This window comes from Micromonospora sp. DT62 (assembly GCF_049847285.1).
GTDB classification, from domain to species: Bacteria; Actinomycetota; Actinomycetes; order Mycobacteriales; family Micromonosporaceae; genus Micromonospora; species Micromonospora reichwaldensis.
Genome location: NZ_JBNCOB010000004.1, coordinates 280,028 through 337,698 on the forward strand (window position 1 = coordinate 280,028; position 57,671 = coordinate 337,698).

At 73.7% G+C, this 57,671-nt stretch carries 44 protein-coding genes and 2 pseudogenes (2 of these 46 running past the window's edge); 11 read left to right on the plus strand and 35 right to left on the minus strand.

Annotation, left to right across the window (positions count from 1 at the left end; translation table 11 throughout):
• The 12 genes from ahcY to ACPXCB_RS08885 all read right to left on the minus strand — a co-directional run.
• A protein-coding gene (gene ahcY, locus ACPXCB_RS08830) for an adenosylhomocysteinase (RefSeq protein WP_425873856.1) crosses the window boundary here: on the minus strand, nt 1–1,128 show its 5' portion. The gene continues 372 nt to the left of window position 1, outside the view; only the first 1,128 of its 1,500 coding nucleotides appear in the window; the start codon lies at nt 1,126–1,128; its stop codon lies off the left edge, out of view.
• A 321-nt stretch (nt 1,129–1,449) separates the two neighbouring features.
• Nucleotides 1,450–2,613, minus strand: coding sequence for a mannose-6-phosphate isomerase, class I (manA, locus tag ACPXCB_RS08835; protein ID WP_425873858.1), 1,164 nt, complete (start codon nt 2,611–2,613; stop codon nt 1,450–1,452).
• Between the two features lie 3 nt (nt 2,614–2,616).
• Nucleotides 2,617–3,603 (minus strand): cation diffusion facilitator family transporter, encoded by a 987-nt coding sequence (locus ACPXCB_RS08840; protein WP_425873860.1) that lies wholly within the window; start codon nt 3,601–3,603, stop codon nt 2,617–2,619.
• A 76-nt stretch (nt 3,604–3,679) separates the two neighbouring features.
• Nucleotides 3,680–4,876 carry an SIS domain-containing protein gene (locus ACPXCB_RS08845; protein ID WP_311414196.1) on the minus strand — a complete coding sequence of 399 codons (1,197 nt, stop codon included), beginning with the start codon at nt 4,874–4,876 and terminating at the stop codon, nt 3,680–3,682.
• Nucleotides 4,873–5,055, minus strand: a complete 183-nt coding sequence (locus tag ACPXCB_RS08850) for a Trm112 family protein (RefSeq protein WP_121396478.1) — start codon at nt 5,053–5,055, stop codon at nt 4,873–4,875. Before ACPXCB_RS08850 ends, ACPXCB_RS08845 begins: the two co-directional genes overlap by 4 nt.
• A 62-nt stretch (nt 5,056–5,117) precedes the next feature.
• Nucleotides 5,118–6,500 carry a phosphomannomutase/phosphoglucomutase gene (locus ACPXCB_RS08855; RefSeq protein WP_425873862.1) on the minus strand — a complete coding sequence of 461 codons (1,383 nt, stop codon included), beginning with the start codon at nt 6,498–6,500 and terminating at the stop codon, nt 5,118–5,120.
• Between the two features lie 69 nt (nt 6,501–6,569).
• A complete protein-coding gene (locus ACPXCB_RS08860; protein WP_425873987.1) occupies nt 6,570–7,727 on the minus strand; it encodes a hypothetical protein in 1,158 nt (385 codons plus the stop codon).
• Between the two features lie 253 nt (nt 7,728–7,980).
• Nucleotides 7,981–8,691, minus strand: a complete 711-nt coding sequence (gene nfi, locus ACPXCB_RS08865) for a deoxyribonuclease V (RefSeq protein WP_425873989.1) — start codon at nt 8,689–8,691, stop codon at nt 7,981–7,983.
• Between the two features lie 26 nt (nt 8,692–8,717).
• Entirely contained in the window at nt 8,718–9,080 is a 363-nt protein-coding gene (locus ACPXCB_RS08870) for a hypothetical protein (RefSeq protein ID WP_425873864.1), read from the minus strand.
• A 502-nt stretch (nt 9,081–9,582) separates the two neighbouring features.
• On the minus strand, nt 9,583–13,488 hold the full coding sequence (locus ACPXCB_RS08875; RefSeq protein ID WP_425873866.1) for a toxin glutamine deamidase domain-containing protein: 3,906 nt from the start codon (nt 13,486–13,488) through the stop codon (nt 9,583–9,585).
• An 18-nt stretch (nt 13,489–13,506) separates the two neighbouring features.
• Nucleotides 13,507–13,845: a hypothetical protein gene (locus tag ACPXCB_RS08880; protein WP_425873868.1), complete on the minus strand. Its 339-nt coding sequence runs from the start codon at nt 13,843–13,845 to the stop codon at nt 13,507–13,509.
• Nucleotides 13,845–14,264: a YbaB/EbfC family nucleoid-associated protein gene (locus ACPXCB_RS08885; protein ID WP_311414202.1), complete on the minus strand. Its 420-nt coding sequence runs from the start codon at nt 14,262–14,264 to the stop codon at nt 13,845–13,847. Before ACPXCB_RS08885 ends, ACPXCB_RS08880 begins: the two co-directional genes overlap by 1 nt.
• A 74-nt stretch (nt 14,265–14,338) precedes the next feature.
• Here ACPXCB_RS08885 and ACPXCB_RS08890 point away from each other — a divergent pair, with 74 nt between their 5' ends.
• Nucleotides 14,339–15,571, plus strand: a complete 1,233-nt coding sequence (locus ACPXCB_RS08890; protein ID WP_425873870.1) for an SUKH-3 domain-containing protein — start codon at nt 14,339–14,341, stop codon at nt 15,569–15,571.
• 21 nt (nt 15,572–15,592) lie between these two features.
• Here the strand turns inward: ACPXCB_RS08890 and ACPXCB_RS08895 are convergent, their stop codons facing one another.
• Nucleotides 15,593–17,032, minus strand: a complete 1,440-nt coding sequence (locus tag ACPXCB_RS08895; protein ID WP_425873872.1) for an aldehyde dehydrogenase family protein — start codon at nt 17,030–17,032, stop codon at nt 15,593–15,595.
• A 187-nt stretch (nt 17,033–17,219) separates the two neighbouring features.
• Between ACPXCB_RS08895 and ACPXCB_RS08900 the strand changes: the two genes are divergently transcribed.
• Nucleotides 17,220–19,154 (plus strand): proprotein convertase P-domain-containing protein, encoded by a 1,935-nt coding sequence (locus ACPXCB_RS08900; RefSeq protein ID WP_425873874.1) that lies wholly within the window; start codon nt 17,220–17,222, stop codon nt 19,152–19,154.
• 50 nt (nt 19,155–19,204) lie between these two features.
• Here ACPXCB_RS08900 and ACPXCB_RS08905 read toward each other — a convergent pair whose 3' ends face one another.
• The 7 genes from ACPXCB_RS08905 to ACPXCB_RS08935 form a co-directional block, all read right to left on the minus strand.
• The gene (locus ACPXCB_RS08905; protein WP_425873876.1) at nt 19,205–20,008 is read right to left on the minus strand and encodes an ABC transporter permease; all 804 of its coding nucleotides are present in this window, start codon (nt 20,006–20,008) and stop codon (nt 19,205–19,207) included.
• Between the two features lie 55 nt (nt 20,009–20,063).
• Nucleotides 20,064–20,978, minus strand: coding sequence for an ABC transporter permease (locus tag ACPXCB_RS08910; RefSeq protein WP_425873878.1), 915 nt, complete (start codon nt 20,976–20,978; stop codon nt 20,064–20,066).
• A complete protein-coding gene (locus ACPXCB_RS08915; RefSeq protein ID WP_425873991.1) occupies nt 20,975–22,141 on the minus strand; it encodes an ABC transporter ATP-binding protein in 1,167 nt (388 codons plus the stop codon). Before ACPXCB_RS08915 ends, ACPXCB_RS08910 begins: the two co-directional genes overlap by 4 nt.
• Nucleotides 22,142–22,146: 5 nt before the next feature.
• The gene (locus tag ACPXCB_RS08920) at nt 22,147–23,331 is read right to left on the minus strand and encodes an ABC transporter substrate-binding protein (RefSeq protein WP_425873880.1); all 1,185 of its coding nucleotides are present in this window, start codon (nt 23,329–23,331) and stop codon (nt 22,147–22,149) included.
• A 288-nt stretch (nt 23,332–23,619) separates the two neighbouring features.
• Nucleotides 23,620–23,820, minus strand: a complete 201-nt coding sequence (locus ACPXCB_RS08925; RefSeq protein WP_425873882.1) for a DUF397 domain-containing protein — start codon at nt 23,818–23,820, stop codon at nt 23,620–23,622.
• Entirely contained in the window at nt 23,811–24,578 is a 768-nt protein-coding gene (locus ACPXCB_RS08930) for a helix-turn-helix domain-containing protein (RefSeq protein ID WP_425873993.1), read from the minus strand. The genes ACPXCB_RS08925 and ACPXCB_RS08930 overlap by 10 nt, the downstream gene beginning before the upstream one ends.
• Nucleotides 24,579–25,026: 448 nt before the next feature.
• The gene (locus tag ACPXCB_RS08935) at nt 25,027–25,395 is read right to left on the minus strand and encodes a DUF3499 domain-containing protein (RefSeq protein WP_132233538.1); all 369 of its coding nucleotides are present in this window, start codon (nt 25,393–25,395) and stop codon (nt 25,027–25,029) included.
• 198 nt (nt 25,396–25,593) lie between these two features.
• Here ACPXCB_RS08935 and ACPXCB_RS08940 point away from each other — a divergent pair, with 198 nt between their 5' ends.
• Nucleotides 25,594–26,043, plus strand: a complete 450-nt coding sequence (locus ACPXCB_RS08940; protein WP_089001916.1) for a metallopeptidase family protein — start codon at nt 25,594–25,596, stop codon at nt 26,041–26,043.
• A 35-nt stretch (nt 26,044–26,078) separates the two neighbouring features.
• Here the strand turns inward: ACPXCB_RS08940 and ACPXCB_RS08945 are convergent, their stop codons facing one another.
• The 3 genes from ACPXCB_RS08945 to ACPXCB_RS08955 form a co-directional block, all read right to left on the minus strand.
• Nucleotides 26,079–26,336 (minus strand): WhiB family transcriptional regulator, encoded by a 258-nt coding sequence (locus ACPXCB_RS08945; RefSeq protein WP_088980572.1) that lies wholly within the window; start codon nt 26,334–26,336, stop codon nt 26,079–26,081.
• A 624-nt stretch (nt 26,337–26,960) separates the two neighbouring features.
• Nucleotides 26,961–29,468: a bifunctional FO biosynthesis protein CofGH gene (locus ACPXCB_RS08950; RefSeq protein ID WP_425873884.1), complete on the minus strand. Its 2,508-nt coding sequence runs from the start codon at nt 29,466–29,468 to the stop codon at nt 26,961–26,963.
• 339 nt (nt 29,469–29,807) lie between these two features.
• A complete protein-coding gene (locus ACPXCB_RS08955) occupies nt 29,808–30,818 on the minus strand; it encodes a hypothetical protein (RefSeq protein WP_425873886.1) in 1,011 nt (336 codons plus the stop codon).
• Between the two features lie 98 nt (nt 30,819–30,916).
• Between ACPXCB_RS08955 and cofD the strand changes: the two genes are divergently transcribed.
• Nucleotides 30,917–31,864: a 2-phospho-L-lactate transferase gene (cofD, locus tag ACPXCB_RS08960; RefSeq protein ID WP_425873888.1), complete on the plus strand. Its 948-nt coding sequence runs from the start codon at nt 30,917–30,919 to the stop codon at nt 31,862–31,864.
• The gene (locus ACPXCB_RS08965; protein WP_425873890.1) at nt 31,861–32,949 is read left to right on the plus strand and encodes a coenzyme F420-0:L-glutamate ligase; all 1,089 of its coding nucleotides are present in this window, start codon (nt 31,861–31,863) and stop codon (nt 32,947–32,949) included. The genes cofD and ACPXCB_RS08965 overlap by 4 nt, the downstream gene beginning before the upstream one ends.
• 80 nt (nt 32,950–33,029) lie before the next feature.
• On the opposite strand, the gene ACPXCB_RS08970 is transcribed toward ACPXCB_RS08965, so the two are convergent.
• Together ACPXCB_RS08970 and ACPXCB_RS08975 are read right to left on the minus strand one after the other, a co-directional pair.
• A complete protein-coding gene (locus ACPXCB_RS08970) occupies nt 33,030–34,034 on the minus strand; it encodes an ArsR/SmtB family transcription factor (RefSeq protein ID WP_425873892.1) in 1,005 nt (334 codons plus the stop codon).
• Nucleotides 34,035–34,315: 281 nt separating this feature from the next.
• Nucleotides 34,316–35,350, minus strand: coding sequence for a hypothetical protein (locus ACPXCB_RS08975; protein WP_425873894.1), 1,035 nt, complete (start codon nt 35,348–35,350; stop codon nt 34,316–34,318).
• 39 nt (nt 35,351–35,389) lie between these two features.
• Between ACPXCB_RS08975 and ACPXCB_RS08980 the strand changes: the two genes are divergently transcribed.
• On the plus strand, nt 35,390–36,052 hold the full coding sequence (locus tag ACPXCB_RS08980) for an NUDIX hydrolase (protein WP_425873896.1): 663 nt from the start codon (nt 35,390–35,392) through the stop codon (nt 36,050–36,052).
• On the opposite strand, the gene ACPXCB_RS08985 is transcribed toward ACPXCB_RS08980, so the two are convergent.
• Together ACPXCB_RS08985 and ACPXCB_RS08990 are read right to left on the minus strand one after the other, a co-directional pair.
• Entirely contained in the window at nt 36,021–37,112 is a 1,092-nt protein-coding gene (locus tag ACPXCB_RS08985; RefSeq protein WP_425873898.1) for a mannose-1-phosphate guanylyltransferase, read from the minus strand. The genes ACPXCB_RS08980 and ACPXCB_RS08985 overlap by 32 nt on opposite strands.
• Nucleotides 37,113–37,173: 61 nt before the next feature.
• Nucleotides 37,174–38,319 carry a glycosyltransferase family 4 protein gene (locus ACPXCB_RS08990; RefSeq protein ID WP_311414325.1) on the minus strand — a complete coding sequence of 382 codons (1,146 nt, stop codon included), beginning with the start codon at nt 38,317–38,319 and terminating at the stop codon, nt 37,174–37,176.
• 150 nt (nt 38,320–38,469) lie between these two features.
• Here ACPXCB_RS08990 and ACPXCB_RS08995 point away from each other — a divergent pair, with 150 nt between their 5' ends.
• Nucleotides 38,470–39,159, plus strand: coding sequence for a TIGR03089 family protein (locus tag ACPXCB_RS08995; RefSeq protein ID WP_425873901.1), 690 nt, complete (start codon nt 38,470–38,472; stop codon nt 39,157–39,159).
• 83 nt (nt 39,160–39,242) lie between these two features.
• Here ACPXCB_RS08995 and ACPXCB_RS09000 read toward each other — a convergent pair whose 3' ends face one another.
• Both ACPXCB_RS09000 and ACPXCB_RS09005 read right to left on the minus strand, forming a co-directional pair.
• On the minus strand, nt 39,243–41,261 hold the full coding sequence (locus tag ACPXCB_RS09000; RefSeq protein ID WP_425873903.1) for an acetoacetate--CoA ligase: 2,019 nt from the start codon (nt 41,259–41,261) through the stop codon (nt 39,243–39,245).
• Between the two features lie 206 nt (nt 41,262–41,467).
• Nucleotides 41,468–41,986, minus strand: a complete 519-nt coding sequence (locus tag ACPXCB_RS09005) for an acyl-CoA thioesterase (RefSeq protein WP_132233514.1) — start codon at nt 41,984–41,986, stop codon at nt 41,468–41,470.
• 23 nt (nt 41,987–42,009) lie between these two features.
• On the opposite strand from ACPXCB_RS09005, the gene ACPXCB_RS09010 reads away from it, so the two are divergent.
• Nucleotides 42,010–42,672 carry a hypothetical protein gene (locus ACPXCB_RS09010; RefSeq protein WP_425873905.1) on the plus strand — a complete coding sequence of 221 codons (663 nt, stop codon included), beginning with the start codon at nt 42,010–42,012 and terminating at the stop codon, nt 42,670–42,672.
• 83 nt (nt 42,673–42,755) lie between these two features.
• Here ACPXCB_RS09010 and ACPXCB_RS09015 read toward each other — a convergent pair whose 3' ends face one another.
• On the minus strand, nt 42,756–43,919 hold the full coding sequence (locus tag ACPXCB_RS09015) for an acyl-CoA dehydrogenase family protein (RefSeq protein ID WP_366640738.1): 1,164 nt from the start codon (nt 43,917–43,919) through the stop codon (nt 42,756–42,758).
• A gap of 250 nt (nt 43,920–44,169) precedes the next feature.
• Between ACPXCB_RS09015 and ACPXCB_RS09020 the strand changes: the two genes are divergently transcribed.
• Both ACPXCB_RS09020 and ACPXCB_RS09025 read left to right on the plus strand, forming a co-directional pair.
• A complete protein-coding gene (locus tag ACPXCB_RS09020; RefSeq protein ID WP_425873908.1) occupies nt 44,170–45,597 on the plus strand; it encodes a UDP-glucose dehydrogenase family protein in 1,428 nt (475 codons plus the stop codon).
• 162 nt (nt 45,598–45,759) lie between these two features.
• Entirely contained in the window at nt 45,760–50,676 is a 4,917-nt protein-coding gene (locus ACPXCB_RS09025; RefSeq protein ID WP_425873910.1) for an SCO7613 C-terminal domain-containing membrane protein, read from the plus strand.
• Between the two features lie 377 nt (nt 50,677–51,053).
• Here the strand turns inward: ACPXCB_RS09025 and purE are convergent, their stop codons facing one another.
• A complete protein-coding gene (purE, locus tag ACPXCB_RS09030; protein ID WP_132233504.1) occupies nt 51,054–51,545 on the minus strand; it encodes a 5-(carboxyamino)imidazole ribonucleotide mutase in 492 nt (163 codons plus the stop codon).
• Between the two features lie 40 nt (nt 51,546–51,585).
• Complete coding sequence (locus tag ACPXCB_RS09035; RefSeq protein ID WP_425873912.1) at nt 51,586–52,767, minus strand: 5-(carboxyamino)imidazole ribonucleotide synthase; 1,182 nt, start codon at nt 52,765–52,767, stop codon at nt 51,586–51,588.
• Between the two features lie 88 nt (nt 52,768–52,855).
• Between ACPXCB_RS09035 and ACPXCB_RS09040 the strand changes: the two genes are divergently transcribed.
• The gene (locus ACPXCB_RS09040; RefSeq protein ID WP_425873914.1) at nt 52,856–53,506 is read left to right on the plus strand and encodes a pyridoxine/pyridoxamine 5'-phosphate oxidase; all 651 of its coding nucleotides are present in this window, start codon (nt 52,856–52,858) and stop codon (nt 53,504–53,506) included.
• Between the two features lie 62 nt (nt 53,507–53,568).
• Here ACPXCB_RS09040 and ACPXCB_RS09045 read toward each other — a convergent pair.
• From ACPXCB_RS09045 to ACPXCB_RS09055, 3 genes and pseudogenes are all read right to left on the minus strand, one after another.
• A pseudogene (locus tag ACPXCB_RS09045) lies at nt 53,569–54,273 on the minus strand (hypothetical protein); the annotation flags it as partial.
• 59 nt (nt 54,274–54,332) lie between these two features.
• Nucleotides 54,333–55,563, minus strand: a pseudogene (locus tag ACPXCB_RS09050) (thioredoxin domain-containing protein); the annotation flags it as partial.
• An 82-nt stretch (nt 55,564–55,645) separates the two neighbouring features.
• Nucleotides 55,646–57,671: the 3' portion of a putative bifunctional diguanylate cyclase/phosphodiesterase gene (locus ACPXCB_RS09055; RefSeq protein ID WP_425873995.1), read on the minus strand. Its footprint extends 470 nt past the window's final position; only the last 2,026 of its 2,496 coding nucleotides appear in the window; its start codon lies off the right edge, out of view; it ends in the stop codon at nt 55,646–55,648.

Below are 57,671 nucleotides of genomic sequence, written 5' to 3' on the forward strand. Positions count from 1 at the left end.
GCCGGCCATGTCGATCTCGTTGTCGAAGTGGCCGATGTTGCCGACGATGGCCTGGTGCTTCATCCGGGCCATGTGCTCGTTGGTGATGACGTCGAAGCAGCCGGTGGCGGTGATGAAGATGTCGGCCTGCTCGACCACGTCGTCCAGGGTGGCGACCTGGTAGCCGTCCATCGCGGCCTGGAGCGCGCAGATCGGGTCGACCTCGGTCACCACGACCCGGGCGCCCTGGCCGCGCAGCGACTCGGCGCAGCCCTTGCCGACGTCGCCGTAGCCGAGCACGACCGCCATCTTGCCGCCGATCAGCACGTCGGTGGCCCGGTTGATGCCGTCGATCAGCGAGTGGCGGCAGCCGTACTTGTTGTCGAACTTGCTCTTCGTCACCGAGTCGTTGACGTTGATGGCGGGGAAGAGCAGGGTGCCGGCGCGGTGCATCTCGTAGAGCCGGTGCACGCCGGTGGTGGTCTCCTCGGTCACGCCCTTGATGCCGGCGGCGATCCGGGTCCACCGCTGGTTGTCCTCGGCGAGCGAGCGGTGCAGCACGCCGAGGATGACCGCGTACTCCTCGGAGTCGGCGGACTCGACCGGCGGCACGGCGCCGGCCTTCTCGAACTCGGCGCCCTTGTGCACCAGCAGGGTGGCGTCGCCGCCGTCGTCGAGGATCATGTTCGGGCCCTGCCCGTCGGGCCAGGCGAGCACCTGCTCGGTGCACCACCAGTACTCCTCCAGGCTCTCGCCCTTCCAGGCGTAGACCGGGACGCCGGCCGGGGCCTCGGGGGTGCCCTCGGCGCCGACGACGATCGCGGCGGCGGCGTGGTCCTGGGTGGAGAAGATGTTGCAGGACGCCCAGCGGACCTGCGCGCCGAGCGCGACCAGGGTCTCGATGAGCACGGCGGTCTGGATGGTCATGTGCAGCGACCCGGTGATCCGGGCACCGGCGAGCGGCTGGGCGTCGGCGAACTCACGACGGATCGCCATCAGGCCGGGCATCTCGTGCTCGGCGAGCTGGATCTCCTTACGCCCGAACTCGGCGAGCGACAGATCCGCCACCTTGTAGTCGCCCTCGGCGAGAGTGCTCGGCCGGGCCTCGGACGGCGTGCCGCTGGCGGACGCCGGGAGGGTGCTGGTCATGAAATCTCCTGTCGGACGATGTGCTGCGCGACCATTCACCTTACGCGCGCGAGCCGCCGACGGGAGGACCGGTCGGGTGAAGTGAGCACGAAGACATCAGCGGACAGCGCACGGGGCGGTCGGTCGTGAACGTGTCCCGTCCATCGGCCGCCCGCCCCGTGCATCCCCCCGGTTTGGTTCCCCGCGCGTTCTCGGACCTTCGTCGCGATAACGCTGCGTACTCATAGAGTCACACCCAGCCAAGGCAGAGTCAAGCTATTCCGGGAAAGTCGGACTTGCGTCGTAGCCCCACGCCCACCTGCCCGCCCGCCAACCCGCCTGTCAGCGCAGGCCGCAGCTCGCGACGTACGCCTCCCCCGCGCCGCCCAGGCGCAGCGGCCCGGCAGCGGCGCTTCCGACGGCCGCCCGTCCGGGCGCCAGCGTCACCGCGCCGGCCCCGTCGTCGACCGAGACCTCGCCGGAGCGGCAGAGCACCACCCGGGGCCCGGGCACCTCGACCGACACCGCCGGCAGTCCCGCCTCCACCGTCACCCGGTGCAGCGCGAAGTCCTCCACCGGCACCGGCCACGTGACCACGCCCGGGGCGACCTCCAGCGGCGGCACCACCGGGTCGCGCAGCACCTCGAAGCGCAGTACCCGCAGCAGCTCCTCGACGTCCACCCGCTTCGGCGTCAGCCCGCCGCGCAGCACGTTGTCGCTGGCCGCCATGATCTCCACGCCGGTGCCGCGCAGGTAGGCGTGCAGGTTGCCCGCCGGCATCCAGATCGCCTCGCCGGGGGCCAGCCGCACCCGGTTGAGCAGCATCGCCACCAGCACCCCGGGGTCGCCCGGGTAGGCGGCGGCCAGGTCCCGGGCCAGCTCCGCGTCCGGCCCCGCGTCCGGCGCCGACGCCACGGCCGACACCAGCGCGTCGCGCCCGTCGGCGGGCCAGGTCAGCAGCAGTCGTACGGCGTCACGCAGGCCCGCCGGCCCGGTCAGCAGCGCCGCCAGCACCGGCTCCAGCGCGGGTACGCCGAAGCCGGCCAGCGCCGCCGCCGAGACCGCCGGGTCCCGGAAACCGCAGAGCGCCTCCATCGGCGAGAGCGCGACCAACAGCTCCGGCTTGTGGTACGGATCGACGTAGTTGCGTTGCCCGTCGGGGCGGGCGGCGTCGGCGGCGTGCCCGGCGCGTGCCTGCTCGGCGTCCGGGTGCGCCTGGAGGCTCAGCGGGGCGTCGGCGGCGAGCACCTTGAGCAGGAACGGCAGCCGGGTGCCGAACCGGCCGACCAGCCGCTCGCCGAGCCAGTGGTGCGGCTCGGCGAGCAGCAGGTCGGTCAGGCTCACCCGGTCGCCGTCGCGGTCGACCAGGGCCGGGCCGCCCGGGTGGGCGCCCAGCCACAGTTCGGCCTCCGGGCCGTCGCTCGGCGCCGGCCGCCCCTGCAACTCGGCGATCGCCGAGCGGGACCCCCAGGCGTAGTCGCGGATCGGTCCGTGCAGCATTTCCACCGGTCAGCTCCCGGGCCGCCCCGCGACCTCACCCGGCTCGGAGGGCGACGCGCTCCCGGCCCCCGCCCGCGCGGCGGGGGCGCGGTAGATGTCCGGCTCCAGGTAGATCACCCGGGCGGTCGGCACGGCGGCGCGGATCCGCCCCTCGACGGTGTTGATGCTCTGCGCCAACACCTCCGCGGTGACGCCGGCCGGCACGGCGACCTTGGCCGCCACCATCAGCTCCTCGGGGCCGAGGTAGAGCGTCTTCATGTGGATGATCCGCTCGAACTCGGGGCCGTCGGTGACCGACTTCTCCAGCGCGGCGACGTCGTGCGCCTCGGCGCCCTCACCGAGCAGCAGGCTCTTGGTCTCGATGGCCAGGATGATCGCGATGACCACCAGCAGCACACCGATCATCGCGGTGCCCACCGCGTCCCACCGGCCGTTGCCGGTGATCAGCGTCATGCCCACGCCGAAGAGCGCGAAGACCAGACCGACCAGCGCGCCCAGGTCCTCCAGCAGCACCACCGGCAGTTCGGGGGCCTTGGCGCGCCGGACGAACTTCACCCACGACTGGTTGCCCCGGACGAGGTTGGACTCGACGATCGCGGTACGGAAGGAGAACGTCTCCATGATGATCGCCGCCACCAGCACCACGACCGGCACCCAGTGCCACGAGGTGATGCCCTCCTTGTGCGACCACTTGTGGTACGCCTCGTAGAGGGCGAACAGGCCACCGACGCTGAACAGCACGATGGAGACGATGAACGCGTAGATGTAGCGCTCCCGGCCGTAGCCGAACGGGTGCTGAGGGGTGGCCGCGCGCTTGGCCCGGCGCCCGCCGAGCAGCAGCAGGGCCTGGTTGCCGGAGTCGGCGACCGAGTGGATCGACTCGGCCAGCATCGACGACGACCCGGTCAGCAGGAACGCGACGAACTTGGTGACGGCGATGCCGGCGTTGGCCAGCAGGGCGGCGACGATCGCCTTCGTACCTCCGTTGGCGCTCACGCCGTCGCCCCGTCGTGTCGCGCGGCACCGCCGGGCATCGGCGCGACGCGCCGCTCGACCCGTTCCCTGCTATCGCTCACTGGTTTGCCAGCTCCTTCATTTCGGTGATGGCCGGCACGGCCATCGGGTCCAGTCCGTGTGCCAGGGCGAGGTAGATCGAGGCGAAGTCCGGCACGGCGACCAGCGAGGCGAGCCGCTCCAGCGCGGAGCCGCCCTCGGCGGTCACCACGTCGCAGCGCACGCCGCGCCGTTCGGCGAGGGTCTGCACGGCGTCCGCGCGGCGCTCCTCGACGTCGAGGGGCTCGTCGGCGTCGTCCTCCGGGTTCAGCCCGCCGTCGCGCAGCAGCACCAACCGCAGCCGGGTGCCCGACGGCGCCTCCGCGTCGGGATCGGCGAAGATGTCGCGCTCCCCCTCGGCCAGACCGCCGAACACGCCGTCGAGCAGGCCGACCCGACCGCGCCCCGCCTCGCCGAGCGCCCCGCTGACCACGGGGTAGCGGGCGTTGGCGGACAGGGTGTCGCCGAACCGGCGGGCCGCGACCGTGGCCAGCGGCGACGAGCCCCAGACGATCGGCACCGAGCCGGCGAGGCCCAGGGCCAGCGACTTCGCGGGGTTGACGAAGGACTCGGCCGTCGGGCGGCAGCGGTCGGCGTCCGCGTCCAACCGGGCCGCGGTCTCCGCCAGATCCGCCTCGTTGACCTTCACGAGCCCGAGCGTACGGGCGGCGAGCAGGACCGGCACGGTGAGCGCCCAGAGGCTGGCCCGGGCCGGGGCGCGCCGGGGCACCGGGATGAACGGCGCCCGGGCCCGCTCGGCCACGGACTGCAACTGCGAGTCGGGCGCGCCGACGGCGACCAGCCGGGCGCCCCGCCGGTGCGCGGCCTCGGCGGCGCCCAGCGCCTCGGGGCTGCGACCGGACGCGCTGACGGCGATGACCACGTCGGCGGCGCCCACCCAGCCGGGCACGCCGGCGCTGCGGTGCGGGATGACCGGCACCGGGCAGCGCGGCCCGGCGACGGTGGCCAGCACGTCGCCGGTACGCCCGGCGGTGCCGATGCCGGCGATGACGACCGCCCGGGGGCGGCCCTCGTCGGCGAGCACCTGGAGGTTGGCCTCGGCGGCCAGCGCGGCCGTCTCGCGGACCTGCGCCCCGGCGGAGGCGGTGTGCCGCAGCATGCCGCCCGGGTCGTGCTCGGCCAGCGCGGCCGGGTCGTCGAGCAGTGCCTCGTCGGGCTCGCGCCGGCCGCTGACCCCGGCCGTGCCGTCGATCACGACTGCTCCGAGGGGCCGCGCGCCTCGTCCAGCAGCAGCACCGGCACGTCGTCGCGGACCTCGAAGATCCGGCCGCACTCGGTGCAGGTCAGCGTCTGCGCCTGCGCGTCGTAGTCGAGCGGGGCGTGATGCGTGTCCGGACAGGCGAGGATTTCCAGCAACTGCGGGTCCAGGGCCACGGCGCGGCTCCTTCCACGTATGCGGTCTCACCGATCGACGGTGCCGACCGGCGCAGGCGATCTTATCGGCGAACGCGGTCGAGCACCTCGTCACGGAGGGCGGTCATCCGCTCCCGCGTCGGGGCCTCGACGTTGAGCCGCAGCAGCGGCTCGGTGTTGGAGGCGCGCAGATTGAACCACGCGCCGTCCGGGAAGCGCAGGGTCAGCCCGTCCATCTCGTCGACGTCGGCCTGCGGGTACGCGGCCCGCACCTCGGCCACCTTGGCGGCCTGGTCGGCCACCGTCGAGTTGATCTCGCCCGAGGCCACGTACCGCTCGTACTCGCTGGCCAACACGGACAGCGGCAGCGACTGCTCGCCCAGGGCGGCCAGGGTGTGCAGCGCGGCGAGCATGCCGGTGTCGGCGAACCAGAAGTCGCGGAAGTAGTAGTGGGCGGAGTGCTCGCCGCCGAAGATCGCGTTCGTCCGGGCCATCTCCGCCTTGATGAAGGAGTGCCCGACCCGGGCGACGACCGGCTCGCCGCCGTGCTCGCGGATGATCTCCGGCACCGCCCGGGAGGTGATCAGGCCGTGGATCACCGTCGAGCCGGGGTGCTTGGCCAGCTCGCGGGCCGCCACCAGGGCCGTGACCGCCGACGGCGAGACCGGCTCGCCGCGCTCGTCGACCACGAAGCAGCGGTCGGCGTCGCCGTCGAACGCCAGGCCGATCTCGGCGCCGTGCTCGATCACCGCGCGCTGGAGGTCGACCAGGTTGGCCGGGTCCAGCGGGTTGGCCTCGTGGTTGGGAAAGGTGCCGTCGAGTTCGAAGTAGAGCGGCACGATCTCCAGCGGCAAGGCCGGCAGGACGGCGTCGCCGAGCACGGCCGGGACGGTGTAGCCGGCCATGCCGTTGCCGGCGTCGACGACCACCTTCAGCGGACGGATTCCCGAGAGGTCGACCAGCTGCCGCAGGTACGCCGCGTAGTCGGCCAGCAGGTCGCGGCGCTCGGCCGGCGCGGCCGGCGTGCCGGTCGGGCGCTCGCCCTTGTCCAGCAGGGCCTGCGCCCGCTCGCGGATCTCGGCCAGCCCGCTGTCCTGCCCGATCGGGCGTGCCCCGGAGCGGCACATCTTGATGCCGTTGTACTGCGCCGGGTTGTGGCTGGCGGTGAACATCGCGCCGGGCAGCCCCAGCGCGCCGGAGGCGTAGTAGAGCATGTCGGTGGAGGCGAGGCCCAGCTCGACGACCGCGCGCCCCTCGGCGCGCACGCCGGCGGCGAAGGCGGCGGTCAGAGCGGGACCGGTGGCGCGCATGTCGTGCGCGACGAGCACCGCCCCGTCCCGCTCGCCGAAGCCGTCCAGCACCTGCGCGAAGGCCGTGCCGAGGGCCTCGGCGGCCTGCTCGTCCCACTGGTCCGGCACCGTCCCACGGACGTCGTAGGCCTTCACGATCTGGGACAGATCAGACACCGGTCTCGCTCCTCGCGCCGCAGGTCCTCAACGGCCTGAGCGTATCGGAGCGGCGGGGCGCGGCCCGGCTCAGCCAGGGAGCCGGGGCATGAACACCGTGTGGTCGCCACCGCCGGTCTCCGGCGGCGGGTCACCGGGCTTGCCCTGGGCGGGCGGCACGGGCGGCGGCGCCCCGTACTGCCCCGGCACCGGGGGCGCCGGCGGGGCCGACACGGGCGGGGAGGCGGGCGCGCCGGGCACCACCTGCGTGGCCTCCGGGGCCGGTGCCGGGCGGCCGCCGTACACGCCGCCGGCCGGCCGCGGGGCGGGCGCACCGCCGGCGGGGCGCGGGGCGGGTGCGCCGCCGTACAGGCCGGGGGCGGGCGGCTGCTGCCCGTACACCTGGCCGGGTTGGCCGGGGGCGGCGGCCGGGCCCTGCCCGGAGCGGTAGGTGGTGCCGCCGGGGTTGCGGGGCAGCGGGACGTGGCCCGGGTCGGCCGGCTCCTTGTCCGCCCGCGAGCGGCGGAACAGCAGGACGATGAGCAGGATCCCGACGGCGACCATGGCGATGCCGAAGAACATGACCACCGAGCCGCCGGAGGACTCCTCCTCGGCCGCGTTGCTGACGGCGCCAGCGCCCTGGCCGGCGGCCAGGCTCGGGTCCGCCGCCCCGGCTCGCACCTCGGTGGCGACCGCGCTCGGGGTGGGCGACGGCTTCTTCGAGGGCTTCGGCGTCGGCGAGGGCGTGGCCCGGTCGCCGACCACCCGGGACGCCACCGCGCCCCGGCCCAGGGCCCGTCCGAGCGCGTCGCTGGCCGCGCCGCTGACGGTCAGCCGGCCGCCCGGCACCTCCGCGGCGAACGCCACCCGGTAGCGCACCGTGATGCTCTTGCCCTTGCAGAGCCTCGGCTTCAGGGGCGAGGTGGCCGACGTGGCCGCGCTGCCACCGGCACCGGAGAGCGGCACCGGGAACCAGCGTCCGCCCACGTTGACCTGCGCGCTGACCTGGTCGGCGCGCAGGCCGGCCAGGCGCAACCCCAGTGCGGTACGCAGCAGCACGCAGCCGTCGCTGCGCTTGCGCACCTCGATCGAGACGCCCCCGGCGGAACCGCCGGCGGTGAAGCTGCCGGCCGAACGCACCCGGACCGAGTCGCCTGCGGCGAGCGCCGGCGTCGCGCCGAGCGCCACCAGGCCGCCCAGCAACGCGCAGACCGTCGCGAGCCGCGCCGCGTGCCGACGTACCGCCATGATCACCTCGCCGTTCCTCCCCCGACGGGGGTCCGCCGGTCAGGCTACTACCGGGCCCGGTCGGGGCCCGGTCATTGAGCGCTCCGGATGTGCGCCGTATTACCCCGCGACCGGGTCCGCGCACCTGGCCGGCGACGGGACGGTCACGCGTCCGTCGGGCCATGCCTGCCGAAACCGGCGGCGGCCCAGACGGCGCGGGCGGTCGCCTCGGGGGCGGTCTCAGGTCGTGCGGGCGGTCGCCTCGGCGGCGGCCTCAGGTCGTGCGGGCGGTCGCCTCGGCGGCGGCCAGGGCGTCGCGGCAGAGCCGGTCGGCGGTACGGGTGGTCTCCGGCAGCCGGTAGCGCGGCGTCAACGCCAGCACCCGCGCGGTCGCGTCGTCGAGGCTCATCCGGTGGCCGACGCTGACGAAGACCGGCTTCACGCCGTCCCGGGTACGCAGCACCCGACCCACGGTCTCGTCCCTGTCGCGCAACGGCGTCCACGCGCCCCGACGCCCCGCCGGCGGCGTCCACTCCCCGAGCAGGGGCGTCTTGCCCACCCCGATGGCGGGCAGGCCGGTCACCACGCCCAGGTGGCAGGCGAGCCCGAACCGGCGCGGGTGGGCCAGCCCGTGCCCGTCACAGACCAGCAGCTCGGGAAGCACGGTCAGCCGGTCGAGCGCGTCGAGCAGCGCGGGCAGCTCGCGGAAGGCGAAGAGCCCCGGGACGTACCCGAACGCGGGTCGGCCCACGCTCACCGCCGAGTCGACCACCGCGAGGGTCCGGGCGTCCAGCACGGTCACGGCCGCCGCGAGCAGGTCACCACTCTCGGCGTACGCCACGTCCAGGCCGGCCACCGTCGCGGGCTCGGCCGGACCGGGCCCGGCCAGGTCCACCAGCGGCCGCAACCGCTCCTGTACGGCCAGCGCCTCCGCCACGCTGCCCGGCCTGTCGACCCGGGGATCCGACGCCCCGGTCGTCTCCACCCGCGCGGCTCCGGGTTCGTCCGACGTCACGACGGCCCGTCGGTGCGCGACCTGTCGGCGCCCTGCCCGTCGGTACCCGGGGTCCCGGCGCCCTCCGGGCCGACCGTCTGCCGCTCGGCGCCCTGCTCGTGAGCGCCCCGCCCGTCGTCGTCCTCGCTGTCGTCGCCCTCGCTGTCGTCGTCCTCGCCGTCGGTGTCCCGGGTACTGCCGGCTCCCAGGGCGACGGCGAACGCCATCCCCATCGCGATGCCGACGCCCACACCGGCAGCTCCGTCCAGTGCGGCCAGGCCGATGACCAGACCGAGCATGAGGCCGACCGGCCACGCCCAGGCGTTGGACTGCCACCCACCAGGGACGGGCGACTTCTGCCCATTGTCTGATTCAGCCATTTCGCCATGGTATTCCGGCCTGCCAGTAGGTCTCCTGCCCCTCACGGCTCCGCCCGTTCCGTACGGTTTGCTTTGTTGAGTTCAGTGGTCGGCCCTGACGCTTCGGCGAGCACATTGCGCCAAGGCCATTTGCACACAAGCCCACAGCCTGCTGCCACTCAGCACTCGCGAGCGGCAGAGCAGGCTGGCAGCTCATGGACGCTTGATGATCGAAGATGGCGTCAGCCCTGTCGAGCGCAGTGCCGCCTGAACTCGCGCCAACACGCTCACCCTCTCGGCCTCCGGCAGTGGGGCCACACCTTCCACGTCAAGGCGCCACTCCAGCGAGTCGACGTCGCGCCATAATTCGACCCGGACCATCTGCCCCTGAACTTCCCACGCCGCTTCCCCGAACAGCTCATCCCAATCGTCCGCCAGCCGACCGAGTCGACTGAGGCCAAGCTCCGCCCGCAACCGTTCAAGAGCGTGGGCGTCAACCGCTCCGGCCAATCTCAACACCCAACTATCGGCCACGATTGTCCTCAATCATCCAGTCCTCCGGCTTGAAGTGGGACGATACACCGTCTGAAGATCGATCTGGCGGGCCCACCTTCGGAAATATCGCCGGGACCACGTCGCGCCCTAGAACTCCGCTACATCTATCCGCCCAGTCAAAGATGGCAGGAAAACACAGCCTTGCGACCTTCCTGGTTACGAATCCGAATCTTTTGTTCACCACGCGGAGGTCCGGAAACTCGCGCGCGCCGACCGCCACAGCTCTTTCAACCATCACGTCTGACGATATCTGCAAGTCCAAATCACTCGGCTCCTCCAATCCCAACTTGTGCATTGAGTCGAAGGGGCGACGCACCGGCAGCGCACCATCCCCTCGCCACGCCCTCATCCGCTCGACCGATTCTGGATACTCAGAAATCTGATCCTCTGCGGGAAGGGTCTTATGCGCCCCGGAGAAGAAGTTCGATGAGGAACCTTGAAGTCTGACATCGACCTGATCGCTGCGGATGCCATCTGCCTCGAGCGCGTCAAACAATGCTGCCGTCATCTGCTCGAAAGTCTCAGGTGTCAGGCCGAGTGGAGCACGTCGTTCCGCCCACGCAATTACCGCATCAGGCGTTATCCCCAGGAACTCACAGTCTCGACGTTGAATTCTGTAACCGGAGTCATCGGATGGCAGCAAAGCCTCAGCCCGTTTCCAGCCCGGCTCGGGCCCGTCCGCCTCATGAGTCGCCGGGCCCTCAGACAAACCCGCCTGATCCGCTCCCTGAGGAGCCGAGCCTGGTCCGTCCAGGAGATACATGCGGTTGAGGTGTAGTTCGCCGTATCCCTGGTCGGTGTCGGCGGGTGGGTAGTCCGGTAGGTCTGGTCGTTGGCTGAATCGTCCTCGTCGTAGTCCGCCCAGTGGCATGGGTCTGCCGTCGGAGCCGAGTATCAGGACTTCGGTGTCGACGGCGTTGTGGGGGTGCGCGGCGCCGTGGTGCCGGTACAGGGGTGTGGTCGACACGGCGCCGGTCTGTGGGTCGAGGTAGAGGATGGTGCCGTTCTGGTTGAGGGCGACCCAGATGTGGGCGCCGCCCTGTTCCCAGTTGTTGATGACGAAGGCGAAGCTGCCGTGGCCGCCGAGGCGTAGTTGGGCGTGGAGGTTGCGGTATCCGGTGTCGATCGCGTGTTGTCGTTGGGGGCCCTGGATGTCCTGGGTGGGCTGGCAGAGGCGTTGGAAGCGTCCTCCGGTGATGTCCTCCACCCGTCCGATGCCGTCTCGTTCGCCGTTGATGGGGCGTGTGACGTCGCCCGCCAGGTAGGCGTCGAAGGTGCGGGGGGCGGCCACCCGGGGGCGGCCGTGCATCCAGGTGTCGAACATCGACAGGGTGCAGTCGATGCAGTTGATGCCGCGGGTCGCGTCGGCCTGCGGTCCGCCGTCGTTGACCAGGCCGAACCAGCCGCCCTCTCGCGGGTCGGCGTTACGGCGGACGCTTCCGTCGGGTTCTCGGGGCACCTGCCGCTCGATGTCGGTCTGGTGCAGCGCCAGCGGCGGACGCAGACCGCCGGGCCGGCCGTAGTCGCGTGACCGGTCGATCGGCGGCGGATGGTCGTCGCCCGTCAACGCCGAACGGTCGACGGTCTCCACGGCACCGTACGCCAGGGTGCCGACGTCATCGTTGATCCGACGGAAGTCGGCGGGATCGACGACGCCCACGACAGACGGCACGATGTCGCCGGCCAGTACGGCTTCCGCGTGGTCCAGGTACTGCCCGTACGTCCGCATCTCGTCGTTGGCTGCCCACTGCCATCCGTCAGCCTGGCGGGCCTGGCCCGTTCGGTGCAGGTGGAAGGCGTGGGCGGCGAAGTCCCGCGCCCACTGGTGGTGCTCGTCGCCGCGGGCCCGGAGTCGCACGGCTTCATCAGAACGGCGCTTGTCCTCGAACCCCGCCCGCTGCGACTCGTAGTAGCCGCGGTAGCGGCGTCTCTCGAACGCGTCCCGGTCGAGGGCCCACTTGGCCGCGTACCACTCGGGGCTCCTGACCCGGGGACCCGCCGACCCCTCCTGGCCGACCGCTGCCGACGTGTCCCTGGGAACGGGCGGACTCTGCTCGGCTGCCGGTGCACCGGGCGACGGCAGCACCGTCGGTGGTGCCGGCTGTGCCGGCGCCGCCCCGGTAGCTCCTCGTGCGACGGCGGGCTCGGGACTGGCGACCGACGGAACGTGGGCCGCACCTGGGACGGACGCAGCCGTTCTCGGCTCGGGGAACGCAGGGGGCGGCCCGATCGTCGCGGTGCCCAGGCCTGCGCCGGGCCCGTTCACCGGAGCCGCTGTCGGCGCGAACGACGGGTTGGCAGCGCTCGCGGCGTTGACGGGAGCGGCGCCGCTCGCGGCGTTCCCGGAAATGGTCGTCTGGCTCTCCACGCCGGCCGGGATGCCCCCTGCGCCGAGGACGGGCGCTGCCGTCGTGACGGAGGAGAGCGTCGGGCTGAGTGCGGACTCCGGCAGCGCGGACGACGTGGCCGCGACGGTCGCGCCGGTCCGTTCGACTCCGGCAGCAGCCACGGGCGCGGTCGTGTCGCCCGCTCGGGCGGCGGTGTTCGTCGTGGGGCCGGTCGGCTCCGTCCGGGCCTCCGGCGATGGCCGGGCCGACGGTGCCGGCTCAGCACCGGTCACACCTCGTTGCCCCTCGCCCGGCCCGCTGGCCGATGCCGCTGATCCGTTGGTCGGAGACTCCGCTCCCGCGCCGGCCACGGCACCGGGCTGCCCCACCCCCGCGTCGGTCGCGGCAACAGGCTGCCCCGCCCCCGCCCCCGCGCCGGGCGTGGCGACGGATGGTCCGTCCGCTGCCGGCGCTTCGGGAGGCGGCGGGAGCCCGCCGGCTCCCGTCGACGTCAGCGGCATGCCGGCCAGGGCGCTGAGCTGGCCGTTGAGTCGTGCCTGCAACGCCGCGTCGGCCTGCGCGGTGGCGGAACCACGGGCACCCGACGCCGCCGCGCGGGCCGCGTCCTCCACCGAGGTCAGCCCCTGCCCGGTAGCCAGTCTCGCGGCCTGGTCAGCCATCACCTCGCCGGCCATCTCACGACCGAAGTGCTCCCCGACCCGGGCACCCCGGCCGGTGGCGTGCCGCCCCAGACCCGCCAACGGCGCCACCGCCCCGCCAGCCATACCACCGAGCGCCGTGGACCCCAACTCCGCCACGTCCAGCCCGTGCCGGCGACCCGTCGAATTCTGGTACGCCTGCGTGGCGAGGTTGATGCCGCCCTCCTCGGCCGCCTCCGACACACCACTCAACGCCACCCGACGGCTGAACCCCCGCACACCGCCCTTCGTGACCTCCTTCGCCGCCCGCTCACCGGCCTCCTTGAGCCCCTGCTTGAGCGACTTGCGCGCCAACTGCGCCAGCAGCCGCTTGAAGATCTGCTGCACGACCAACCTGGTGGCCGCGATCGCCGCCCCCGCCGCAGGCGAAGCCGCACCAGCCGTGAGCACCGTCGCCACCGCCAACGACAGCAACTCGACCACCAGAATGCCCAGCTCGATCCACACCTCGAGCTTCGCGCCCTCGATGTCGCAGCCGCACTCCTCCACCAGCCGACCCAGCTCGGTGCTGACAGCCAGCAGCACCGGCAGCGGCGCCTCGTCACCCTCCGCCACCCGACGCCAGGCGGTGTCGAAGGCCGCCGCGACCGCCCCCACGCCGCCGTACCCGCCACGCACCTCACCAGCGGCGGCAACAGCATCCGCACGCGGCCCCGCCAGGGCGGCGGCCACCCCGTACCACTGATCCGCCAACTCCCAGACCGCCCGCTCGTTGCCCTCCGGCCACTCCACACCGATCACCCAGTCAAGGGCCTCATAGACCCAACCGGGCAACTGCCACGGCGAGAAGTCCAGCGGGTGCGGGATGGGGCTCGGCAACACACTCATCCGGGTCTCCTCAACGGATCAGCGCTGCTGGTGCCGGTCGCCGACACGACCGAGCCGCCCCGCACTCGCCGCATCCGTCCGCACGTTGGCGTCCACCGACCGCACCACATCGGCGCCGAGACCCTCCAGGTGCCGGCCCACGCCGTCCCACGCGCGCAGGACCAGCTCCTCGAAGCCGCGGTACTTCTGCTCGAACGCGGCCCCGATGTCGTCCTTGCCCCACGGCGAGCGGTCGCTCGCCGCCGCGATGGCGCCGCCCACCTGGCGGCGGCGTGCCGTGACGGCCTCACCGGACAGTGAGAGGTCGCGGCCCCCGCGTCGGGCGCGCTGCGGGTCGAGCCAGAGCTGACCGTCCATCACTCGCCCCGGCGCAGCACGGCGTCGGCCCGGCCCAGCAACGAACCGAAGTCACCCGTACGCAGGAAGTCCGTCGCCCCGGAACCGGCGGGCAGGTAGCCGGCCACGAGTTCCTGGGTGGCCGCGACCGCCGCAGCGCCGGCCTGGTGGACGGTCGCGGTGATCTTCCGGCTCAACGCCTTCGCGTCCCGGTCGTGGAAGACGGAGGGGTGCAGCTCGACCGAGATCAGCTCGCCACGGGCACCGGCGGTGGCGGTCACCTGACCGTCCTCGGAGCGCTCGGTCACCCGTAGCTCGGCGAGCCGGCCCTGCAGCTCGTCCAGACCGGACCTCAGTCGCTGGTAGTCCCCGTACACCTCGTCGAACCGCGCCCGCAGCGCGCGATTGGCGTCCCGGTCCACACTCTCGGCCAACGCCACCCTCCCCCGGTTACCGTCGGTAGGGCGAACCATACCGGGCGCCACGAATCCGTGGGGTCCGGTACTTTCGAGCCGTGATCGATCGCCAGCAGGCCGAGCAACTCGCCGCCGTGTGGGCCCGCCGCGAGTCACAACGCCTGGGACACGACTGCCACCCCCACGTCGACGAGTTCGACCTCGGCTACGCCATCACCTCCACCGTGCCCATCGAGGCGAACACGATGCCCGGTGACCTACCCACCACCGTCGTCGACAAGGTCACCGGCGAGACGACCACCTGGCCACGCGTACCCACCGACGTGGTCGCACAGATGTACCGCCGCAGCCGCCCGCAAGGCCCCGACGCCCCCCGCACCGTCGATCCCGCCAGCCAACTGCTCCGCGAGATCCACCGCCTGCCGACCCCCAACACGGCGGCGCACCTGACGGTCGGGGGACGACTCTTCCGCGCGCAGGGCGCCAAGGGCGACGTCACCCTCAACCACCACCCGCTCGTGCGGTCCTACCTGGACGACCAACCCGCCGGACACCTCGTACGCGGCGGCGACCGGCACGCCGAGCTGATCGTCGTCTCCGACGTCCTGCACCACCACGACCACCGCCGCGCCGCCGAGGGCATCGCGCCGCTCGGCATGGCCGACGCGCAGGACATCCTGGAAACCGCCCGGTTCGAGGTCCACCGGGTGCGCGAGCCGGGCGATCCGAACGGCGGCCTCGCCGACCGCCCCTGCGACTCCTGCGTGGACACGCTTGTGGACTTCCACGTCATGCCCTGGTCCGACCGGGCCTTCACGATGCCGTGGCAACCGGACCCGCAGCCCGACCCGGTCCCGGGCCGGTTCCACCCGGACGTCGCGCAGGCACTCGTCGCGGCTGGCTGGCGGCCGCACTTCGGGGACGAGATCGTCGCCCTGTCCGCCATCAGGGACGTCGGTGCCGTCCGGGGTGAGACGTCCGCGCATCCCGACTTCCCCGCGGTCCTGTCGACACTCACCGCCTTCCCGAGCCTGGTGGGCGCCCGCCGCGGTCCCGGCGAACAGGTGTGGATCTCCCGATTCGACATCCGGCCACGACAGGTCGCGCACACCGCTGACACGCTGGCCGACTTCGCCGCCGTGCTCGGCGTACGGCTCTTCCCCATCGGCACCGAGCGGCAGGAGAGCATCCTCGCCGTCGACGAGCGGGGGCGGGTCTTCGCGCTGGACCAGGCCGGCGAGTGGTTCCTCGGCGAGGACATCGACGCCGCGCTGACCACCCTGCTGCTCGGCCGGGCGCCGGCCCGCGTCCGCGACGACGGCACCTGGTGAGCGGGCGGCGCCGGGTGGGCGCTACAACGACAGGCCGGTCAGCACCATGACCCGGGGATCCGTGTAGTCCTCCATGGCGCTGCGCAGGCCCTCCCGCCCGACGCCGCTGCCCTTCACCCCGCCGTACGGCATCTGGTCGGCCCGGTACGACGGCACGTCGCCGACGATCACCCCGCCCACCTCCAAGGCGCGGTGCGCCGCGAAGGCCGTGTCGAGGCGGTGGGTGAAGACCCCCGCCTGCAACCCGTACGCCGAGTCGTTGACGGCGGCGAACGCGGCCTGGTCGTGCGCGACGCGGGCGACCACCAGCACGGGCCCGAAGATCTCCTCGGCGCAGACCCTGGCGTCCGCCGGCACGCCGGAGAGCACGGTCGGCGGGTAGGTCGCGCCGTCGCGCCGGCCGCCGAGCTCGATGGTGGCGCCGGCGGTGACGGCCTCGTCCACCCACGCCTCGACCCGGCGGGCGGCGTCGGCGGAGATCAGCGGCCCGACGTCGGTGAGGGGGTCGGACGGGTCGCCGACACGCAGCTCCTGCACCGCCGCGACGAGGCGCGGCAGGAACGCGTCGTAGAGCCATTCGTGCACGTAGACCCGCTGCACGGCGATGCACGACTGGCCGGCCTGGTAGTTGGAGAACGTCGCGATGCGGTGCGCGGCGAAGGTCAGGTCCTCGTCGGTGTTCCAGTCCTCGCAGATCACGGCCGCGGCGTTGCCGCCCAGCTCCAGGGTGACGTGCTTCTCGGGCACCGAGCGGCGGATCGCCGCGCCGACCGGCCCGGAGCCGGTGAACGAGACCACCGGCAGCCGGGGGTCGGCGACCAGCTCGGCGGCGCGCTCGTTCGGTAGCGGCAGGACCGAGAACATCCCCTCCGGCAGGTCGGTCTCGGCGAGCAGCTCGCCCAGCAGCAGCGCCGACAGCGGGGTGGCGGGGGCGGGCTTGACGATGATCGGGGCGCCGACCGCGATGGCCGGGGCGACCTTGTGCGCGACGAGGTTCAGCGGGAAGTTGAACGGCGCGATGCCGAGCACCGGCCCCTTCGGCACCCGCCGGACCAGGGCGATCCGCCCGGTGGCGGCGGGGTCGGTGTCGAGGCGTTGCAGCTCGCCCGAGAAGCGCCGGGCCTCCTCGGCGGCCCAGCGGAAGGTCGAGACGGCCCGCCCGACCTCGGCGCGGGCCCACTTGAGCGGCTTGCCGTTCTCGGCGGTGATCAGCCGCGCGAACTCCTCGGCCCGCTCGGCGAGCCGCCGGGACACGTGGTCGAGGGCCGCCGCGCGGGCGTGCGCGGGCAGGGCCGCGGCCGCCGCGGCCACCCCGGCGGCTGCCGCGACGGCCGCTTCGACCTGGCCGGCGGTGGCGAGGGTGGTACGACCGACGGCGCGCCCGTCGTACGGGTGGTGGACGGTCAGCTCGCCCTCGCCGTGGGCGGGGCGGGAGGCGACGTGAAAGGCGACCGGGTCCACACGCAGCAGCGTAGACCTCCCGCGTGGCAGTGAGCCCGGCTGATCCCTTACCGCAGTCCGCCCTCCGAATACAAGGTCCCCGCACGTCTCCACATTTTGCCGCGCAGGCCCTACGCTCTTGCTCACTTTGATCAATTGCGATCGATGGCGGGAGCCGCCGTCGTGTAGCGAGAGGAACACCCGAGGGATGACACTCCCCTACCCCGCCGCGCGCCGCTGGCGCGTCGGTGTGTTGACCGCCGCCGTCGCCACCGCCGTGGCGTTCGGCGCCCCCGCGACGGCTGCCCCCGCCGAGGGACAGATCCTCATGGCCGGCGGCGCCACCGCCGTCGACGACTCGTACATCGTGGTGTTCAAGGACACCTCGGTGGGCCGGACCGACGTCACCAGGAAGGCGCGTGACCTCGCCGGCCGGCACCGTGGCGCGGTCAACCGGACGTACCAGAACGCGCTGCGCGGGTTCGAGGCCCGGATGTCCGAGGCGGAGGCCAAGCGGCTCGCCGCCGACCCCTCGGTGCGCTACGTCCAGCAGAACCACACCATGCGGATCAGCGGTACGCAGAGCCCCACCCCGTCCTGGGGCCTGGACCGGCTCGACCAGCGCGCACTGCCGCTGAACAACTCGTACACCTACCCGAACACCGGCTCGGGCGTGAAGGCGTACATCATCGACACCGGCATCCGGTTCGGCCACAGCGACTTCGGTGGTCGTGCCGTCACCGGCTTCGACTCCATCGACGGCGGCAGCGCGGACGACTGCAACGGGCACGGCACGCACGTGGCCGGCACGGTCGGCGGCACCGCCTACGGCGTGGCCAAGGGCGTCACGCTGGTCGGCGTCCGGGTGCTCGACTGCGAGGGCAGCGGCACCGACGCCGGCGTCATCCAGGGCGTCGACTGGGTGACCGGCGACCACGCCGCCGGTCAGCTCGCGGTGGCGAACATGAGCCTCGGCGGCGGCTTCAGCCAGGCCCTCAACGACGCGGTGGCCCGCTCCATCGCCGACGGCGTCACCTACGGCCTGGCGGCCGGCAACGACTACGGCGCGAACGCCTGCAACAGCTCGCCGGCCAGCCTCCTCGCCGGCATCACCGTCGGCTCGACCACCAACACCGACGCCCGTTCGTCGTTCTCCAACATCGGCACCTGCCTGGACATCTTCGCGCCCGGCAGCTCGATCACCTCGGCCTGGCACACCAGCAACACGGCCACGAACAGCATCAGCGGCACCTCGATGGCGACCCCGCACGTGGTCGGCGCCGCCGCGCTCGTGCTCGCCGCCAACCCGACGTTCACCCCGCAGCAGGTACGCGACAAGCTCGTCGCCGACGCCACCAGCAACGCGGTGACCAGCCCCGGCACCGGCTCCCCCAACAAGCTGCTGTACGTCGGCGACGGCGGCACCACGCCCCCGCCGCCCACCGGCTGCACCCAGACCAACGGCACCGACGTGACGATCAGCGACAACGCCACGGTGGAGAGCACCATCACCATCGCGGGCTGCACCGGCAACGCCGGCTCCGCCAGCACCGTCGCCGTGCAGATCGTGCACACCTACATCGGTGACCTCGCCGTCAGCCTCGTCGCTCCCGACGGCAGCGCCTACACCCTGCACAACCGCACCGGCGGCTCCGCCGACAACATCAACCAGACCTACACGGTCAACCTCTCCTCCGAGGTCGCCAACGGCACCTGGAAGCTGCGGGTCCAGGACGCGGGCGCCGGCGACACCGGCTACGTGAACAGCTGGACGCTCAACCTGGGCGGCTCCGGCACGACGAACTGCACCGGCACCAACGCCAACAACGTCACCGTCAACGACAACGCGACGGTCACCAGCAGCATCGCGATCGCCGGCTGCACCGGGACCGCCTCGTCCACCAGCAAGGTCGCCGTGCAGATCGTGCACACCTACGTCGGTGACCTCGTGGTCAGCCTGGTCGCCCCCGACGGCAGCGCCTACACCCTGCACAACCGCACCGGCGGCTCCGCCGACAACATCAACCAGACCTACACGGTCAACCTCTCCACGGAGACCCGTAACGGCACCTGGAACCTGCGCGTCCAGGACGCCGCCTCCGGCGACACCGGCTACATCGACGGCTGGACCCTGACCCTCTAGGGATTCGTCAGCTCAGGGCACGGCCGCACCGAAGGGCCCCTCGCCACCGCTCAAGGGCGGCGAGGGGCTCTTCTCGTTCGTAGGGTGGCGGGCAGCACCAGTAGGAGCGCGACCGCGAACATGGCGGTGCCGATGACGTTGACCTGCGGCGGGATGCCCCGCTGGGCAGCGCCCCAGACGTACATGGGGAACGTGACGGTGGTGCCGGCGTTGAAGTTCGTCACGATGAAGTCGTCGAAGGAGAGCGAGAACGCGAGCAGCGCGGCGGCCACGATGCCGGGCAGCGCCAGCGGCAGGGTGATCCGCCGGAAGGTCTGCCACTCGCTCGCGTAGAGGTCCATCGCGGCCTCCTCCAGCCGGGGGTCCATCCCGGCCAGCCGCGCCCTGACGGTGACCACCACGAACGACAGGCAGAACATGACGTGCGCGACGACGACGGTCCAGAAGCCCTGCGGCACCCCGGCGGAGACGAAGAGGGCCAGCAGCGAGGTGCCCATCACGAGTTCGGGGGTGGCCATCGGCAGGAAGATCAGCACGTCGATCGCGGAACGGCCACGGAACCGGTGCCGCGCCAGCGCGAACGCCATCAGGGTGCCGAGCACCGTGGCGACCACGGTCGCGATGAAGCCGATCTGGACGCTGCGCACCACCGCGTCGCACATGTCGGAGGTGGCGCACGGGTTGCGCCAGTTGTCGAGGGTGAACTCGTTGAAGTCGTACGACAGGCGGCTGGAGGGGCGGTTGAAGGAGAGCGCGGCGACCACGGCGATCGGCAGGAGGAGGTAGCCGAGCACCAGCAGCGCCACGCCCGCCACCCAACGATCGGCCAGCCAGCGGAAGATCCGCGCACTCACGGTGCCAACCTCTCGCTCGCGACTGCGGGGCTCCGCTGCGCTGCACTCCTCGCGCTCACAGGACCTCCTCCGGACCCGTCCGGCGCAGGTAGCCGAAGACCAGCGCGAGGATCGCCGCCATCAGCAGGAACGACAGCGCCGCGCCCTGCGGGTAGTCCAGCCGGACCAGGAACGCCGAGTCGATGACGTTGCCGATCATGTACTCGTTGGGGGTGCCGAGCAGTTCGGCGTTGATGTAGTCGCCGCTGGCCGGGATGAAGAACAGCAGCGTGCCGGCGACCAGGCCGGGCATGGACAGCGGCAGGGTGACCCGGCGGAAGGTCCGCAGCGGGCCGGCGTAGAGGTCGCCGGCCGCCTCCAGCAGCCGGGGGTCGAGCCGCTCCAGGCTCGCGTACAGCGGCAGCACCAGGAAGGGCAGGAAGTTGTACGTCAGGCCGAGCACCACCGCGCCAGGGGTGGCCAGCAGCCGACCGTCGGGGGCGAGCAGGTGCACGTCGCGCAGCAGCCCGACGAGCCAGCCGTTGTCCGACAGGATGGTCTTCCACGCCAACGTGCGCACCAGGAAGCTGGTGAACATCGGCGCGACCACGCAGACCAGCAGCAGGTTCTTCCACCGGCCGGCCTTGCGTGCGATGGCGTACGCGAGCGGGTAGCCGGCCAGCAGCGCCAGCACCAGCGCGGCGCCCGCGTAGCCGAAGGACCGCCCGAACTGCGGCCAGTACGCGGCGAGCGCGTCCGGGTAGTTGCCGAAGGCCCAGGTCATGACGTACCCGGTGGCGAGCGAGCCGGCGGGGTCGTAGAGGCTGGCGGCGGCGAGTTGGAGCAGCGGCACGGCGAAGAAGACGAGCAGCCACGCCGCCGCGGGCAGCAGCAGCAGGTACGGCAGGAGCCGGTGCCGCCCGGGCGGGCGGGGCGGTCCGGGTGCCGCAGGCTGGGCGGGATTGGTGTTCAGGCGCGCGGGGGCGCTCACGAGGGTGCGCCGACCGGCTCGTTCCGCGCCGGAGCGCTCCGGTCCTGCCCGCCGGCTTCCCGGGGCAGCAGGAAGGCGTGCCGTGGCTCCCAGTACGCCGCCGCCTCCGCGCCCACCGGCAGCGGACGGGTCGTGCCGCTGTTGGCCACGAACGCGGTCAGCTCGCCACCCCAGCCGGTGCGCAGCAGGTACTGGGTGCTCACCCCCACGTAGGAGGCGTCGGTGACGATCCCGGTGACGTGCTGGCATCCGGCGGGGACCTGGTCGACGGAGTCGACCAGGTGCAGCTTCTCCGGGCGTACGCCCAGGTGGACCGGCCCCCGGTCGACCCGGGCCCGGCCGGCGGGCACCGAGAAGCGACGGCCGTGCGCCGACACCGCCACCTCGTCCCCGGCCGCGCCGGCCGCCTCGCCGGCGAGCAGGTTGGACTGGCCGAGGAAGTTCGCCACGAACGCCGTGGCCGGGTACTCGTAGAGGTCGGCGGGGGCGCCGAGCTGCTCGATCCGCCCGGCGTTCAGCACCGCGACGGTGTCGGCCATCGTCATGGCCTCCTCCTGGTCGTGGGTGACGTGCACGAACGTGATGCCGACCTCGGTCTGGATCCGCTTGAGTTCGAGCTGCATCCGCCGGCGCAGCGTCAGGTCGAGCGCGCCGAGCGGCTCGTCCAGCAGCAGCACCTGCGGGCGGTTGACCAGGGCGCGGGCCAGCGCGACCCGCTGCTGCTGCCCGCCGGAGAGCTCGGCGGGCCGGCGGTGGCCGTGGTCGTCGAGCTGCACCAGCGCGAGCATGCCCATGACCTCGTCGTCGACGGAACGGATGCCCCGCCGGCGCAGGCCGAACGCCACGTTCTCGAAGACGTCCAGGTGCGGGAAGAGCGCGTAGCTCTGGAAGACGGTGTTCACCGGCCGCTTGTACGGGCGCAGCCGGGTGACGTCCCGTTCGCCCAGCAGCACCTGCCCGCCGGTCGGCTCCTCCAGCCCGGCGATCATCCGCAGCGTGGTGGTCTTGCCGCAGCCGGACGGGCCGAGCAGGGCGAAGAACGAGCCCTGCGGAACGGTCAGGCTGAGGTCGTCCACCGCGGTGACGTCGCCGAACCGCTTGGTGAGGTGCGCCAGCCGCAGGTCGCCGGCCGGGGTCCCGCGTCCCGCAGTCGTCGCACCCATCCCGCTCACGCCCCGATGACCCGCTGGAACCTGCTCTCGTACTCGCGTTCCTGCTTCTCGTCCAGCGCCATGAAGACCGCCGTTCTGGCGAGCATGGCGGCGTCGGGGAAGATGAGCGGGTGGGCGGCCAGCGCCGGGTCGATCTTCTCCATCTCGGCCTGCGCACCCTGGACGGGGCAGATGTAGTTGACGTACGCCGCGAGCCGGGCGGCGACCGCCGGCTGGTAGTAGTACTCGACGAGTTGCTCGGCGTTGCCCTTGTGGGTGGCCCTGTTCGGCACCAGCATGTTGTCTGACCAGAGCATCGCCCCGGACTCGGGCACCACGAATTTGATCTTGTCGTCTTCGAAGCCGAGCTGGATGGCGTCGCCGGACCAGCCGATGCAGGCCGCAATGTCGCCCTTGGCGAGTGCCGGCGCGTAGTCGTTGCCGGTGAACCGGCGGATCTGGCCCGAGTCGACGGCCTTCTTCAGCTTGGCGAGCGCGTCGTCGAACTGGGCGTCGCTGAAGTACGCCGGATCGTGGCCGTTCGACTGGAGCAGCAGGCCCATGGTGTCGCTCATCTCGGCCAGCGCGGTCACCCTGCCCCTGAGGTCGGGGCGGGTGAGCAGCTCGTCGACCGTACGGATCTCCTTGGTGACCCGGCCGTTGTAGGCGAGACCGGCCAGGCCGGACTGCCACGGGATGGCGAGGTGGTCCGCGGGGTCGAAGGACCGGTTGCGCAGCGAGGGCAGCAGGTTGGCCTGGACGTTGGGCAGCTTCGACTTGTCCATCTTCTGGATCCAGCCGAGCCGGATCATCCGCGCCGCCAGCCAGTCGCTGAGGACCATGATGTCCCGCCCGGTGGGCTGGCACCCCGCGAGCTGGTGCTGCACCTTGCCGAAGAACTCCCTGTTGTCGTTGATGTCCTCGGTGTAGGTGACCTGGATGCCACTCTTCGCGACGAACGCGTCCAGGGTGGGCCGCTTGGCGGCGTCGGCGTCGTCCACGTCCATGTACTGCGGCCAGTTGGAGAACGTCAGCGTCTTCTCGGTGCCGGACAGGTCCTCGCTGACGCAGCCGGCCTCCGTCTGGGTGGCGGCCCGGGTGCCGCAGCCGGCCAGGGAGCCGCCCGCCGCCAGCAGTGCCGCCGAGCCGAGGGTGCCGGTCAGCAGCCCACGCCGGGTGAGGGGCCGGAGGGGAGTGCGCATGTGACGACTCCTCGAGGTCATCGTCGGCGGGCAGGTGGGAGCGGCGCGCCGGCGGGACGTCAGGTGCGGTGAACGACAGATAGTGACATGGGCCGACGGCCACGACGGACGGCGGGTATCAGCGTGCGCGAAGGGCGATGACGCGACCACATCCTGCTCGACCGCGGGAGCGATGCGGATCGTCGCGGGAGCGATGCGGATCGTCGCGGTGACGGCCCTGTCCCGCCAGTGCGGCGTTCGTCTGCCGCACGCCGCGCGGGCAGGCGTACGCCTGGGGCACCGCCCCGATCAGCCGGCGTGCCCGTGACGGCCGGCCGACCCGACGAACGCCCGCCAGGCGTCCGGCGCGAAGGTGAGCACGCCCCCGGCGCGGTCCTTGCTGTCCCGCACGAGCACCCGACCGGGCAGGTTGTCGGCCACCTCGACGCAGTTTCCACCGTTGTTGCTGCTGCGGGTCGCGGTGCGCCAGCGGGCGTCGGTCATGTCCATGTCGTCGCCACTTTCCCGATCAGCTCGATCGACTGCCGTCGCGGCAGCGCCTCGCCCGCGACGCTCTCCCATCTCGCGCCCAGGCTAGCAACGTCGGCACTCTCGGTCACCACCTGACCGCGAAGCTGGTTGTCCACATAGGCCGTCTCGGCGCCGTCGGGCAGGCGGATGAGGGCGAACGGCCCGGCAAGCCCGGTGTGCCACGGCGTCTCGGCGGGGATCACCCGCACCTGCACGTGCTCCTGCGCGGCGGCCGCCAGCAGGTGGGCCAACTGCCCGCTCATCACCGCCCGGTCCCCCACCCGCCTGCGCAGCACCACCTCGTCGATGACGGCGACGAGCTGGGGCGGGGCGTCCCGGGCCAGGATCGCCTGCCGGGCCAGCCGGCCGCCCACGATCTCGTCCACCTCGGCCGCCGGGAGCAGGCCGCCGGTCGCCAGCACCGCGCGGGCGTACCCCTCGGTCTGGAGCAGGCCCGGCACCAGCGATGGTTCGTACGACCTGATCGAGACGGCGTCCTGTTCCAGCTCGGCCCACGGCCGGAACCACGGCAGGTCGCGGCGGCGGAACGGCTCGGGCCACAGCTCGGCGGCGTCGCGCCCGAGGACCTCGGCGACGGCGAGCCGGGTCCTGGGGTGCGGGATCCGCCCCGAGGCGAGCCACCGCCCCGCCGTCTTCGGGTCGACACCCACCTTCTCCGCCAGCGACTCGGCGGTCTCGCCCTTCTCGGCCATCGCCACCCGAAGTACCTCGTTCACCATCCGACCTCCTGCGCCCGCGATCACACTGGGGCGCACGGTAGCCACGCAGCGTGCCCTTGTCGTGGCGCTGCCGGCGTGTCGCGGCGGGATCTCTTTCGCGCACCCGAGGTGGCCGACGACCGCCCGGGAAAGGCCCTGGACATGCCCCTCCGCAGCGTCGGTCCAGGCACCAGACCGAGCGGGATCGCACCTCGGATGGGCCGCGTGCCGGCAGCGCCCGACCACCTCGCCTGCGCTGTCGAACTGATGTCGCGAACGACTCAGCCCTCAGCGGAGCGCCGCGATGTCGTAGACGATTCAGCTCGACAGTGCCCGGCGTGCCCCTCAGGCCCCGGGCAAACCGCTAGGTCCGCGGAGTTCCCTCCCCGGCGCCCACGGCTTCCGCCGCGATCTCCGGCTGCGGCCGGACGCATCGAGGCGGAGGAGGTGGGTGCCGAGCGGCGGGTCAGTGGTTCGGGGGGATGACGCGCAGGTGACCCCGGCGGCCCGTCTGGGGGGTCGAGTTGACGGTCTGGTCGTCCTCGGGCGGGCGCGGAGCCACCGGGCGGGCGGCCTCGCGGACGGCCTCGGCGAGGGCGACCAGATCGTCGGTGGTGGGCGGCGGGGGCTCGAACTCGCCCTCGTGCCGGACCACGTCCCAGCCGCGCGGCGCCGTCAGGCTCCGGGCGTGCGGTTCACAGAGGTCGTACGTGTGCGGCTCGGCGAACGCCGCCAGGGGGCCGACCACCGCTGTCGACTCGTTGTAGACATAGGTCAGCGTGGCGACCGCTTGCCGGGGGCAGCCGTTACGGGAGCAGCGCCGTGGTGACCTCACGGCGGCAGGGTATCTCCATTACCGGGTCCGGCGCACTGCTTCGCGTTGCGACACGCCCGTCACGGTGATCACAATTCGGCCGGTTGCGGGCCGGCGGGCCGCCGGGCGGGCGAGCGTCACCCCGCGAATGCCGACCGCGCCGCGCCGCGCCAGCAGCGCTGCCGCAGGCCAGGTCGGTGCGGGCGCTAACCTTTCCTCATGACGAGCCCGGAACACCGCCGCCCCGGCCCCGGCCGGCGCGCCCACCGCGACCGGCACGGGCGCGGCCTGCGCGGGCGGCTGGTGCCGGCGACGGTGCCGTTGGCGCGTACGAAGGCGGAGATCTTCGACGATCTGGTGCTGGACACGGTCGAGACCCTCGAACGGCGGTTCGCCAAGGAGTTGGCCGGGGTCGAGTTCGCTGTGGAGGACGTTCCGCCGGACCTCAACGTCTACGACTCCGATGTGCTGGAGGACGGCGAGGTGCCGCTCGCCCGGCTGCTGCCGGGTCGCCCCGGCCGGCAGGAGGTGCCCCCGCGGATCGTGCTCTACCGCCGGCCGTTGGAGTTCCGTGCGATGGATCGCGAGGACCTCGCGGATCTCGTGCACGACGTGATCATCGAACAGGTGGCCAATCTGCTCGGGGTGGACCCCGACGAGTTGGCCTGAGCCGGGCGGCCCCCACCGCCCCGGCCCGGCAAGGCTCAGGCGACCCGCCGCTTGAGCTTGCGCCGCTCCCGCTCCGAGAGCCCGCCCCAGATCCCGAACCGCTCATCGTGACCGAGAGCGTATTCGAGGCATTCCGTCTTCACCTCGCAGCGCGAGCAGATCCGCTTCGCCTCGCGGGTCGAGCCGCCCTTCTCGGGAAAGAACGCCTCCGGATCGGTCTGGGAGCAAAGCGCCCGCTCCTGCCACTCCGGCGCGTTTCCGAGCAGGTCGGCCACCTCAAGCTGGCCGTCCATCAGATGCCTCCTTGTCGCGCACCGGCGTCATCGCCGCTGCAACCCCCCACGCGGAAGGCGTGCTTGTCCGTACGGTCCCGATTTGTAGCGTTCCGTGCGAACAACCCCATTCAAATTACACGCGTGTAATGCGTGCGCCGTCAAGCTGAACTTGATAATGGAGTCGTCCTCCCGACAACACTCCGGACGGCCACCCGGCCACCCGGCCTCGCAACCTGCCCTATCGATTCAGACCCCGGCCGAGTAACGCCCTCTCCGGCGAGTTGCCCGAGTTTTCTCCCGTGGCGCTTCCCCGCCGACCCGACTGGGGAGGCCGATGAGGACGCCCAAAAGTCACCCACCACGATCCGTTGATCTTGGTGGGGCACAGGTTAACCCGAGTTGGCGCGGACCGCCCGTCGAGCCGGGGACGCCGGCGGCGCTGAGCCCACGATGTGGACGCGGCGCGGCGGCGTGGCGGCGTACCCCGAAGCGCGGCGAGCCACCGACACGCTGCTGTGCCGGACGGATCCGGCCGTCCCTCCACTTGCGACAGAAATCCCGCCCATCGACGACCGCTCGTCCCACCAAGCGGTACGGACGAGGCGGACGAACCCGACCCGGCGGCGTGCCGCGCGACATCCCCTATGGACGAGGGCTGCCGTACGCCGTCGTGCGTTTGCGGGCCGGTCGTCCGGCGGCCGTCGCGATGGCGATCAACTGCTCCTCCGTACGCGCCGAACCGTTGCCGGACCCGGCCATCCGGGAGATCGTCTCCTCCATCAGCGTGCCGCCCAGGTCGTTGCAGCCGCCCCGCAGCATCGCCGCCGTGCCCTCGTCGCCGAGCTTCACCCAGGAGCACTGGATGTTGTCGATCCGGCCGTGCAGCAGCAGCCGGGCCATCGCGTGCACGACCCGGTTCTCCCGCCACGTCGGCCCTGGGCGGGCGATGCCGGCCAGGTAGATCGGCGCGTTCGTGTGCACGAACGGCAGCGCCACGAACTCGGTGAACCCGCCCGTACGGTCCTGCAACCCGGCCAGCACCCGGAAGTGCGCGAGCCACTGTGCGGGGTGGTCCACGTGGCCGTACATCATGGTGGAGCTGGACCGGATGCCCAGCTCGTGGGCCGTGCCGACCACGTCGACCCAGGCGGCGGCCGGCAGTTTGCCCTTGGTGAGCACCCAGCGCACGTCGTCGTCGAGGATCTCGGCGGCGGTGCCCGGGATGGTGTCCAGGCCGGCCTCGCGCAGCCCGGTCAGCCACTCCCGCACCGGCACGCCGGCCTTGGCGGCGGCGGTGACGATCTCCATCGGCGAGAACGCGTGCACGTGCATCCCCGGCACCCGCGCCTTGATCGCCCGGACCAGGTCGGCGTAGACGGTCACCGGCAGCTTCGGGTCGATCCCGCCCTGGAGGCAGACCTCGCTGGCACCGGCCGCCCACGCCTCCTCGGCCCGGTCGGCGACCTGGTCCACCGACAGCCGGTACGCGTCGGCGTCGCGCTCCCGCTGGGCGAAGGCGCAGAACCGGCAGCCGACGTAGCAGACGTTGCTGAAGTTGATGTTGCGGTTGACCACGTACGTCACGTCGTCGCCGACCGCCGCCCGGCGCACGTCGTCGGCGAGCCGGCACAGCTCGTCGAGCGCCGGCCCGTCCGCGCCGAACAGCGCCAGCGCCGCCGCCTCGTGCCGGGGCTCCAGCAGCGCCGCCGGGTCGTCGGCCGCCAGCCGCAACCCCGCCCGCAGGTCGAGATCGGTCCCGCCCCCGCCGCCGGTGGTGACCTTGCCGGCCACCTCGGACCAGTCGCCGTAGACGTGGTCGAAGTCGCCGCGCCGGTCGCCGGTGCGCCCGGTGGTGTCGATGGTGGCGTGCAGGTCGGTCCGGCCGCCGTACGTCTCGTCGGGCTCCTGCCAGGGCCGGCCCACCGGTCGGGCCGCCTCGACGGCCAGCCCGGTCGCCGGATCGGCCAGCGCGCCGACGTGCGGCAGCAGGCGCGGATCCAGCCACGGATCGCCGGCCCGCACGTACTCGGGGTAGATCGTCAGCCGCTCGCGCAGGGTGAAGCCGGACTTCTCCGTGTGCCGGGCCAGCTCGTCGATCTGCGGCCAGGGACGCTCCGGGTTGACGTGGTCCGGAGTCAGCGGGGACACCCCACCCCAGTCGTCGATGCCGGCGCGCAGCAGCAGGTCGTACTCGCCCGCGATGAGGTTCGGCGGGGCCTGGATCCGGGCCTTGGGCCCGAGCAGCACCCGGGCCACCGCCACCGTGGCGGCAAGGTCGTGCAGCTCCGCGTCGGGCATCCCGCGCATCGCCGTGTCCGGCTTCGCGCGGAAGTTCTGCACGATCACCTCCTGGAGGTGGCCGTACTCGCGGTGCGCCCGGCGGATCGCGAAGATCGCGTCGACCCGCTCGGCGGGCGTCTCGCCGATGCCGATCAGGATGCCCGTGGTGAACGGCACGCCGACCCGGCCCGCGTCGTCGAGCACCCGCAGCCGTACCGCCGGCTCCTTGTCCGGGGAGCCGAAGTGCGGGCCGCCCGGCTCCGACCACAGCCGCGTCGCCGTGGTCTCCAGCATCATCCCCATGCTGGGCGCGACGGGCTTGAGCCGCTGCAACTCCGACCAGGAGAGCACGCCCGGGTTCAGGTGCGGCAGCAGCCCGGTCTCCTCCAGCACCGCCACCGCGCAGGCGCGCAGGTAGTCCAGGGTGGAGTCGTAGCCGCGCTCGTCCAGCCACTGCCGGGCCGCCGGCCAGCGCTCCTCCGGCCGGTCGCCGAGCGTGAACAGGGCCTCCTTGCAACCCTGGGCCGCACCCGCCCGGGCGATGGCGAGGACCTCGTCCCGGTCGAGGAAAGCCGCCGGCAGCCGGTGCGGCACGGTCGCGAAGGTGCAGTAGTGGCACCGGTCCCGGCACAGCCGGGTGAGAGGAATGAAGACCTTCTTCGAGTACGTGACCACGCCCGGCCGCCCCGCCTCGCGTAGCCCGGCGTCGCGCACGGCGCCCGCCACGTCGAGCAGTTCGTCCAGCGCCCCGCCCCGGGCGGCCAGCAGCGCGGTGGCCTCGTCGACGTCGAGCGCCCGCCCACTCGCGGCCCGGTGCAGTGCCCGCCGCACGCTCGCATCGGTCGGGCCGGGCACGGTGCGATCAACCATCCGCCCAGCCTAGGCGCTCATCCGCCCCGTCCCACCTCACCCACCCGGCCCACACGGTGACCCAGCGCACCCATCCCCCTGCCACACCCCGCGCCGCTCCCACGCCCACCCCCGGGCAGCTCCCGGGCGCGCCTCCGGGGCAGCTCCGGGGCAGCTTCAGGGCGTTGATCAAGAGGTTTTGGCCCCAGCGAGTGCCTTTTGCAGGCCAAAACCTCTTGATCAACGCGGCCTGAGGGCGGGGTGGGCAGGGGCAGTTGGGTGGGGGCAGTGGGGTGGGGTGGGACGGCGAGCGCCCCGCACGGGAGCCGTGCGGGGCGCTCGGGTGGGGCGGGGTCGCGGTCAGCGCGGGGCGTCGGGGCTCTCGCCGGGGTTGATGCGCTGGGTCCGGTCGGTCTCGTCGGCGGCGGGACGCGGAATCGCCTGGGTGGGCTCCGCCGGCTCGACGGGCTGGCGCGGGATGGCCTGGGTCGGGTCGGCCGAGGGCGGCTGGCCGAACGGCGGGGCGCTCTGCGGCTGGCCGAACGGGGGCGCGGACTGCGGGGCGGGAGCGGCCGGGGGCGCGGACTGCGGGGCCGGGGGCGCCGACTGCGGTGCCGGGGCGAACGGCGAGCCCGGCTGCGGGCCGCCGGCGTACGGCGCGGGCTGCTGACCGTACGGGGCGCCGTAGGGGCCCGGCGCCTGCCAGCCGCCCTGCTGGCCGGGGACCTGCTGACCCGGGACCTGCTGACCCGGGACCTGCTGACCGGGAACCTGCTGACCCGGGATTTGCTGACCCGGGACCTGCTGGCCGGGGACGGGGTAGCCGCCCTGCTGCTGGGGCCAGCCGGGCTGCGGCTGGCCGTACACGCCGGGCTGCGGCTTCGGCTTCGGCACGTGGTAGAGGGTGCGCCAGACCTTGAACACGACGTACGCGGCGACGGCGAACAGCGCCAGCCAGGCCATACGGCTCAGCAGGCCCAGGAAGGCGTCGAGGATCTCGCCCTCGGCCAGCCGGTCGACCGTCCAGAAGAGGAAGGTCAGCCCGCCGAACAGCGCGCTGAAGGCGTACTCGCCCAGGGCGACCTGGGTGATCAGCTTCGCCTTCGGCACCGGGGGCTTCACGTGCGTGGCGAGCAGCACGGCCAGCAGCGGCAGGAACACCGACTCCACGCCGACGAAGGCGAAGAAGGCGCTGCCGGCCCGCCCGCCGATCGTGCTGTACTCGGTGGGCGTCACCAGCCGGATCAGGCCGACGAAGAGGAACACGGCGTTCGCGCCGAGGAGCACGAAAGCGGCGAGTTCACGCAGCGGCTTGGTCAGTTGGCTGGCCTGCGTCGCGTCGGTGGACGCGGGCTCGGCGGGGCTGGTCACGGGATCCCCCTCGGGGCGAATGCGGACAGTTGCCGACGTGAGCCTAGTCTCCCGGCCCACGCGCGGACCGGAGGCGGCCCGTACGCGAGGATGGGCGCATGCGCATCGTGGTTCTGACGGGCGGCATCGGAGGTGCTCGCTTCCTGGTCGGCGTACGTGCGTACGCCCGCGAGGTCGGCGCCGAGGTGACCGCCGTGGTCAACGTCGGCGACGATCTGCTCCTGCACGGGCTCAAGGTCTGCCCCGACCTGGACAGCGTGATGTACACGCTGGGTGGCGGCGCGGATCCGGAGCGGGGCTGGGGGCGCGTCGGCGAGAGCTGGACGGTCAAGCAGGAACTGGCCGCGTACGGCGCCGAGCCGAGCTGGTTCGGGCTCGGCGACAAGGACATCGCCACCCACCTGGTGCGGACCACGATGGTCAACGCCGGCTACCCGCTGCACGCCGTCACCGAGGCGCTCGCCGCCCGCTGGCAGCCCGGCGTACGCATGCTGCCGGCGACCGACGACCGGCTGGAGACGCACGTCGTGGTGGAGCTCGACGGCGGCCAGCGGGCGATCCACTTCCAGGAGTGGTGGGTACGCCACCGCGGCGACGTCCCCACCCACCGGTTCGTCTTCGTCGGCGCGGAGGCCGCCCGGCCGGCGCCGGGCGTGCTGGAGGCCGTCGCCGGGGCCGACGTGGTGCTGATCGCGCCGAGCAACCCGGTCGTGAGCGTCGCCCCGATCCTGGCCGTGCCCGGGCTGCGCGAGGCGGTCGCCGACGGCCCCGCGCCGGTGGTCGGCGTGTCGCCGATCATCGGCGGCGCGCCGGTGCGCGGCATGGCCGACCGCTGCCTGGCGGTGCTCGGGGTGGAGTGCAGCGCGGCCGGCGTGGGCCGGCTCTACGGCGGCCGGTCGGCCGGCGGGCTGCTCGACGGCTGGCTGGTCGCCGAGGAGGATGCCGGCACGGTGGTGCCGGAGGTGACGGTCCGCGCAGCACCGCTGCGGATGACCGACGAGGCGGCGACGGCGGCCATGGTCCGCGCCGCGCTGGAGCTGACGTGAGGCTCGAGATCCTGCCGGTGCCGGGCATCGGCCACGTGTCCGAGGGCGACGACCTGGCGGCCCTGATCGCCACCGCCGCGCCCTGGCTGCGCGACGGCGACGTGCTGGTGGTGACCAGCAAGATCGTCTCGAAGGCGGAGGGACGCCTCGTCGACGTCCCGGCGGACGGGCCCGAGCGGCTCGCCGCGCGGGACGAGGTGCTGGCCGCCGAGACGGCGCGGGTGGTGGCCGCCCGGGGCGCGACCCGGATCGTGCAGACCCACCACGGCTTCGTGATGGCGTCGGCCGGCATCGACGCCTCGAACGTCGACAAGACCCGGCTGGTGCTGCTCCCCGAGGACCCGGACGCCTCGGCCCGGGCGCTGCGCGCCGCCCTGCGCGAGCGACACGGCGTGGACGTCGCGGTGATCGTCAGCGACACGATGGGCCGGCCCTGGCGCAACGGGCTGACCGACGTCGCGCTCGGCGTCGCCGGGATGGACGCGATCCGCGACCACCGGGGCGAGGTCGACCCGTACGGCAACGAGCTCCAGCTCACCCAGATGGCGGTGGTGGACGAGCTGGCCGGCGCGGGCGAGCTGATCAAGGGCAAGTGTGACCAGATGCCCGTCGCGGTGGTGCGCGGCTACCTCACCGCGCCCCGGCCCGACGACGGCGTCGGCGCGTCGGCGCTGGTCCGGGACGCCTCGATGGACCTCTTCTCGCTGGGCACCGCCGAGGCGAGGGCCGCCGGGCTGGCCGCCGCCGCCACCCTGCCGGACGGCCTCAACCCGACCCCGCCCGATCCGGAGGCCGTACGCCGGGCGATCGGCACGGTCGCGGGCGTGGTCGCGCCCGGCACGGTCTTCAGCCTGGTCCCCGACGAGGAGGCCGCCGCCGGGCTGACCTCCCGGGTGCCCGGCTGGCCGGCGGAGGCGACGACACTGGTGCTCGGATCCCCGGCCACCCCGGCCGGCCCGGTCGACCTGGTCCGCTTCGGCGCCGACCTGCAACGCCTCCGCACCGCCCTGGCGGCCGAGGGCGTCGCCTCCCTGCTGCTCCCCCCGCCCCCGGGCACCACCGCCAGCGCCGCGCTCGCCCTCTGACGGCGCCCGGGCGGGCAGGGGCACCGCCACCAGCCGTCCCTCGCCCGGGACCCGGCTGACGGCGGCCCGGGCGGGCGCGCTCAGGAGTTGAGCATCGCCCGCCCCAACGGGGTCAGGGTGTGCAGGACGGTGTTGCGGTCGCGCTGGCTGACCAGGAGGCCGGCGTTGCGCAGCACGGTGGTGTGCTGGCTCGCGGCGGCGGCCGAGATGTTCAGCCGGCGGGCCACCTCGCCGGTGGTGCAGCCGTCGTCGCTGGCCGCCAGCACGGCGGCCCGGGTCCGGCCGAGCAGCGCGGCCAGCGCCTCCCGACCCGGATCCGACGCGCCGGGGCCGCCGCCCTCGCCGGGGGCCGGCAGCAGGCCGCCGAGCCGGTCCACCGGATAGACGAGGACCGGGGGGAGCGCCGGATCGAGCAGGGCGACCGGCGTGGCCGCGCAGAAGAACGACGGCACCAGCAGCAGGCCGCGCCCGCCCAGGTGCAGCTCCCGGCTGTGCGGGTAGTCGCGGATCTCCAGCACGCCGGCCTCCCAGCGCATGGCGGGCCGCATGCTGGCCAGCAGCCCCTCCACCCCGCCGTCGAGCAGGGCGCGGGCCCGCCGGGAGCGGTCGGCCTCCACCGCGGCCTGGATCCGGGTCCAGTACGGGTCGATCGCCAGGCCCCGGTAGCGCTCCATCGCGCCGGTCAGGCCGCGCAGGATGTCCGGCTCCCCCCGGGCCAGCGCCCCGGCGCCGACGGGCAGGGCACTGTTGGCGGCGAGCAGCGCCAGGTCGCGTTGCAACAGGGCCGTGGGGGTGCTGCGGACCGCCTCCATGCCGGCGTCGAACCCCGACACGCTGTCGTACGGGGTGAGGAAGTCGGGGAAGTAGCCGCGGGGCGGATTGAGCGTCAGCAGGAGGCGCAGTCCCGCCGAGTCACTGACCTCGCGCAGCCCCCGCGTGACGCTATGCCGCCAGCCCGTCAGCAGCGGATCCCGGCCACGGCCGGGCAGCAGGTGCAGGCTGAGAACCAGTTCCCACACCGGATCCGCCGCCGGAGCCACCCGGGTCCGGAGGATGTCCTCGGCGGAAAAGTAGATCTTCAGCATGGACGGCTCCCGCGTCGCCCGGCAGAGGGGATGCCTGGCAACCGTTTGCACTGTACCTGGCCGGCACTTATCTCCGTCTTTAAGCGTGGACTGAAAGACCTCGACGCCTCCGTGGGCCGTTCGGCATGCTCTCACTGCCCGTACACGGGGGCGGGCACGTCACCCGACGCGCCCGGAACCGGGCACCCGGGGGACGGGGAGAGACCGGCGACCGGACGGCACCACGAGGGTCTGCGGCCGTGTTCCGCGGAGGTGTCGTCCGGCCGCCGGTCCGCCACAGCTCAGGCGACCCAGAGCGCCACCCGATGGTCCTCGTCGGTGACGTAGAAGCTCTGCCCGTCCCACTCGGCCACTCCCTCCACGTGGTGGAACGGCGCCAGGTCGGCCACCAGCTCGCCGGGGACCAGGTGCTTGTCGCCTGGTGCGGAAAACCGCACGTGCCGGGAAGTGACCTCGCCGCCGGTCGGATGGTCGTCGAGCAGCACCGAACCCTTGCCCAGCGCGTCGATCGACCCGACGATCGCCGCGTAGCCGCCGTCGTCCGTGGGCGTGATCGCCCGGAAGCCGGCCAGCGCGCCGGGCGGCGTCACCCCCGTCAAGGCGTACGCTCCCGCCGCCCGCGGCCAGCTCGGGGCCGGGTCGAACATCTCCGGCACACCGGTCAGCTCGACCAGGATCGGCTCGCCGTCGGCGGTCACCGGGAACCGCAGTCCGAGCAGGACGCCGCCGGCCGGCGTGAAGGCCGCCGCCTCCACGTTCAGCGGCAGGTCTTCGGGGACGAGCCGGCTGACCCAGCCCTTCGACCGGGCGGTGCCCCGGGCGACGGTCTCCCCGATGAACCGGGCCCGCACCCGCTCGCCCGGCGGCAGCGGGGTGAACGCCGCCGCGAGCAGGGCGTCGTTGACCGCCCGGTGCAGCCGGAACCGGTTGCGGACCACCTGCACCGGCAGGGGGCCCGCCGCCGCGTCGTCCTCGCGGAACCGGGCCACGAAGGCGCGTCGCGGGCGCAGCGGCCCCGCCTTCGAACCGAAGTGGGACCCGAAGACGTACACCCAGCCGTCGTGGTGCGCGAGCGCCTCGCCGTCCTCCGTGCGGCCGTTCTCGGCCCCGGCGTCGGCGGCCACGTGGTGGGCGACCCAGCGGCCGTCGTCCAGCTCCAGCAGCAGGGCCAGGCAGTGCTCCACCGGCCCCTCGTCCAGCACGGTCCAGAAGCCCCGCCGGGCACCGTGCGCCCGCAGCAGCGGAACGGAGCGCACCGGCAGCAGGTCGCTGGCCTCGTTGCCGGCCACGACGAACTCCAACAGTCGCAGGGTCACCGGGCCAGGGTACGAAGCGTCGGCTCGTACAGTGTCGACATGGCCGACTCTCCCACCGCCGCCTCCCGACCGTCGTCGGACACGGAGCCGCGCCCGGCCGCGCCCGCCGAGACGGACGAGACGCGGCACGCCGAGGTGTACGCGGCCCTGCACGCCGACGCCGTCGCGACGCTGAGGCGGTGGGAGCCGACCGGCCCGGCCGCCGCCGAGGCCCGCGACCGCACGGTCGCGCTGCTGGCCGCCGGGCCGGTGGCGATGAGCCGGGCGCACCGGCCGGGGCACGTCACGGCGAGCGCGCTGGTGCTCGACGCCACCGGGTCGCGGGTGCTGCTCTGCCTGCACGGCAAGTTCCGGCGGTGGGTGCAGCTCGGCGGCCACTGCGAGCCGGCCGACCGGACCCTCGCCGCCGCCGCCCTTCGCGAGGCCGGCGAGGAGTCCGGCATCGCCGGCCTGCGGATCGACCCCGTCCCGATCGACGTCGACATCCACCCGGTGAGCTGCCAGGGCGGCTCGCTGCACCACGACGTACGCTTCGCCGTGCTCGCCCCGCCCGGGGCCGTGGAGCGGGTCAGCGAGGAGTCCGAGGCGCTGGGCTGGTTCCCGCCGGACCGGCTGCCGGAGCCGCTGGCCGGCGGGACGGCGCACCTGGTCGCCCCGGCCCTGGCGACGCTCAGACGAGCCCCTCTTCGCCCCGTTCCTTGAGCTCGTCGACGACCTTCTTCACGTCCTGCGCCCGGTCGCGGGGGCAGACCAGCAGCGCGTCCGGGGTGTCGACGATGACCAGGTCGCGCACGCCGACCGCGGCCACCAGCCGCCCGGAGTGGGGCACCACCACCAGCCCGGCGCTGTCCCGCAGCAGCACCCCCGGCTTGGCGTCGGCGCCGAGCACCACGTTGCCGTCCGCGTCGGCGGGCAGCACCTCGCCCAGGGTGTGGAAGTCGCCGACGTCGTTCCAGCCGAAGTCGCCCGGCACGGTCGCCACCCGGCCGGCCGTCGCCGCGCCCTCCATCACCGCGTAGTCGACGGAGATCTTCGGCAGCGTCGGCCAGACCGTGCCGAGCACGTCGTCCTGCTCCTCGGTGCCCCACGCCTCGGCGATCGCGACGATCCCGGCGTGCAGGGCGGGCTGCTGGCGGGCCAGCTCGGTGAGGAACACGTCGACCCGCCAGACGAACATGCTGGCGTTCCAGAGGTGCCGCCCGGAGCGCAGGTACGCCTCGGCCACCTCGGCGCTCGGCTTCTCCTTGAACTCGGCCACCGGCCGCAGCGGGCCCCCGTCCACCGGGTCGCCGGTCTGGAGGTAGCCGTAGCCGGTCTCGGCCCGCGTCGGGGTGATGCCGACCGTCATCAGCAGGCCCTGCTCGGCGCCGCGTACCGCCTCCCGGACGACCTCCCGCCAGCGCTCCGGGTCACCGATCAGGTGGTCCGCGGCGAAGGAACCCATCACCGCCTCCGGGTCGCGCCGCGCGATGACCGCGGCGGCCAGGGCGATCGCCGCGCACGAGTCCCGGGGCGAGGGCTCGACCAGGATGTTCTCCTCCGGCAGCCCGGCGAGCTGGCGCGCCACCGCCGTCACGTGCGCGGTCCCGGTGACCACCAGGGTGCGTTCGGCGGTGGTCAGCGGACCCAGCCGGTCCACCGTCGCCTGGAGCAGCGAGGCGGCGGAGCCGGTCAGCGGGTGGAGGAACTTGGGATGGCCGGCGCGGGACAGTGGCCACAATCTCGTGCCACTGCCACCCGCCGGGATCACGGCGTAGATCACCCGCACATCATGCCCGATTCGCCTGACCGGGGACGCGTTCTCGCGCCGCCGGCCACGGCGGTCAGGCCCGGGCCCGGCTCCAGGCGGCGATGTGCACCTCGGCGCTGGACTCCCAGGTGAACTCCTTGGCCCGGTCGAAACCGGCCTTGGCCAGGGACAACCGCCGCTGCTCGTCGTCGAGCAACGCGGCCAGGTCCGTGGCGATCTGGTCGGGCGCCTCGCTGGTGTACGCGACCGCGTCGCCGCCCACCTCCGGCAGCGACAGCCGGGGCGTGGTGAGCACCGGGGCGGCGCACGCCATCGCCTCCAGGATCGGCAGGCCGAAACCCTCCCCGTAGGACGGGTAGGCGGCCACCAGCGCCCCGCCGAGGAAGCCGGGCAGGTCCGCGTAGCGGAGATAGCCGGGACGGAGCAGCCGCAGGTGCGACGGGACCTCCGCCACCGCACGGTCGATGTCGTCGTCGTGCCCCTGGCCACCGGCGATCACCAGGGCCGGCGGATCCGCCCGCTCGGCCACCGCGCGGGCCCAGCCGCGGATCAGGTTCGGCACGTTCTTGCGCGGCTCCTTGGCCCCGAGGAAGGCCACGTAGTTGGTGCCGCCGAGCCCCAGCCGGGCCCGGACCCGGGCCTTCTCCTCGTCGCTGGGCGCGTGGAAGGCCGCGTGGTCGACGCCGTGGTAGGCCACGTCGATCCGGGTGGGGTCCGCGTCGAGCAGCCGGATCAACTCGTCCCGGGTGGCCTTGCTCGGCACGATCACCCGGTTGGCGCGGCGCAGCGACGTCTTGATCGCGCTGCGGAAGAAGGTGCGCCGCGACTTGTCGTAGTGCTCCGGCTCGGTGAAGAACGTCGCGTCGTGCACGGTCACCGTGACGGGGCAGCCGGCGCGCAGCGGGCAGGTGTAGAAGGGCGAGTGCAGCACCTGCGCGCCCACCTGCTGGGCGAGCAGCGGCAGGCCGGTCTGCTCCCAGGCGAGCCGGGCGGGGCGGTGCGCGACGGCCGCCGGGGCCGGGACGATCTCCGCACCCGGCAGCATCCGGGTGTAGCGCTCCAGGTCGGTACGCAGGCAGACGACGGCCAACTCCACCCCCGATCCGCACACCTTGCCGAGGGCACCGAGCAGGCCGTCGACGTATCGACCGACACCACCACGGTCGACGGGGACACTCGTGGCGTCGATGAGCACGCGGGGCGGGCGGCCGGCGGTCACGGGGCAACTCCTTGAACTGACGGAACTGTGGGGAACAACACTCCGGCAAGCCTACGCCGGAGCCCGGCGCCGACGTTGACTGCGACCCGACGGTACGCCGACTTCTCGCTGTCATCGAGTACGGCCACCGGGGGCGTATCGTTCGCGCCGATGGCCGACAACATTGCCCGGGTCTTCGCCGACGCGATCGCGACCGACCCGACCCGACCGCTGCTGACCTGGTACGACGACGCCACGGGCGAACGGACCGAGCTCTCCGGGGCCACGCTGGCGAACTGGGTGGCCAAGACGGCCAACCTGCTCGTCGACGAGGTGGCCCTGGGCCCCGGCGACGTCGCCGGTGTGTCGCTACCGCCGCACTGGCAGACCGCCGCCGTGCTGCTCGGCTGCTGGTCGGCCGGGCTGACCGTCGCCGACACGCCGGGCGACGTGGACGTGCTCTTCACCGCCGCGACCCGGGTGGCCGAGGCGGACACCTGGTCGGCGGGCGAGCGGTACGTCCTCGCCCTCGACCCGTTCGCCCTGCCGATGCGCCAGGTGCCACCCGGCTTCGCCGACTACGTGTCGGAGGTACGCGCCCACGGCGACCACTTCAGCCCGTACGCCCCCGGCGGCCCGGGCGAGGCGGCGCTGCTGGGCCGCGCGACCGCCCGCGCCACGGAACTGGGCATCGCGTCCGGCGACCGGGTCCTGATCGACACGGGGAAGTATCCCGATCCGGTCGACTGGCTGCTCGCCCCCCTGACGGCCACCGCCACCACGGTCCTCTGCGCCAACCTGGACCCGTCCACCCTCCCCACCCGCACCACCACGGAACGGGTAACCCGCCCCCTCACCTGACGACCCACCCCTCCCACCCCTTCACCGACCCCGCCCGGGCGGCGTGGGAGGAGTGGGGTGGGTGGGCCGGCGCGGGGTGCGGGTCAGGGGCGGGGGGTGCGGGTCTGAGCGAGGGTGGCGAAGGCCGTGAGGGACTCCGGGTTCGCCAGGGCGCCCTTGGCCGCCGCCGAGTCCACCGGGGTGCCCGTGAGGATCTTCTTCACCGGGACCTCCAGCTTCTTCGCCGACAGGGTGCGCGGCACGGCCCGTACCTGGTGGATCTCGTCCGGGACGTGCCGGGGCGACAGGGCCGTACGCAGTTCGCGGCAGATCTTCTTCCGCATCGCGTCGTCCAGCTCCAGGCCCTCGGCGAGCACCACGAACAGCAGCAGCTCACCGGCGCCGCCCTCGTCGTCCTCCAGGTGCACCACCACCGAGTCGACGACCTCGTCGAGCCCCTCGACCACCGAGTAGAACTCGGCGGTGCCGAGGCGTACGCCGCCCCGGTTGAGGGTGGCGTCGGAACGGCCCGTGATCACGCAGCCGCCCCGGTCGTTGATGGTGATCCAGTCGCCGTGCCGCCAGACACCCGGGTAGAGGTCGAAGTACGCCTCCCGGTAGCGGGTGCCGTCCGCGTCGTTCCAGAAGCCGACCGGCATGCTCGGCATCGGCTCGGTGATCACCAGCTCGCCCAGCTCGCCGACGACCGGCGTGCCGTCGGCCGAACGGGCCTCCACCTTGGCGCCGAGCGCCCGGCAGGTGATCTCACCGGCGTGCACGGCCAGCAGCGGCACACCGCCGACGAAGCCGGTGCAGACGTCCGTGCCGCCGGAGAGCGACTGGAGTTGGAGGTCGTCGCCGACCGTCTCGTACACCCAGGTGAAGCCCTCGGCGGGCAGCGGCGCGCCGGTCGAGCCGACCCCACGCAGCGCGGAGAGGTCGGCGGTCTCCTTCGGCACCAGCCCGGCCTTGCGGCAGGCCAGCAGGAACGGCGCGGACGTGCCGAGGTACGTGGTGCCGGTCTCCCCGGCCAGCCGCCACAGGGCCCCCAGGTCGGGGTGGGCCGGGTTGCCGTCGAAGAGCACGATCGCCGCACCCACCGCCGGCCCGGAGACCAGGAAGTTCCACATCATCCAGCCGGTGGTGGTGAACCAGAAGAACCGGTCCGCCGGGCCCAGGTCGTGGTGCAGGGCGAGCATCTTCAGGTGCTCCAGCAGGATGCCGCCGTGGCCGTGCACGATCGGCTTCGGCAGCCCCGTGGTGCCGGAGGAGTAGAGCACGTAGAGCGGGTGGTCGAAGGGGACCGGGGTGAAGGTCAGCGGCTCGTCGGTGTCGGCGGCCAGCTCCGACCAGGCCAGCGCTCCCTCGAACGCGCCCGCCGGCCGGTCCGGAGCGCCGCCGGGCGGCGCGGTGGCCGGATCCCCGGCCGGGTCGAGGTAGGCGATGCCGACGGTGTGCTTCACCGACGGCAGGGCGGCCCGGATCGCGGCCACCTCCCCGCGCCGGTCGACCGGCTTCTCGCCGTAGCGGTAGCCGTCCACCGCGACGAGCACCTTCGGCTCGATCTGCTGCCACCGGTCGGTGACGCTGCGGGTGCCGAACTCCGGCGCGCAGGAGGAGAAGATCGCGCCCAGGCTGCTGGTGGCGAGCAGCAGCACGTACGTCTCGGGGATGTTGGGCGCGTAGGCGGCGACCCGGTCGCCGGCGGTGACGCCGAGCCGGCGCAGCCCGGCGGCCACCCGGCGGACCTGCTCGCGCAGTTCGGCGGCGGTGAGGGTGACCGGCGCCCGGGTCTGGCCGTGCGCGATGACCACGGGGTCGTCGTCGGCCAGGCCCGGCATCCGCAGCACGTTCTCGGCGTAGTTGAGGGTGGCGCCGGGGAACCACCTGGTCCCGGGCATCTCCCGGCCGCTCAGCGTGGCGGTCGGCGGGGTGTGCGCGACCACCTCGAAGTGGTCCCAGACCGACCGCCAGAACGCGTCCAGGTCCGTGACCGACCAGCGCCACAGCTCGTCGTAGTCGGCGAAGTCCAGCCCCCGGTGCTCGCGCAGCCAGCGCAGGTAGCTTCCGATCCGGGACCGCTCGCGTACGTCCGCCGGCGGCGTCCACAGCACGTCACCCACAGCTCAACCTCCCCTGGCCCCGCACGACACTGTGAAGTGGGCCGTGGCGCCATCTTGCCCTACCTCAGAGCGCCATTCTCCGCACCCGACCTCCGTCGGCGCACGTGCCGAACCCACATGCCCTACCGCCCTGCTGTGTGTGCCGCATCAGGAAGGGCACCTTCCTGACGCTTTTCGTGGAGGAAGGGGCCCTTCCTGACACCCGGTCAGCCGGCGCGGTGGGCCTGGATGGCGCGTCGCCGGGCCAGCCGGTGGGCGCGGCGGATCTCCGCCTCCCGGAACCGGCGCTCGTCCTCCGGGCCCTCCGGCAGCACCGGCCGGACCGCCCGCGGCGCGCCGCCGAGGTCGACGCCCACGAAGACCAGGTACGCCGTGGCCACCCGCACCGGCTCGTCCTCGGCCGAGTCCCACCGCTCGGCCACCACCCGGACGCCGACCTCCATCGAGGTCTGCCCCGTCCAGTTCACCTGAGCGTGCGCGTGCAGCAGGTCACCGACCCGGACCGCCTCGGTGAAGACGATCTCGTCGATGGCCGCGGTGACCGCCGTGCCGCCGCTGTGCCGGGCCGCGGCGGCCCCCGCCACGTCGTCGATGAACTTCATCAGCACCCCGCCGTGCACGGTGCCGTACAGGTTGACGTCGACCGCGGTCATGATCCGGCTCAGGGTGACCCGGGAGTAGGAGGTCGGCTTGCCGGCCGGCGCGGTGGAGGGGTGCTCGGTCATGTCGAAAACGGTACGGTGCGCGGATGCGACATCTCTGGAGCTTCCTCGCGGGGTTGGTGGTGGCGCCCGTCACGTGGGTGCTGGTCACCCTCGGGCAGGACGGGTCGGCGGGCACCGTCGACCGTTGGGTCGAGATCGGCACGTCGAACTCGGCCAATCTCATCGAGCCCGCCGTCTACCTCGCCGTCGGCGGGGTCCTGCTCGGCCTGCTCGGCACGCTGCGCACGTCACCGCTCGGCCCGCTCGTGGCCGGGCTGCTGCTCGCCACCCCGTACGTGGCGATGTTCGTCGCGCCCTTCGAGGTGCGGGACCGCATCCCGGACGGCTGGAAGGTCTTCGGCGACCCCCTGCCGCTGCACCTGCCGGTGGAGAACGGCACGCTCTTCCTGATCGGCCTGCTGCTGGTCGTGGCCACCTTCAGCGGGCAGCGCTGGCGGCGCTGGCCCCGACCGGCGGTCGAGCCGACGCCGGCGTCCGCCGAAGGGCCGGAGCGCAACGACTTCACCCTGACCGACTGGCCGCCGGCCGAGCCGACCGACCGGGACACCGCCCCGCCGAACCTCGGCTACCCGGACCCGACGCCGACGGAGCCGCTGCCGCGCCGCACCGGCGGGGGATCGCCGTGGTCGGCGCCGCCGCGCGCCGGCAACCGGCCGGAAGAGGACACGACGACCGAGATCCGGTGACGCCCCGGCCGGGACACGTACGCGCGCCGGGAGCCGGGTGAGGATGCGGGCGGGCCGGACGACCGACCCGCCCGCCGACCGGCTCAGCCCTTCAGGAGCTGACGGGCCATCACGATGCGCTGCACCTGGTTGGTGCCCTCGTAGATCTGCGTGATCTTGGCGTCCCGCATCATCCGCTCGACCGGGTAGTCCCGGGTGTAGCCGTAGCCGCCGAGCAGCTGCACGGCGTCGGTGGTGATCTCCATGGCCGCGTCCGAGGCGAAGCACTTGGCCGCCGCGCCGAAGTAGGTCAGGTCGGCGTCGCCCCGCTCGGACTTGCCGGCCGCGGCGTACGTCAACTGCCGGGCCGCCTCCAGCTTCATGCCCATGTCGGCGAGCATGAACTGCACGCCCTGGAACTCGGCGACCGCCTTGCCGAACTGCTTGCGCTCCTGGACGTACCCCTTGGCGTAGTCGAGCGCGCCCTGGGCGATGCCGACGGCCTGCGCGGCGATGGTGACCCGGGTGTGGTCCAGGGTCTTCATCGCGGTGCCGAAGCCGGTGCCCTCGGCGCCGATCATGCGGTCCGCGGGGATCCGGACGTTGTCCAGGTAGACCTCGCGGGTCGGCGAGCCCTTGACGCCGAGCTTCTTCTCCGGGGCGCCGAAACTGACCCCGGCATCGGACTTCTCGACCACGAAGGCGGAGATGCCCCGCGACCGGGCGGACGGGTCGGTGACCGCGAAGACGGTGTAGAACTCCGACACCCCGGCGTTGGTGATCCAGCGCTTCACCCCGTTGAGCACCCAGTGATCGCCGTCACGCACCGCGCGGGTGGTCATCGACGCCGCGTCGCTGCCGGCCTCCGGCTCGGAGAGGCAGTACGAGAACATCGCCTCGCCCGCCGCCACCGGGGTCAGGTAGCGCCGCTTGAGCTCCTCGGAACCGGCCAGCAGCAGCGGCATGGTGCCGAGCTTGTTGACCGCCGGGATCAGCGAGGACGAGGCGCAGGCCCGCGCCACCTCCTCGATCACGATGGCCGTGGCCAGGGCGTCCGCACCCGCGCCGCCGTACTCGACGGGGACGTGCGGTGCGTGGAAGTCGGCGGCCCGCAGCGCGTCGTAGGACGCCTTCGGAAACTCACCGGTCTCGTCCGCCTCGGCGGCGTGCGGCGCCACCTTGGCCGCACAGACCTCACGGACCGCCTCCCGGATCGCCTCGTGTTCCTCGGGCAACCGGTAGACGTCGAACGACTGCTCTGCGGCCATGTCGGCCCCTCCCCTTCACCGCTATCATGCGCAGTCTGTAGCGTCTCCTGACCGCCGACGGCGCAGACTGAAGGATAGCGACATGACTCGGGGTCATGTTACCGCCGCGTAGCCTTGGACGTGGCAGAGCGCCGACGCCGCCCGGCGACGATGGAACAGGCAGACGTTAGAGTCCCTCCGGTGCCCGCCCAGGCGCCGCAGCAGAACGCGACGCGACGAAGCGACGCCAGCGCGAGCGGAGAAGACAGGCGTGACGATCCCGTACCCCAACACCCAGCCGATGCCCGCCATCGCTGCGGTGACGCCCCCCTCCGGCGCACAACGACCGCGGGTGACCTTCCTGGGCACCGGCTATCTCGGCGCGACCTACGCCATCTGCTACGCGGAACTCGGCTACGACGTCCTCGGCTTCGACGTCGACGCAGACAAGATCGCCATGCTCAACGCCGGCGAGGTGCCGATCCACGAGCCCGGCCTCGACGAGCTGCTCAAGCGCAACCTGGCGGCCGGCCGGCTGCGGTTCAGCACGGACATCTCCGAGGTGGCCGAGTTCGGTGACGTGCACTTCATCTGCGTCGGCACGCCGCAGCGCGCCGACGGGATGGGCGCCGACCTGTCGTACGTCGAGGCCTCGGTCACCAGCCTGGCCCAGCACCTGACCCGCAAGGCGCTGATCGTCGGCAAGTCGACCGTGCCGGTCGGCACCGCCGAGTGGGTGGAGCAGCTGGTCAGCAAGCACAGCCCCGCCGACCTGGGCGTCGAGGTGGCGTGGAGCCCGGAGTTCCTCCAGGAGGGCTTCGCCGTCGACGACGTGCTGCGGCCCAACCGGATCGTCGTCGGCGTCAAGAGCGAGTGGGCCAACGGCATGCTCTACGCCGCGCACAAGGGCGTCTTCGACCTGGCCGCCACCGAGGACCGCGAGGTGCCCCTGGTGGTCACCGACTTCGCCACCGCCGAGCTGGTCAAGGTCGCCGCGAACGCCTTCCTCGCCACCAAGATCTCCTTCATCAACGCGATGGCCGAGGTCTGCGAGGCCTCGGGCGGCGACGTCACCCACCTCGCCCGGGCCATCGGCTTCGACCCGCGCATCGGCAACCGGTTCCTCCAGGCCGGCCTCGGCTTCGGCGGCGCCTGCCTGCCCAAGGACATCCGCGCGTTCCAGGCCCGCGCCCAGGAGCTGGGCGCCGGGGAGGCGCTGCGCTTCCTGCACGAGGTCGACCTGATCAACCTGCGCCGCCGGACCCGGGTGGTCCAGCTCGCCGCCGAGCTGCTCGGCCGCCGCTCCGGGCCCGCCGGACCGGATCTCTCCGGCACGCGCGTGGCCGTGCTCGGCGCGACCTTCAAGCCCAACACCGACGACGTACGCGACGCGCCGGCGCTCTCCGTCGCCTCGCTGCTGCGCAAGGCGGGCGCCGACGTGCACGTCTACGACCCGCAGGGCATGGAGCGGGCGCGCGCCGTGGCGCCCGAGCTGGTCTACGAGCCCGGCATCAACGAGGCCGTGACCGGGGCGGACCTGGTCTGCGTACTCACCGAGTGGGCCGACTTCCGCAACGCCGACCCGGTGGCCCTCGGCGAGCTGGCCGCCGGACGCAAGGTGGTCGACGGCCGCAACTGCCTGGATTCGGCGCTGTGGACGCAGGCCGGCTGGGAGTACCGCGGCATGGGCCGCCCCTGACGATCGACGACCGACGGCCGGTCGCGGAGCACGCTCCGCGACCGGCCGTTCGCCGTACGCGTGGACGATCTTTGCCCCGGACCCGCCGACAACTGTCGAAATCCGCGCCCACATTGGGCATGCTGCCAAGGTGGGAGTCCACAGTGCGGGTGGAGGGGTGTCGTGGCGAGCTTTCAGTGCTCCTCGTGCGGCCGGGAGATCAAACCGGCCGCCAGCTGCCCGCATTGCGGTGCGCACCAGCCACAGTGGGTCGAGCACCTGGCGGAGATCGAGCGGTCCATCGCGGAGATGAAGGCCCGCGAGGCCGCCATCGCCAGCGAGCAGCGGCAGATCGCCGCCAAGATGCAGGCCGCGCTCTTCCAGCGGGACATCCTCGCCCACGCCGGTGAGGAACGTCTCAAGCAGGCCACCCGCCCCCGTCGGGTGCTGCGCCGCAGGCCGGGCCGCCGGCCGCCCACGGCCGCCACCGGTGCCCCGCCCCGGGTCCCCCGGCAGGGCACCCCGGCCGCCCCTGAGGACCCGCCGCCGCCCCCGCCGCCGACCGCCACCTGGCTCGACGCCGACGACCCGGAGCACCCCCCGGAGGCGTCCTCCCGCGAGGTGCAGAACATCCCCCTCGGGCTCGGCGCGCTGCTGCTCGGGGTCGCCGCCGTGGTCTTCGCCGCCGTGGCCACCAGCTCGATGGACGCGCTGGCCCGGCTGGGCATCCTGCTGCTCGCGACCGTGCTGATGCTGCTCGCCCCGCCGGTGCTGGCCCGGCGCGGGCTCACCTCGACCGCCGAGACCATCTCCGCGGTAGGCCTGCTCCTGGTGCCGCTCGCCGGGTACGCGCTGTGGGCGGTGGACCGGATCGGCAACGGCGGCGCCTCGGGCGCGATCTTCGCCGGCGTCATCTTCGCCGTCACCGCCGGCGTCTCCTTCGGCTACGCGGGCTGGACGGGGCTGCGCGCGCCCCGGTTCGCCACGGTGCTGGCCGCGCAGCCGGTGCTGCCGCTGCTGGCGTCCGACCGGATCACCGGCCCGGCCGGCTGGGCGCTCGTGCTGGCCGCGGTGGCCCTGCTCGACCTCTGGCTAGCGCGGTCCGCGGTCACCGTGGAGCGGCCGGTCCGCCGGGACCTGCCCGGGCCCTCGGCGGCACCCGTCGGGTCCCCGGCCACGCCCCGGCAGCGCCGCGCCGACAGCCGGCCGGAGGGGGCGCCCGAGGAGGCCGGCGAGGTGGTGGACGGCGGGCTGCCGGCGCAGGAACGGGTGCCGGCCACCCGCCCGGTGCCGTGGCTGCGCGAGCTGACCTGGGCGCTGCACGGGGTGGCGGTCGCCCTCGCCCTCGCGTACGCCGTCTCCGCCCTGCTCCGCGCGAGCACCGTGCCGGCCGCCACCGGGGCCGGCGTGGTGCTGCTGCTGGCCGCCGCGGTGGGGCTGGCCGGGACGCTGGTGCTGCGCCGGCCGCCACTGCCCGACCTCGGCGCCGGGATCTTCACCCTCGCCGTGATCGGCGCGCTGAGCCGGATCGCCTCGGTGGCGTTCCCCGGGCGGGCGCTGCTGCTGATCGCGGCGGTCATCACGCTGACCGGGCTGGCCGTGCGGGCGGTGCCGGAGGCGGCCCGACGCGGGCCGCAACTCGCCTCGGCGGTGGCGCTCACGGTCAGCGGGGTGGTGGTCGCCGGAGGCGCCCTGCGCGCCGGGGTCGCCCCCGTCCGGGCCGCGCTGCCGGCCTGGGCGGCCGACCTGGACCGTTACCCGGCCGAGCTGTCGGCGGCCGTGGGACCGGCAGCCTGGCAGCTCGCCGCGAGCGCCTTCCTGCTGACCGTCGCCGCGGTGCTGGCCCTGCCGCCCGAGATCCGCCGGGAGTTCGCCGTGGTCGGCGCGGCGCTCACCGCACTCGCCGTACCGGCGTCGTTCGGTCTCGGCTGGGCGGTGGCGCCCTGGCCGATGGTGCTGACGGCGGTCGGCATCGGCGTGGTCGGGCTCTCCGCCCGCACCGAACGCGCGGCGCTGGCGCACGCGGCGACCGCCGCCGGCGTCGGCCTGTTCGGCGCGGGCGCGGGACTGGCCCGACCGGCGCTGACCACCGCGGTCCTGCTCACCCTGTTCGCCGCCGGGGTCCTGGTCGCCGTGGCGCCCCGGATGCGGCTCGCCCCGGCGGCGGCCGACACCGTCTCGGCCTGGGCGGCCGGGGGCGCGGCGTTCGCGCTGCCGGGCGCGGTGGCCGCCTTCGTCGCCGCGACCGTGCCGGTCGACCCGACGCCCACCCCGGCGAGCCTGCGCGAGGTCACCGTCCCGGTGCTCGCGGCCAGCTTCCTGGCGGTCTGCGTCACCCTCGGACACGCCGCCATCGTGCAGGTCTCCCAGCGTCGCATCCCGACGCCGCTGGCGGTGGGTACCGCCCTCGGGGCGGTCACGGTCACCGCCGCCGCGTTCGGGACCCCGGGCGCCACCGCCGCCGACGCCTGGGTCGGCGGCCTGCTGCTCGTCGCCGCCGCGATGGTGGTGTTCGCCGGTCCCATCGACGCCGGCCGGCGCTCCGATCTCACCCTGGACGGCTCCGACCTGGCCGCCGCGGCGGTGACCGCCGCACTGATCGCCACCCTGGCCCGGATCGCGGCCGTTCTCGCCCCCGGCGGACAGCTCGCCGTCGCCGCCGCGCTGGTGCTGGTGGTGGCCGTGGCCGCCCGGGCCATGCCGGAGGAGTGGCGACGGGGGCCGATCGTCGGCCTCGCCGTCGGCGGCGTGCTGATCGGGCTGCTGGCCGGCTGGAGCGCGCTGCGGGGCGGGCTGGGGGTGCTCGCCACCCCGGGCCCGATCTGGGCCGGTGACCTGACCGGTTGGCCGGCCGGGCCGACCGGTGGGTCGACGTGGCAGGCCCCGGTCGCGCTGGCCCTGCTCGGCGTCGCCGCCGCCGTCCTGCTGCCACCACCGTGGAAGTACGACGTGTCGGGCGCGGCGGCCGTGCTCGCCACGATCGGCGCGCCCGCCGCCTTCGACCTGCCGTGGTGGTCACCCGTCCTGGTCGGCGGCATGGTCGCCACCGTCTTCGGGGCCGCCGCCGTGGCCACGGTCGACCCCCGCGCCGGCCTGTCCCGGGCGGTCGTGGCCGGTGTCGTCGCCCTGCACGCCGCCGGGGCGGGACTGGTCCGGCCGTGGACCACCGCGCTGGCGCTGGGCAGCATCGCGCTGATCGGCATCGTGGTGGCGGCGCTGGCCCGGTCGCTGGCCGTGCCGCTGGTGGAGGACATCGAGACCGAGGGGATGCCGCCGCACCTCGCCCAGATCGGGGGCGCCGCGGCCGGTGCCGCACTGCTCGCGTTCCCGGGCGCCGTCGCGGCGCTGGCGGCCGAGTTCGGGCGCGCGCCGGAGGTGGTGCTCACCGCCGCGTTGGCCGCGTCGAGCCTGGGTCTGGCGGCGGTGGCCGCCGCCCGGCGACGGATCCCGCAGTACCTGCCCTGGGCGAGCGCGGCGGTGGTCGGCGGCGCCACGGTGAGCGCCCTGGCCGCCGTCCCCGCCGGCATGCCCGTCGGCGTCTACGCCGCCGCGGCGGCCCTGCTCGGGGTGCTCGCCGAGCTGGTGCGGGGCGCGACGGAACCGCCGGTCGGCGCGGCCCAGCCGGTCCGACGCTGGTCGGTGCTGCTCGACGGCGCGCTGCGGCGGCTGCCGGACGACGGTACGCGGCGCCGCTGGCGGGTCAGCCCCGCCGCCGGTGCGCTCGCCGCCGCCGCGCTGCCCACCGCCCTGGCGCTGGTGTCGATCGCGCCGTCCCTGGTCGTCGCCCTGGTCGACCCGCACCGCAGTCTCGGCCGGGTCTGGCAGGGGCCGCCGCCGGAACTGCTCACCCCGCCACCCGACGCGGTCGACGCGACCCACGTGCTGACCGCGCTGCTGCTCACCGCGACCGCCGCCCTGGCCGCCACCGGCTTCAGCGGCGGACGACGCTCCCGGGCCGTGCCGGTGGTGCTGCCCGGTGCCGCCGTCACCCTGCTGATCACCCCGGTCTCGCTCGGCAACGGCTGGCCGGCGAGCACCCTGGCGGCGCTGTCCGTGTTCACCATCTCGATGCTGGGCCTGGCGCTCACCCCGCCCCCGCCGCTGGCCGAGCGGGCCCGCTCGCTGCGGCTGGCCCGGGTGCTCGTCTTCGCCATCGGCCTGGCCGCCGGGAGCGCGGGCCTGGTCGGCAGCCTGGCGACGCGGGAGCTGACGCTGTTCACCCTGGGCGGCGCGGTGGGCGTCGGCGCGGTGGCCGCGCTCTTCGGCACCACCCAGCGGGCGCGCATCCTCGGCTGGCTGTTCGCCTCGCTGATGGCGCAGCTCTTCGTGCTCACCGCCGGCCTGGTGGCCGGCCTCGCGGCCGTCTGGTCCGCGTTCGGCGTACTGGCGGTCGGCGCGGCCCTCCAGGTGTTCGCCGCGACCCTGCCCCGGCTGCGGCGCCCCGAGGCCCAGCGGGAGGCGGCCACCGTCGAGTGGAGCGGGTACGCCGCCGCCCTGATCGCCCTGGCGTTGGCGTTCGACTCGCCCCGGCACATCGCGGCGCTGCTGGCCGCCTGGGGTGCGGTGCTGGGCCTGGCGGCGACCCGACCGGGCCGCCGGCCGGTGGAGCGGCGCATCCTGTTCTGGGCGGTGGTGGTCTGCGAGATCGCCGCCTGGTGGATCCTGATGCGGGTGGCCGACGTGGCGCTGCCGGAGGCCTACACGCTGCCCTTCGCGGCACTCGCCCTGCTCGTCGGCGTGCTGGAGTTGCGGCACCGGCCCGACCTGAGCAGCTGGGTCGCGTACGGGCCCGCGCTGGTCGCCGCGTTCGTGCCGACCCTGGCGATCGTGCTGGCCACCGACTCCAGCACGCTGCGCCAGGTGCTGCTGCTGCTCGGTGCCGTGGCTGTCCTCGTCTTCGGGTCGATGAGCCAGCAGCAGGCGCCGGTGATCGTGGGCGCCGCCGTGACGGCGATCGCGGCGGTGCACGCCCTGTTCAGCCTGGGCCCGTGGCTGGCCCTGATCCCCGTCGGCATCCTGCTGCTGGCGCTCGGCGCGAGCAACGAGCGCCGGCGCCGGGCCCAGGAACGCCTCCAGACGGCCCTGCGCGGCATGCGATGAGATCTGCGGGTCCGTCCCCCGGCTCCCGAGAGGACGGACCCGGGCCCGTTGAGCCCCGTGGCAGCCGGCGATCCGCTGGCCGTTCAATCACCGATCCGGAGAGCACGTAGCGTGACTTCTCGGCTCGACCGGGCACTTGCCCCGTCTTGCCTTTGCTCTGCACCCACCGACGCAACAGTCACCAAGCGTGACGAATGCTTGAAGCGTCAATCACCGCAGCGTTGAGAGAACGCCAGCTCAAGCCACTGATGCATGGAGGGGTGCAGAGCAAAGGGGCGGAGGAGGGGTGGGCACCCCGAGCCGCCACCGTAACCCTGCGCACCCCGGCGTCCGTCACCCACAGCGACGAGTCCCTGGGGCCCGCCGGCGCGGAAACGTCAGGCGAGGGAGGCGCGCAGGGCCGCGTCCTTCTCGGCCACCAGCTGCTCCAGGTCGGCCTGGTAGGCCGACATGCGGTCGAGCAGGGCGCGGTCGGCGGCGGCCAGGATGCGGACGGCGAGCAGCCCGGCGTTGCGGGCGTTGCCGATCGACACGGTGGCCACCGGCACGCCGGCCGGCATCTGCACGATGGAGAGCAAGGAGTCCATCCCGTCGAGGTGCTTCAACGGCACCGGGACGCCGATCACGGGCAGCGGGGTGACCGAGGCGACCATCCCGGGCAGGGCGGCGGCGCCACCCGCCCCGGCGATGATGACCTTCAGGCCCCGGTCGGCTGCGGCGCGCCCGTAGTCGATCATCTTGATCGGGGTACGGTGCGCCGAGACGACCTCGACCTCGTACGGCACCTCGAACTCGTCCAGCACCTCGGCGGCGGCCTTCATCGTCGGCCAGTCCGAGTCGCTGCCCATGATCAGCCCAACGGTGCTCACGCGTGCCTGCCTCTCACTCGCGACTGCGGGGCCGGCAAGCTCACGCCCGCCCCTCCCGCAACCAGCGGGCGGCTCGCGCGGCCCGCGTCCGTACGTCGTCCAGGTCGTCACCGAGCACCGTGACGTGCCCGATCTTGCGGCCGGGCCGCACCTGCTTGCCGTAGAGGTGCACCTTGGCGCCCGGCTCGGCCGCGAAGAGGTGGTGCAGCCGCTCGTCGATCGACATCCCGCCCGGCTCGCCACCGAGTACGTTCGCCATCACCACCACGGGCGCGGTCAGCGAGGTGTCACCCATCGGGTAGTCGAGCACCGCCCGCAGGTGCTGCTCGAACTGCGACGTGCGGGCGCCCTCGATGGTCCAGTGCCCCGAGTTGTGCGGCCGCATCGCCAGCTCGTTCACCACGATCCGGCTGCCCCCCGGCGCGGCCCGGTCGGCGACCTCGAACAGCTCCACGGCGAGCAGGCCGACCACGCCGAGCGCGGTGGCCAGGTCGATGGCGAGCTGCTGGGCGGCGACCGCCAGCTCCTCCGGCAGGCCCGGTGCGGGGGCGAGCACCTCGACGCAGATGCCGTCGCGCTGCACCGTCTCGACCACCGGGTACGCGGCGACCTGCCCGAACGGCGAGCGCGCCACCTGCACGGCGAGTTCCCGGCGCAGCGGCACCCGCTCCTCGACGATCAGCCGGGTGCCACCGGCCAGCAGGGTCGTGGCCAGCTCCTCGGCCTGCGCCGCGTCGTCGACCAGCCAGACGCCCCGGCCGTCGTACCCGCCGCGGGCCGCCTTGAGCACCACCGGCCAGCCGAGCTCGTCGCCGAACGCCACCAGGTCGGCGGGCTCGGCGACTCCTCGCCACGCCGGGTTCGGCGCGCCCAGCTCGCCGAGCCGCTCCCGCATGACCCGCTTGTCCTGGGCGTGCAGCAGCGCGTCGGCCGGCGGGAAGAGCTTCACGCCCTCGGCGGCCAGCGTGCGGATGTGCTCGGTGGGGACGTGCTCGTGGTCGAAGGTGACCACGTCGCAGGCCTTGGCGAAGGTGCGCAGCGCGGCGAGGTCGGTGTGGTCGCCGTACTGGACGTCGGCGGCGACCAGCGCGGCCCCGTCGTCGGGGGCCAGCGCGAGCACGCGCAGCGACTGGCCGAGGGCGATCGCGGACTGGTGGGTCATCCGGGCCAGCTGGCCGCCGCCCACCATGCCGACAACGGGCAGACCGGTACGGGAATCCATAGCGGCGCCAGCCTATCGGCACGCCCCGCCACCTGCCCCGCCGGATGGCGCATCGAACACCCACCGCTGCTGCTGAAAGGATCATGGCATGACGATTCGCAGTCTGCTCCGTGGCCTGCCGGTGCTCGCGCACGACATGCCATCGTTCGATCCCGCCGCCGCCCCGGCCCAGCCGCTGGCCCTCTTCGTCGAGTGGATGGCCGGCGCGATCGACGCCGGCGTCGACGAGCCGCATGCGATGACCGTCTCCACCGTCGACGCCGGCGGCATGCCGGACGCCCGGGTGCTGATCCTGAAGGACCTCGACGAGGCCGGCTGGCACTTCGCCACCAGTTCGGCCAGCGCCAAGGGCCGCCAGCTCGCCGAGAACCCCCGGACCGCGCTCAGCTTCCACTGGCGGGAGCAGGGCCGCCAGGTCCGGGTGCGGGGAATCGCCGCCCCGGCGGACCCCGACCTCTCCCGGGCCGACTTCCTGGCGCGGCCCGACGGGTCCCGCGTGGCCAGCCTCGCGGGTCGGCAGAGCGACGTGCTCACCGACCGCGCCGAGCTGGACCGTGAGCTGGCCCGGATCCGGGAGCGGCTGGCCGCCGACCCGGACCTGGTCGCCCGGACGCACACCGTCTACGCGGTCGCGCCGCACAGCGTCGAGTTCTGGCAGGCGGACGCGCAGCGCCGGCACGTCCGGCTGCGCTACCGCCGCACCGGCGCGGGCTGGGAACGCGAGCAGCTCTGGCCGTGAGCACCGGCGCGGGCTGGGGCCGCCAGCAGCTCGCGCCGTGAGCACGGCGCGGGCCGGTGGCGTCAGCGCCGGGCGAGCTGGCCGACCAGGTCGTCCACCGTCGTCACCGGGCGTTCGCAGACGAAACCCCGGCAGGCGTACGCGGTGGGCCGCCCGTCGATCATCGGCCGGTCGTCGAGCAGCGGCACCCCGGGCTGGCCGGACCGGCCCGCCACGATCACCGCGCCGGGCGGGGCGTGCCGGTGTGCCGCCACGACCAGCGGGTCCCCGGTCGGCTCGTCGGTGACCACCGCGATCTCGTACGGCCCGGAGAGCAGCGCCTCGCCGACGGTGGCCGCGTAGCCGGTGAACCGGGCGTGCCGGCCGACGATGGGCGCAACGGTCGACAGGGCCGCCTCGGCGGCCTCCCGGTAGCGGGTCTCCCCGGTCAGCGCCGCGTACGCGACCAGCGCCGCGACGATCGCCGAGCGCCCGGACGGGGTGGCGTTGTCCGTCGGGTCGGCCGGTCGGCTGACCAGGCGTTCGGCGTCGTCGGCGGTGTCGTAGAAGGCGCCGCCCGGCGCGGCGAACCGCTCCAGCGCGACGTCGAGCAGTCCACCGGCCAGGGTCAGCCAGCGGCCCTCCCCGGTGAGCTGGTGCAGGGCGCAGAACGCCTCGGCGACGCAGCCGTGGTCCTCGAGCACGCCGGCCGGCTCGCCGACGACCCCACCGCGCGAGACGCGGCGCAGCCGCCCGGCCACGATGTGGCGGTCGGCCAGCACCTCGCCGATCCGGACCGCCGCGGCGGCGGTGACGGGGTCCCCGGTGAGCGCGGCGTGCTCGACCAGCGCGGTGACCGCGAGCCCGTTCCAGGCGGCGACCACCTTGTCGTCGCGGGCCGGTTGGGGCCGGGCGTCGCGGACCTCACGCAGCCGGGCCCGGATCCGCTCCCACCGGGCGGCCACCTCGGGCGCGACGTCGTCCACGTCGCGGGCCAGCCGCAGCACGCTCGTGCCGTGCTCGAACGAGCCCTCGTCGGTGACCGCGAACAGGTCGGCGGCGAAGCGGCCGTCGTCCTCCCCCAGCACCTCGACGAACTGGGCCGGCGTCCAGGAGTAGGTGAGCCCCTCGACGCCCTCGGTGTCGGCGTCGAGGGCGGAGGCCAGGCCGCCCTCGGGGGTGCCCAGGTCGTCGATCATGAAGGCGGCGGTCTCGGCGGCGACCCGGGCGGCGAGGGGGTCGCCGGTCAGGCGCCAGAGCTGGGTGTACGCCCGCAGCAGCAGCGCGTTGTCGTAGAGCATCTTCTCGAAGTGCGGCACCGTCCAGTGCCCGTCGACCGAGTAGCGGGCGAAGCCGCCGGCGAGCTGGTCGTAGATGCCGCCCCGGGCCATCGCCTCGCAGGTGTGCCGGGCGATCTCCAGGCTGCGCGGCGAGCCGGTGCGCTGGTGGTGCCGCAGCAGGAAGAGCAGGTTCATGTGCGGCGGGAACTTCGGCGCGCCGCCGAAACCGCCGTTCACCTCGTCGTACTCCTTGGCGAGCTGGTCGGCCGCGGCGTCGAGCAGCGCGGCGTCCAGCGGCGCGGTCGGGCCGCCCACGGCCTGCGCGCCGCCGATCGCCTCGACCACGGCGGCGCCCTGCTGGACGACGGCGTCGCGCTGGTCCCGCCAGGCCGCGGCGACCGACTGGAGCAGCCGGACGAAGTTCGCCCGGGGGAAGTAGGTGCCGCAGAAGAACGGGGTGCCGTCGGGCGTGGCGAAGACGGTCATCGGCCACCCGCCCTGCCCGGTCATCGCCTGGGTGGCGGTCATGTAGACGGCGTCGACGTCGGGGCGTTCCTCGCGGTCCACCTTGACGCAGACGAAGTCGTCGTTCATGAGGGCGCCGACCTGCTCGTTCTCGAACGACTCGTGGGCCATCACGTGGCACCAGTGGCAGGCGGCGTAGCCGACCGAGATGAGCACCGGCACGTCCCGGCGCTTCGCCTCGGCGAACGCCTCGTCGCACCACGGCCACCAGTCGACCGGGTTGTCGGCGTGCTGGAGCAGGTACGGGCTCGTGGCGTCAGCGAGTCGGTTCACCCGACGACCATAACCACCCGGTGACGCGCCCGCCCGCGCTCCGACGTGGACCGGTCCTCCCCCGGCCGCGCGGCGGGTGGGGTCAGGAGGCGCCGTCGGCGCGCAGCGGGAAGACGTTGGGGCGGGCCTCGTCGAGCAGGGTGCCGAGGACCGCGCCGATCTTGTCGGCCGGCATCGGCTTGAAGAAGTGGTAGCCCTGGGCGGCCGTGCAGCCCAGCTCTGCCAGCGCGAGGCGCTGCTCGGCGGTCTCCACGCCCTCGGCGACCACCCGCAGCCCCAGCTCGTGGGCGAGGCCGACGGTGGTCCGTACGATCGCCGCCGCCTCCGGGGAGTCGGCCATCCGGATCACGAAGGAACGGTCCACCTTGAGCTCGTCCACCGCGATCCGGGTGAGGAACGTCAGCGAGGAGAAGCCCGTGCCGAAGTCGTCGACGGCGAGCTGCACGCCCATCGACCGCAGGGTGGCGAGCACCTCGTCGATGACCTCCAGCTCGCTCATCACCACCGTCTCGGTGATCTCCAGGACCAGCCGGTCCGGCGGCACCTGGTGCCGGCGCAGGGCATCGGCGATCTCGGTGGGCAGGCGGGGGTCGAGCAGGCTGCGCGCCGACAGGTTCACCGAGATCGGCACGTCGATCCCGTCCCGGGCCCAGCCGGCGGCGACGGCGAGCGCCTTGTCCAGCACGTAGCGGGTGAAGGCGCCGAGCTGCTCGCTGTTCTCCACCGGGCGGATGAAGTCGTGCGGCCCGAGCCAGCCCCGACGCGGGTGCCGCCAGCGGATCAGCGCCTCCACCCCCGTCGGGGCGCCGGTGGTCAGGTCGACCGCCGGCTGCAACGCCAGCACGAGCTGGTCGTCGGTCTTCAGCGCCTCGCGCAGCTCGGCCAGCAGGGCCAGCTGGTCGGTGCTGGCGGCGTCCCGGGCGGAGTCGTACGCGGCGACGCTGCCGCCGCCCTCCTTGGCCTGGTACATGGCGATGTCGGCCCGGCGCAGCAGCTCGGTCAGGTCGGCGGTGCCGGCGTCGGCGACCACCACCCCGACGGAGACCTCGACGGACATCCGCACCCCGGCCACCTCGGTCGGCGCGGCGAGCCGCTCGGCGATCTCGCGGGCCTGCCGCAGCGCGTACGCCATCGGGGCGGCCCGGTCGCCGATCACCGGAACCGACGTCAGCAGCAGCGCGAACTCGTCGCCGCCGAGGCGGGCGAGCAGGTCCCCGGGGCGGGCGAGGGCGCCCAGCCGGTTGGCGGTCAACCGCAGCAGCTGGTCGCCGGCCGCGTGCCCGAGGGTGTCGTTGACCTCCTTGAACTGGTCGATGTCGAGCAGCAGCAGCGCCACCGGGTGGTCGTGGGCGAGCTGGCGCAGCGCCTGGTCGCCCTTGCTGAGCAGGGCCGACCGGTTCACCAGCCCGGTGAGCTGGTCGTGCACCGCCTCGTACGACGAGCGGGCGGTGACCAGGCGCAGCTCGCGGTGGGTCGCGGCGTCGTGCAGCGCGGCGGCGAGCGCGTCGCCGAACGCGGCCACGGCGTCGCGTTCCCGGGCGTTGGGGGGCGCGCAGCGCGGGAACCGGACCCGCAGCTCGCCCACCCGGGCGGCGCCCACGGAGAGGGTACGCACCAGCTCGTGGTCCTCCGGCTCCGTCTGGCCGGGCGGTGCGACCTCCCGGTCGACCAGCTGGCCGCCCGGGTCGCCCCGGTAGCGCCGCCACCGGCCGTCGCCCCGGGCCACGTCGACGTCGACGAGTTCGGCGTTGAACAGGGTCAGCGCGCCGGTCACGGCGGCCGTGGCGACGCCCCGCTCGTCGAGCTGGTTGAGCGCGGCGGTGGCCTCGGCGAAGGCCCGCCAGGTGCGCCGCTCCTGGTCGGCGCGGAGCCGGTGCCGGTAGGTCTGCTGGAGCAGCCAGAGCGGCGGCGGGAGCAGCAGCAGCCAGCGCGCGTCGAGTTCCAGCAGCGCCACCACGACCAGGCCGACGGCCACGTTCCCGACGAACATCAGCAGCTTGCCCCGCAGCGCGGCGAGCAGCGGCGGCGCGACGGGGATGCCGTGCCGCAGCGCCAGGGTGGCGCCGCCGAGCCAGGCGGTGGCGAGCAGGTAGGTGACCGAGCCCGCG

Coding starts and splice junctions, on each gene's coding strand:
- ACPXCB_RS08950 (WP_425873884.1), bottom strand. CDS start 29,468: ATGGTTGATCGCACCGTGCCCGGCCCGACCGATGCGAGCGTGCGGCGG.
- ACPXCB_RS08900 (WP_425873874.1), top strand. CDS start 17,220: ATGACACTCCCCTACCCCGCCGCGCGCCGCTGGCGCGTCGGTGTGTTG.
- ACPXCB_RS08940 (WP_089001916.1), top strand. CDS start 25,594: ATGACGAGCCCGGAACACCGCCGCCCCGGCCCCGGCCGGCGCGCCCAC.
- ACPXCB_RS09040 (WP_425873914.1), top strand. CDS start 52,856: ATGACGATTCGCAGTCTGCTCCGTGGCCTGCCGGTGCTCGCGCACGAC.
- ACPXCB_RS08920 (WP_425873880.1), bottom strand. CDS start 23,331: ATGCGCACTCCCCTCCGGCCCCTCACCCGGCGTGGGCTGCTGACCGGC.
- ACPXCB_RS08875 (WP_425873866.1), bottom strand. CDS start 13,488: ATGAGTGTGTTGCCGAGCCCCATCCCGCACCCGCTGGACTTCTCGCCG.
- ACPXCB_RS08995 (WP_425873901.1), top strand. CDS start 38,470: ATGGCCGACAACATTGCCCGGGTCTTCGCCGACGCGATCGCGACCGAC.
- ACPXCB_RS08980 (WP_425873896.1), top strand. CDS start 35,390: ATGGCCGACTCTCCCACCGCCGCCTCCCGACCGTCGTCGGACACGGAG.
- ACPXCB_RS09005 (WP_132233514.1), bottom strand. CDS start 41,986: ATGACCGAGCACCCCTCCACCGCGCCGGCCGGCAAGCCGACCTCCTAC.
- ACPXCB_RS08870 (WP_425873864.1), bottom strand. CDS start 9,080: ATGGCTGAATCAGACAATGGGCAGAAGTCGCCCGTCCCTGGTGGGTGG.
- ACPXCB_RS08880 (WP_425873868.1), bottom strand. CDS start 13,845: ATGGACGGTCAGCTCTGGCTCGACCCGCAGCGCGCCCGACGCGGGGGC.
- ACPXCB_RS09035 (WP_425873912.1), bottom strand. CDS start 52,767: ATGGATTCCCGTACCGGTCTGCCCGTTGTCGGCATGGTGGGCGGCGGC.
- ACPXCB_RS09015 (WP_366640738.1), bottom strand. CDS start 43,919: ATGGCCGCAGAGCAGTCGTTCGACGTCTACCGGTTGCCCGAGGAACAC.
- ACPXCB_RS08945 (WP_088980572.1), bottom strand. CDS start 26,336: ATGGACGGCCAGCTTGAGGTGGCCGACCTGCTCGGAAACGCGCCGGAG.
- ACPXCB_RS08925 (WP_425873882.1), bottom strand. CDS start 23,820: ATGGACATGACCGACGCCCGCTGGCGCACCGCGACCCGCAGCAGCAAC.
- ACPXCB_RS08860 (WP_425873987.1), bottom strand. CDS start 7,727: ATGGCGGTACGTCGGCACGCGGCGCGGCTCGCGACGGTCTGCGCGTTG.
- ACPXCB_RS08970 (WP_425873892.1), bottom strand. CDS start 34,034: ATGCTGAAGATCTACTTTTCCGCCGAGGACATCCTCCGGACCCGGGTG.
- ACPXCB_RS08915 (WP_425873991.1), bottom strand. CDS start 22,141: ATGGGTGCGACGACTGCGGGACGCGGGACCCCGGCCGGCGACCTGCGG.
- cofD (WP_425873888.1), top strand. CDS start 30,917: ATGCGCATCGTGGTTCTGACGGGCGGCATCGGAGGTGCTCGCTTCCTG.
- ACPXCB_RS09010 (WP_425873905.1), top strand. CDS start 42,010: ATGCGACATCTCTGGAGCTTCCTCGCGGGGTTGGTGGTGGCGCCCGTC.